The sequence below is a fragment of the Pseudomonas sp. GW821-FHT04C07 genome, from assembly GCF_059420325.1.
Genome location: NZ_JBWKTM010000011.1, coordinates 1 through 55,632, shown reverse-complemented (window position 1 = coordinate 55,632; position 55,632 = coordinate 1). Strand labels below are relative to the sequence as shown.

Genomic DNA, 55,632 nt, shown 5'->3' with positions numbered 1-55,632 from the left:
TCTACAATGCATCAGGCCCCGTTTTGAGGCGGGGCCTGATGCATTCACAGCGTGATAACTACCAACGTGGTGGACCGTAATAACCGCGCGGTGGGCCGTAGTAGCCAGGTGGCGGGCCGTAGTAAACCGGTGCCGGCTGCACATAAACCGGTTGCGACTGGTAATAGACAGGCGGTGGAGCCTGGACATATACCGGCTGAGGTTGCACGTACACCGGTTGCTCAACATAGACCGGGCGATCGTGACTGGTGATTACCGAGCCCACTACCGCAGCGCCGACAACAGCGCCAAACAGGGCCGGACCACCCCAACCCCAACCACCACGGTGATCGTGGGCGGACGCCTGTCCGGTGACAGCGAGTGCACCGATGAGCAAGGCTATTGTGGGGATTTTACGAATCATGGCTATTCCTCGGGTTCCAGCCCCTGCGCTTGTGGTCTGCAATAGACCCACAGTTTGTCGCGGGGATACTTCTAAGACAGCATTTTTTGAAAAAACTGCGAAGCCGTTCAGTAAATATTGTGTAAGGTCTGTACCGGTTTCTTTACCTTGATTTGATACACAATCAGGTACTTGAACCTTACAGGACTATGATCGAACAGAATCGGTGGGCTGGCTAATCCCGTCCATCTGAAAGTTCTATTTGAAGGAGATAAACATGCTGATGAACCCGAACAAAGACACCCAACTGTGTATGTCATTGTCTGGGCGCCCCGGGAATTTCGGCCTGCGTTTTCATAATCATCTGTATGAGCAACTGGGCCTTAACTTCTATTACAAGGCTTTCAGCAGCAACGATCTGCCTGGTGCAGTCGGCGGAATTCGTGCTCTGGGCATCCGTGGCTGCGGGGTTTCGATGCCGTTCAAGGAAGCCTGCATCGCGCTGGTCGATGAACTGGATGATTCGGCCAAGGCCATCCAGTCCATAAACACCATCGTCAACACCAATGGCCATCTAAAGGCCTATAACACCGATTACATCGCCATCGAGCAACTGCTGAACAAGCATGAAGTGCCGCAAAGTTCGACCTTTGCACTGCGCGGCAGCGGTGGCATGGCCAAGGCAGTGGCCAGCGCCTTGCGCGATGGCGGTTACAAAAACGGTTTAATTGTGGCCCGTAACGAAATGGCCGGTCGCGCCCTGGCGAGTTCCCTGGGTTACCAATGGCTGGCTGAGCTGGGTGACCAACGGCCACAGATGCTGATCAACGTCACGCCGATTGGTATGGCCGGTGGGCCGCAAGTCGATCAGTTGGCGTTCGAAGCGGATGCCATCGACGCCGCGCAAACAGTCTTTGATGTGGTGGCAATTCCGTCGCAAACACCGCTGATCCTGCGTGGCCAGGCCAAAGGCAAGCGGGTGATCACCGGGCTGGAGGTGATCGCCATTCAGGCTCTGGAGCAGTTCGTGTTGTACACCGGCGTGCGCCCCACTGAGGAGCAGTTCCAGAAGGCGGTCGCCTTCGCACGGGGCTGATTAGCTGTCTCGGGAATCGCTTCCCCTGTAGCAGTTGCCGAAGGCTACGTCCGGCCGCGCAGCGGTCGTAAATCCGCCTACCTCGGTCTTCCTGCAAAGACGCGAATGCCCCTATTGCGACCGCTGCGCGGCCGGACGTAGCCTGGCGGCAACTGCTACGACGGTTTGCGTGCTCTCCAGGCCGAACAAGGCAAGCCCGCGAAAGCGTCGACAGGGCGCTATTCCAGCCGTGCCAAACGTTCTTCCAGTGCCGCGATCCGTGCTTCCAGTTCTTCGATGCGCTCCACCGACACGCCGCTGCTGGCGCCACGCTCAACCGGGTTTTGGCGCGCAGCCAGAATCGCTTCGATATCGGCCGGGTCGCCCAGCGCATGCATGTAGCGGTCTTCGCGTTGTCCGGACTGACGGGGCAGCAGCAACGCCAGGCCTCGGGCAATCAGCCGTTCCAACTGATGCACGACCTGTTCGTTGTCTTCGAAATCATGCATGCGGGTGCTGCGGGTCAGCAGTTCATTGACGGTCTGCGGGCCGCGCAGGAACAGCAGGCCAGCGAGAATCACCTGGGCGGGAACCAGCTCCAGTGCCTTGTCCAGCCGATGCTCCCAACGATCGGCGCGGCTGCCCATGACCAATCGAGTGAAACCCCGTCCTTCAAGGACGCGAAGGCTCTGGCCGACCTGACCCAGACTGAGGTTCATCACCGGTTCGCGGCTGGTTTTCTGATTGCAGGCGATAACCAGTGCATTGAGTGTCAGCGGATAGGTTTCCGGGCTGGTGGCCTGTTTCTCGATCAAAGAACCGAGAATACGGAGTTCAGTGCTGTTGAGCCGCAGTTCGTCGATGGGGGTATCGTGCTCGGTGTTCATCGCGCTTTCCCTATGCTGTCGAAGGCGACTAGCCTAATCCTTGCAGAATAAAAGACAAGCCGCCAGAGCGCCCAAGCATGTCTATAATCGCGTCACGTTCACCTCCCGCCACAACCTGCGAGATTGTCATGACTATTTCCCTGTACGCCGCTTCCATCCCGGTTTTCAAGCAAATGCTCAACGCCTTGAGCGACGTTCTGAGCAAGGCCGAAGCCCACGCCACGGCAAAGAACATCGAGCCAAATGCCTTCCTGCAAGCGCGCCTGTACCCCGACATGTTCCCGCTGGTGCGTCAGGTGCAAATCGCCGTTGATTTCGCCAAAGGCGTTTCCGCGCGTCTGGCCGAGGTTGAGTTGCCGAAGTACGACGACACCGAAACCACGTTCGCTGAGCTGCAAGCGCTGATCAGCAAAGTCCTGGCATTCATCGACGGCATCAAACCGGCGCAAATCGATGGCAAGGAAGGGATCGAGATCATCACCCGTCAAGGCACGCCGAAAGAGAAGCGCTTCAGTGGCCAGGCTTATCTGCTGACCTACGGCCTGCCGCAGTTCTTCTTCCACGTCACCACCACCTACGCGATCCTGCGTCACAACGGTGTTGAAATCGGCAAACGCGATTACATGGGCGCGTTCTAAACCGCAAAGACAAAAAAGCCCGGAAAGGTTCGTCTGAACCTTTCCGGGCTTTTCTTATGTTGCTGGGGCAGGACTCAGGCTTTTGGCTCAATGCGCTTGTTTTTTTCCTGGACCAGGCACCGATAACGGCCTGCCGCCCGGGTGTTCAAGGTGATAGGTCAGGTTCGCGTAACCGCTGTCGGAAACACTCTGTTAAGATCCGCCATCCTCTTTTTTCATATCCAGTGAGCCCTTGGGCTATCGCTGGCGTCGTCGTTTGCGGAGTAATGCATGTTGTTGCCCATCCTTCTGTTGTCAGCCGCCGGTTTTACCGTGCTGACCACAGAATTCATCATTGTTGGCCTGTTGCCATCCATCGCTCGCGACCTGGATGTCAGCGTCTCCCAGGCCGGTTTACTGGTGACCTTGTTCGCTTTTACCGTGGCCGCGTTCGGGCCGTTCTTGACCGCATACTTCGCGCGCTTTGAGCGCAGGCGGCTGTTTATCAGTGTGCTGATCATGTTTGGCCTGGCCAATACCCTGGCGGCAGTGGCGCCGAACATAGGTGTAATGGCGCTGGCGCGGTTGATTCCGGCGCTGGGTTTGCCAGTGTTCTGGGCCTTGGCCAGCGAGACGGCTGTGGACATCGTCGGGCCGGATTACGCCGGGCGCGCCATCGCGAAAATCGGTTTTGGAATCGTCTGCGCGACCGTCTTCGGGATTCCGGTCGGCACTTTGATTTCCGATGCATTCGGCTGGCGCAGTGCGTTTGCCATTCTGGCGGTGGTGGCGTTTGCCAAGGCATTGCTGCTGTTTATCTATCTGCCAAAGACGCAGTTGCATGAAAAACAGGTGAGCCTGCATTCACAGTTCAAAATTCTGCGCAGTCCGTTGATGCAGGGCCATGTGCTGCTGTCGATCCTGGTCTTCAGTGGCATGTTCACCGCTTACACCTACCTGGCCGACATCCTGGAGCGACTTGCCGGTTTCAACGGCACTGTGGTCGGCTGGTGCCTGATGGGCTTCGGTGCGGTGGGGTTGATCGGTAACTCACTGGGCGGACGCATGGTCGATCGCCATCCACTGATCGCCTCGATGGTGTTCTGTGCCTTCATGATCGGCGGCATGGTGGCGCTGGTGCCAAGCATTCATTCGACGGTTGGGTTGGCGGCTGCCATGGGCATATGGGGTGTCACCCAGGCAGCGTTGTTCCTCGTCAGCCATGTCCGCTTGATGAAGGTCGCACCACAGGCGCCGGCCTTCGCCGCGTCGCTGAATATCGCCGGGGCCAACCTGGGCATTGGGCTGGGTGCGATGGTTGGCGGCCGGGTGATCGATACGTTGGGGCTGGCCAGTCTCGGTTTTGCAGCGGCGGGCTTCATCGTGCTGTCGATCCTGCTGGCGCTGTTGTTGATGACCGCCAAAACCCGCGCGGTTTGCGCCTGAATCCTCAGGTGTCAATCGCGGTAAACAGCTCGCGTCGGGCGCCTTCGGTAATGGCGACAATGCCGGGGTGCTTGACCTTGCGCTCCACCGAAATGGCGTAGAACGACTCGGTTACCGCATCGGTCTGGCCAATCAACTCCACGCCATACTGGCGTTTCACTTCGTCGGCAATCACGCTCGGGCCAATGAATATCCCGCTGCCGGATTGGCCAAAGGCCTGCATCAAGGCGCTGTCATCAAACTCACCAACGATGCGTGGCTGGATCTGCTGTTCGGCGAACCAGCGCAACAACCGACTGCGCACCACGGTTTCTTGCCCGGGAATCAGCAGTGGGGCGCCGTGCAAACCCCGAGGGAAGTCTTTCCCATATCGTTCAGCCAGGGCGCTGGTGGCAAAGAAACTGATCCCGCATTCACCGAGTTTCTGGCTGTAGCCTTTGATGTCGAGATGTGACGGCATCGGGCTGTCGGAAATCACCAGGTCCAGACGCTGGATGGCCAGGTCGGCAAGCAGCCGTTCGAGTTTGTCTTCACGGCAGGTGATGTGGATCGGCTCGCTCAGCTCCATGGTCGGCGCGATGAGGCGGTAGACGATTGACTTGGGTACTACGTCAGCAACCCCGACCCGGAACTGAATCTGTTGTTCATTGGGCTGGGCTCTTAGCATCGCCTCCAGCTCACCGCCGAGCTGGAACATCTGCTCGGCGTAGGGCAGGGTCTGGCGCCCGGCTTCGGTCAGCTCAAGCTGTCGCCCGACCCGGCGAAACAACTCGATCCCGTAGGTCTGTTCGAGCAGGCTGATTTGCCCACTGATGGTCTGTGGCGTCAGGTTCAGCTGCTCACACGCCCGAACGATGCTGCCGGTCTTGGCCACGACCCAGAAGTAATGCAGTTGCCGATAATTGAGCATGGGGGATTAAGTTCGTAAAAACCGAAGTATAGCTGCTAAAAATACGAATTTTCCTGAAGTATTTGCCTCCTTAGAATGCAGCGCTATGGACAGGCCATCATCTTGGGTCTGTATGTTCTATCGAGGAACTCATGAAGAAACTCCAATCCATTGGCGCCGCTAGTCTGCTGGCGCTCTCGGTATTTGCGCTCAGTGGCTGCGACCAGGTCGAGAAAAGTGCCCGGCAACTGATGGGCAAAGCGACCGAGAGCGCCAGACAAGCCATCGACGACACCCACAAAGCTGCGGAGCAGGCACTGAGTGATGCGACTCAGGGCTTGATCAGTAACAAGAAAAAGCCCGCTGATGACGGCGAGCAACGCGAAAAGTCGTCGCAGGAAATCTAACCCTTCGAACACCGATTCAGGACTGACCCATGGAATATCTTTTACAACTCGCCGTCAGCCCCACCGCCTGGGTGGCCTTGGCTACCTTGATCGTTATGGAAATCGTGCTTGGCATCGACAACCTGATCTTCATCTCGATCTTGACCAACAAGCTGCCTGAGCAGCACCGGGCCAAAGCGCGGCGCATCGGCATCAGCATGGCATTGGTTCTGCGTCTGGGCCTGCTCAGCACCATTGCGTTTATCGTGCAGTTGACCGAACCGGTCATCGATGTGTTCGGCCAGGTGTTCTCCTGGAAAGACATGATCCTGATTGCCGGTGGTCTGTTCCTGCTCTGGAAAGCGACGACAGAGATCCACCACAGCATGGACCCGGAGCCGCAAGAGACGGCATCCGCGACCTCCGGTGTATCGATTGGTTTTGCCGCGGCGATCGGTCAGATCCTGATGTTGGACATGGTCTTTTCGATTGATAGCATCATTACCGCCGTTGGCATGACCGAGCACTTGCCGATCATGATCATTGCCGTAGTGGTCTCGGTGCTGGTGATGTTGCTGGCGGCCGAGCCCCTGGCGAAGTTCATCAACGACAACCCGACTGTGGTGATGTTGGCTCTGGGCTTCCTGATCATGATCGGTATGACTTTGATTGCCGAAGGCTTCGGCGCTCATGTACCGAAAGGCTACGTCTACGCGGCCATGGCGTTCTCGGCGACGATTGAAGGTTTGAATATGCTGTCGCGCCGCGCTCGCCAGAAGCGGGTTGCGGTTGAGGCCTGAGTAGCGCAAATAGCAAACGGTCGTCTGTGCTCGAAAGGGCACGGCGACCGTTTTCTTTTACTTTTTTTGGGGGGGGCGGATTTCAGTCAGTGCGCGGTAGCGGTGCGACCGGCAGTTTTTTCGGTCTTCGCAATGGGGGTCGGCTGGATGTGTGGGTGATGGTGTCTGCGAGTAACGCGCAGCACGCCCCAGAGCATCGCGGCGGCAACGGCCAGCCAGCCAAAGATCAGCATGATGATTGTCGTTGTCAGGCTCATAAGTGCCTCCTTTTAGCCCTGCTTGGGGCGCACACTCTTTGCTATGGACAGTCTAGTCGCTGATGTGTTTCAAGCTATTGACCAAAGGTCGAGAGACACCAGCCAGTTCGCTCTATCGGGCGCAATAAACTGCCGTTCAAGGCTATACCGTCGCCCAAGACGGCCCTATGATCGAGGGCCAAGCCGGGAGCGTGTTCGCCTGGCGCCTGACCAAGAGAGTGATGATGTTGCGGGTATTTCCTCGATTTCGATCTGCGCTGCTGATCGGTGCTTGTGTTCTGAGCCTGGCCGGTTGCGCCGGGAGCGTGCAGCCAGAGATCCAGCGTTTGCCGGAGCGCGTCGAGCTTAACGGCGTGCCGTTTTTTCGTAGCGAGCTGTATCAGAGTGGGCCCAGTGCTTTGGCCAGCATGCTGTCCCAGCAAGGTATCGTGATCACGCCGGGCTTGTTGGATAAACCACTTCATTTACCGGGCGGTGAAGCCGGACTGCAGCAGAATATGCAGGCCCTGGCGCGCGAGTACGGCATGGTGGTCTATCCGCTCGACAATAATCTTCCCGCGTTGTTGACCCAGGTTGCGGCAGGTTACCCGGTGCTGGTGCGTTTCACCGAAGGCTCGGCGTTCTGGTCGGAGCCAAGGTACGCCGTGCTCGCGGGCTACAACCGTCATAAGCAGACAGTTTTGCTCCGCGCGGGGATGAACCGCCGTTTGCTGATCGACTTCAAGTCTTTTGAATCTTCTTGGGAGAATGCTGGCAGTTGGGCTGTGCTGATCCAGGGGCCGACCCAGATACCCGCCAAGGTTGACCAGCAACGCTGGCTCAAAGCCGCTAATGAGTTGGCTCAGACCGGCCAGGAGCAGGCCGCGGCGAGAGCAACCCAAGCAGTGGGCGCGCACTGATTCAGGGGATAAAAAACGGCGCTCTTGAGCGCCGTTTGTTGTGAAGGCCCTGACATGACGTTCAGGGCTTTTTCATTAGGTTTCCCAAGGGTTAATCAGCACTCTGCGCTACACCACCATGACGGTTCTTGAGGTTCTTTTCAGCTTTGTAACGTACGGCAACTTCCGGCACGGAACCGCTTTTTCCGGTTTCGACCCAGTTTCGGATACGGGTGGCGTCGGCGAAATGCGTGTATTTGCCAAAGGCATCAAGAATCACCAGGGCGACCTGGCGATCGCCCATAACGGTCACCAATACCAGGCAGTGACCGGCCTGGTTGGTAAAGCCGGTCTTGGTCAACTTGATGTCCCAGCTGGCCTTGTTGATCAAGTGATCGGTGTTATGAAAGCCTAAGGTGTAGTTCGGCTTGCGGAAAGCCACGGTCTTTTCCTTGGTGGTGCTCAGCTCCCTCAACATCGGATATTTGCGGGCGGCTTCCAGCAGCTTGCTCAAGTCGCGGGCAGTGGATACGTTATGGATCGATAGGCCTGTGGGTTCGACGTAATGGGTGCTGGTCATGCCCAGCGCTTTGGCTTTGGCGTTCATCGCAGCGATAAACGCCGCATAACCACCTGGATAGTGATGGGCCAGGCTGGCGGCTGCACGGTTTTCCGAGGACATCAGCGCGATCAGCAGCATTTCTCTGCGGCTGAGTTCACTGTTGAGTTTGACGCGAGAAAACACACCTTTCATTTCCGGGGTGTCGCTGATCGACACGGAAATGTATTCGTCCATCGACTGCTTGGCATCCAGAACGACCATGCCAGTCATCAGCTTGGTGACTGAAGCGATCGGCACGATGACGTCCGGGTTGCTCGAATAGATGACTTTATTAGTCTGCAGGTCGACCAGTATCGCGCTACCGGATGCGATGTGCAGATGGGAAGTGTCTCGGGGCGCCGCGATGGTTTCACGAGCGTTAACGCTCGGCGTGATGAAAGTGCCTGTAAATGCGAAAACCAGGCTCAGGATCGAAATACGAATTTTCACGCGGGTGGACTCGTTAAAAGATGGATATGCCGTTGTGTAACGGGGCTTTCTCGAAAAACGTTACATTTTATGAGTATGGTCGAAGAACTGTCGATTGTTCTTCGGCAGCCAGTCGAAAACCTTAAAAAAATAAAAAAAACGGGGGGTATCCCTGACACGGGATGCTCCATTGCCGAGGTATCTAAACGATTTCCGTGGTGTGCGGGATATCCTGCCAAGCTGGTGCATTTGCGGGCGGCGGATCGTCATCGTTCATGAGTTGCGCAAGCTGGCCAATGGCTTGATTGACGAGCTGGAAAGCGGTCGTTCTGATCGAGCAATCATGATGGATCTGGAAAAACGTTTGCAGAAACTGGCGCACCGTGCGCAGCTTAATGCAGCACGGGCAGAGCGGGCTTAACGATTTAAGGGTGTTTCAAGGCGCTAAAACGAAGAACCCCGCCAAGTGGCGGGGTTCTTTGTTCAAGTCTTTAAGTAATACCTGAACTTAGCTGTGCAGCGTTTCTGCCGCGTACAGTGTGTTTTCCAGCAGGCAGGCGCGAGTCATCGGGCCAACCCCCCCTGGAACTGGCGTGATCCAGCCAGCGCGGGGCAGGGCGGTTTCATAAACTACATCGCCCACCAGCTTGCCGTCTTCCTGGCGGTTGATGCCAACATCGATGACGATCGCGCCTTCCTTGATCCACTCACCTTTGACCAGACCTGGCTTGCCAGCGGCTACAACCACCAGGTCAGCGCGGCCAACGTGGCCAGCCAGGTCCTTGGTGAAGCGGTGGGTGACGGTGACGGTGCAGCCGGCCAGCAGCAATTCCATCGCCATCGGACGCCCGACAATGTTGGAAGCGCCAACCACCACTGCATCCATCCCATAAAGGTCGGCGCCGGTGCTTTCCAGTAAGGTAATGATGCCTTTAGGTGTGCAAGGGCGAAGCAGTGGAATGCGTTGCGCCAGACGGCCGACGTTATAAGGGTGGAAACCATCCACGTCTTTGTCCGGGCGAATGCGCTCCAGCAGCCTGGAGGCATCCAGCTGTTCAGGAAGAGGGAGCTGAAGCAGGATGCCGTCGATCCTGGGGTCATCGTTCAGGCGATCGATCAGATCGGTCAGTGCTTCTTGAGTGGTGTCGGAGGGCAAGTCATAGGCTTGCGAAAGGAAGCCGACCTCTTCGCAGTCTTTACGCTTGTGCGAGACATAAACTTGAGAGGCGGGGTCGCTGCCGACCAGGATCACCGCGAGGCCAGGAGTGCGCAGGCCTTGCTGGCGACGCTCGGCGACACGTTTGGCGATCTGCTGGCGCAGGCTAGCGGCGATCGCTTTGCCGTCGATTAGTTGTGCAGTCATGACGCGTGATTAACCATCGAGAGGGGGAAGAAAAGAGAACGCATTCTCGCATGTCGTGACGTGAGGGCAAAGGCGCTTGGTCTGCAAATTCCCCTAACCCCTTTAATTAAATGAATTTTTTTCAAAAAAGAGTTGACGACCTTTCCGGTCGTCTATAACATTCGTCGCACTTGTCGGGCACAGCCTAGCACTGGTTAAGAAGGTTGAGTCGGGTTGCTGTTTAACTCGGTAAGACTGAAAGCACTTAGTTTGTAATCGTCCAAGAATACAGATTAACAAGGCGCCCGTAGCTCAGCTGGATAGAGCATCCGCCTTCTAAGCGGATGGTCGCAGGTTCGAGTCCTGCCGGGTGCGCCATTAGGCAGCTTTGGCACAAGTAACGCAACAAGGCAATATGGTGGGCGTAGCTCAGTTGGTAGAGCACGGGATTGTGACTCCCGTTGTCGAGGGTTCGATCCCCTTCGTCCACCCCATATTTAGAAAGGCGCCAGATTAATAATCTGGCGCCTTTGCTTTAAAAGCTTGATACGCGGACGTGGTGGAATTGGTAGACACACTGGATTTAGGTTCCAGCGCCGCAAGGTGTAAGAGTTCGAGTCTCTTCGTCCGCACCAATTAAGTAGCTATTTGATAGCAGATAACGGCGCAGCACCTGAAAAGGGCTGCGCCGTTTTCGTTTCAGAAGCGTGAATTTCCAGGATGGCTGCAGGCATTGGGCTGAAAGGGTGGCGAGTCATCGCCATTTTGTCGCTGGATGGTGCTGTGTTTGCCTGCCGTGTACCTTGTCGGTTCGGCTGCCAGGGATGTGCCCGCTGATTCCTTCTATATATAGAAGGGTTGGTGTAGAGGCCTTGGCGTGATTCGCTGTATTTGCTCTCAGGGCGAGGCGCAACCGTTTGTCCCCGCCTATAAATTGCCTGCTGCTTTTTTACCCGTTTTCAGTAGGGTGACTTCTTGAGTTTGACCCACTAGAATGCATGCCCTTGATTCTGGGGTCGGAAACGGCCGGCTAACGTCTGTGCAACGAGGAATATCCATGCAAGTTTCTGTTGAAAATACTTCTGCTCTTGAGCGCCGCATGAGCATCACCGTGCCAGCTGAGCGCATCGAGACCCAAGTCAACAAGCGTCTGCAGCAGACTGCCCAAAAGGCCAAAATTGCAGGCTTCCGTCCTGGCAAGGTGCCAATGAGCGTGATTCGTCAGCGTTACGAAGCTGATGCGCGCCAAGAGGCTGTGGGCGATGTGATCCAGGCTTCCTTCTACGAAGCTGTTGTCGAGCAGAAGCTGAACCCGGCTGGCGCTCCTTCCGTAGAGCCTAAAGTCCTGGAAAAGGGCAAGGACCTGGAATACGTAGCTACTTTCGAAGTGTTCCCTGAATTCACCGTTGCCGGCTTCGACTCCATCGCTGTCGAGCGCCTGAGCGCTGACGTGGCGGACGCCGATCTCGACAAGATGCTGGAAGTGCTGCGCAAGCAGAACATCCGTTTTGAGCAAGCCGATCGCGCTGCCCAGAACGAAGATCAGTTGAACATCGATTTCGTTGGCAAGGTCGACGGTGAAGTGTTCGCTGGTGGTTCTGCCAAGGGTACTCAGCTGGTTCTGGGTTCCGGCCGCATGATCCCTGGCTTCGAAGACGGTCTGGTTGGCGCTAAAGCTGGCGAAGAGCGCGTTCTGAACCTGACCTTCCCTGAGGACTATCAGAACCTGGACCTGGCCAGCAAGGCAGCAGAGTTCACCGTTACCGTGAACACTGTGTCCGAGCCGAAGCTGCCGGAATTGACCGAAGAATTCTTCGCTCAGTTCGGTATCAAGGAAGCGGGTATTGACGGTTTCCGCGCCGAAGTTCGCAAGAACATGGAGCGTGAACTGCGCCAGGCGATCAAATCCAAGGTCAAGAATCAGGTAATGGACGGTCTGCTGGCCACCAACCCGATCGAAGTGCCGAAGTCCCTGCTCGAGAATGAAGTGAACCGTCTGCGCGTTCAGGCCGTTCAGCAGTTCGGTGGCAACATCAAGCCTGATCAACTGCCGGCCGAGCTGTTCGAAGAACAAGCCAAGCGCCGCGTTGTGCTGGGTCTGATCGTTGCTGAAGTGGTCAAGCAATTCGACCTCAAGCCTGACGAAACCCGCGTTCGCGAGCTGATCCAGGAAATGGCTTCCGCTTATCAGGAGCCTGAGCAGGTTGTGGCCTGGTACTACAAGAACGACCAGCAGCTGAACGAAGTCCGTTCGGTTGTGCTGGAAGAACAAGTTGTGGATACTGTTCTGCAGAAAGCTAGCGTGACCGACAAATCGGTCTCTTACGAAGAAGCGGTCAAGCCGGTAGAAGCTCCACAAGCCGACTGATTTTTTCTTAGTTTGAAATACACACATAAGCCAGCCTTCGCGCTGGCTTATGCGTATTCAAGACATAACTATTTGGGAGTGACTGCCGGACATGTCCCGCAATTCTTATTATCAGCAGAGCTCTGACATCCAGGCCGCAGGCGGCCTGGTCCCGATGGTTATCGAGCAGTCTGCCCGTGGCGAACGTGCCTACGACATCTACTCGCGCCTTCTCAAGGAGCGGGTGATTTTCCTGATTGGTCCGGTAGAAGACTACATGGCCAACCTGGTTGCGGCGCAACTGCTGTTCCTTGAAGCGGAAAACCCGGACAAGGACATCCATCTTTACATCAACTCACCAGGCGGTTCGGTGACTGCGGGCATGTCGATCTACGACACCATGCAATTCATCAAGCCTGACGTTTCGACCATCTGCATCGGCCAGGCCTGCAGCATGGGTGCTTTCCTGCTCGCCGGTGGCGCTGCGGGCAAGCGTCACTGCCTGCCTAACTCGCGCATGATGATTCACCAGCCGTTGGGCGGCTTCCAGGGGCAAGCGTCGGATATCGACATCCATGCCAAGGAAATCCTCTCTATTCGTCATCGCTTGAACTCGTTGCTGGCCCATCACACCGGGCAAAGCCTCGAAACCGTCGAGCGTGATACCGAACGTGATAACTTCATGGGCGCGGAACGTGCGGCCGAATATGGCCTGATCGACTCCGTGATCACGAAGCGTCAAATGCCTGCCTAAGCAGCTCAAATGTAGGTGGTTGGGTTAACTGGCCACCTGCGGGCTTGAAAAAGCCTGCAATTGCCTTCATCTTGTGTTGCAAGCCTATCGGATTTGGATCGATCGAATGACTGACACCCGCAACGGCGAGGACAACGGCAAATTGCTCTATTGCTCCTTCTGTGGCAAAAGCCAGCATGAAGTACGCAAATTGATTGCCGGCCCCTCGGTCTTTATCTGCGACGAATGCGTCGACCTGTGCAATGACATCATCCGCGAGGAGGTGCAGGAAGCACAGGCTGAAAGCAGCGCGCATAAATTGCCTTCGCCTAAAGAAATCAGCAGCATCCTTGATCAGTATGTGATTGGTCAGGAGCGTGCGAAAAAGGTTTTGGCTGTAGCGGTGTACAACCACTACAAGCGCCTCAACCAGCGCGACAAAAAGAATGACGATGTCGAGCTCGGCAAAAGCAACATCTTGCTGATCGGCCCTACAGGCTCGGGTAAAACCCTGCTTGCAGAAACACTGGCTCGCTTGCTGAACGTGCCTTTCACCATCGCTGACGCCACCACCCTCACCGAGGCGGGTTATGTCGGTGAAGATGTTGAAAACATCATTCAGAAACTGCTGCAGAAGTGCGATTACGACGTAGAGAAAGCTCAAATGGGCATTGTCTATATCGATGAGATTGACAAGATCTCGCGTAAATCTGATAACCCTTCGATTACCCGGGACGTTTCCGGCGAAGGCGTACAGCAGGCGCTGCTTAAATTGATCGAAGGCACTGTCGCTTCCGTTCCGCCTCAAGGTGGTCGCAAGCATCCGCAGCAAGAGTTCCTTCAGGTCGATACGCGTAACATCCTGTTCATTTGCGGTGGTGCGTTCTCCGGGCTGGAAAAGGTGATTCAAAGCCGTTCTACCCGTGGTGGCATCGGCTTCAACGCTGAAGTGCGTAGCAAGGAAGAGGGTAAGAAGGTTGGTGAATCCCTGCGTGAAGTCGAGCCTGATGATTTGGTCAAGTTCGGTCTGATCCCTGAGTTCGTTGGTCGTCTACCGGTTCTGGCAACCCTGGACGAGCTCGACGAAGCTGCTTTGATGCAGATTCTCACCGAGCCGAAAAATGCTCTGACCAAGCAGTACGCCAAGCTGTTCGAGATGGAAGGCGTCGATCTTGAGTTCCGTACCGACGCTCTCAAGTCGGTGGCCAAGCGTGCGCTTGAGCGCAAGACCGGTGCTCGTGGATTGCGTTCGATCCTCGAAGGTGTGTTGCTGGACACTATGTATGAGATCCCCTCGCAATCCGAGGTGAGTAAAGTAGTGATCGACGAAAGCGTTATAGAAGGCAAGTCCAAGCCACTGTATCTCTATGAAAACAGTGAGCCGACAGCCAAGGCAGCGCCAGACGCTTAAGCGTCGCACTGCTGGATTTAAAGAAGGGGCCTTCGGGCCCCTTTGCTTTTGTTGTCTGTAGGAGCCGAGCTTGCTCGCGATGGACTCAAGGGTGGCGCGTTTATTCAGAAAGCACGCGTTATCGTTAACGTCCATCGCGAGCAATCCGGCTACTCTTACAGGTACAGGCAGGCTTTAAGTACTGTTTTGAGCTTGTTTTTTTTCAAGGCAGCCCCCATCTTGGTTTCAAGCTTACTCCCATCTGTTTACGGCCTTATGGCCGCCGTAGAGGCGAAATCATGAAGACAACCATCGAATTGCCTCTCCTGCCATTGCGTGATGTTGTGGTTTATCCGCACATGGTTATCCCGCTGTTCGTGGGGCGCGAGAAATCTATCGAAGCCCTCGAGGCCGCGATGACGGGCGACAAGCAGATTCTCCTGCTGGCTCAGAGAAACCCTGCTGACGACGATCCCGGTGAAGACGCACTTTATCGCGTAGGTACCATTGCAACGGTTCTGCAGCTGCTCAAGCTGCCTGATGGCACGGTCAAAGTGTTGGTCGAGGGTGAGCAACGCGGTGCGATCGAGCGTTTCAGCGAAGTGGACGGCCACTGCCGCGCCGAAGTTTCGCTGATTGACGAAGTTGATGCTCCTGAGCGCGAGTCGGAAGTATTTGTCCGCAGCTTGCTGGCTCAGTTCGAGCAATATGTGCAGTTGGGCAAAAAAGTCCCTGCCGAGGTGCTGTCGTCCCTCAACAGCATCGACGAGCCGAGTCGCCTGGTCGATACCATGGCGGCGCACATGGCGCTGAAAATCGAGCAGAAGCAGGAAATTCTCGAAATCATCGATTTGTCGGCCCGGGTCGAGCACGTTCTGGCGTTGCTGGATGCCGAGATCGATCTGTTGCAAGTTGAAAAACGCATTCGTGGTCGCGTCAAAAAGCAAATGGAGCGCAGCCAGCGCGAGTACTACCTGAATGAGCAGATGAAGGCCATTCAGAAAGAGCTGGGTGATAGCGACGAAGGCCATAATGAAATCGAAGAGCTGAAAAAGCGCATCGATGCCGCCGGTTTGCCGAAAGATGCAATGACCAAGGCTCAGGCCGAGCTGAACAAGCTTAAGCAAATGTCGCCAATGTCAGCGGAAGCGACAGTGGTGCGTTCTTACCTCGACTGGCTGGTTCAGGTGCCGTGGAAGGCCCAGAGCAAAGTGCGCCTGGACCTGGCGCGGGCTGAAGATATTCTCGATGCCGACCATTACGGGCTTGAAGAAGTCAAAGAACGGATCCTCGAATACCTCGCAGTGCAAAAGCGCGTGAAGAAAATTCGTGGCCCGGTGTTGTGCCTGGTCGGTCCTCCAGGGGTGGGTAAAACCTCGCTGGCTGAATCGATTGCCCATGCGACCAACCGTAAATTTGTTCGCATGGCGCTCGGCGGCGTGCGTGACGAAGCGGAAATTCGTGGTCATCGGCGGACTTACATCGGTTCGATGCCAGGAAGATTGATTCAAAAGATGACAAAGGTTGGCGTGCGCAACCCGCTGTTCCTGCTCGATGAAATCGACAAGATGGGTAGCGACATGCGCGGTGACCCGGCTTCGGCTTTGCTCGAGGTGCTCGATCCCGAGCAGAATCACAATTTCAACGACCATTACCTGGAAGTCGATTACGACCTTTCCGATGTAATGTTCCTCTGCACCGCCAACTCGATGAACATCCCGGCGGCATTGCTCGACCGGATGGAAGTCATTCGTCTGCCCGGTTACACCGAGGACGAGAAGATCAACATCGCCGTCAAATACCTCTCGCCCAAGCAGATTCAGGCCAACGGCTTGAAGAAAGGCGAACTGGAATTCGACGCCGAAGCGATCCGCGACATCATTCGCTACTACACCCGCGAAGCCGGTGTACGTGGGCTTGAGCGTCAGATTGCCAAGGTTTGCCGCAAGGCGGTCAAAGAGCATTCTCTGGAAAAACGCTTCTCGGTGAAAGTGACCGCCGAGCTGTTGGAGCACTTCCTGGGTGTGCGCAAATTCCGCTACGGCCTGGCTGAACAGCAGGATCAGATCGGGCAAGTGACAGGCCTGGCCTGGACTCAGGTGGGTGGTGAGTTGCTGACCATCGAAGCCGCCGTGGTTCCCGGCAAGGGCCAACTGATCAAGACCGGTTCTTTGGGTGACGTGATGGTCGAGTCGATCACTGCGGCGCTGACGGTTGTTCGCAGTCGCGCGAAAAGCCTGGGGATCCCTCTGGACTTCCACGAGAAGCGCGATACCCACATCCACATGCCGGAAGGGGCTACACCTAAAGACGGTCCTAGCGCTGGTGTAGGCATGTGCACCGCTCTGGTGTCCGCACTGACCGGGATTCCGGTGCGTGCAGATGTCGCCATGACAGGTGAAATTACCCTGCGTGGTCAGGTTCTGGCGATTGGCGGCCTCAAGGAAAAGCTGTTGGCGGCACATCGCGGCGGGATCAAAATCGTGATCATTCCTGAAGAGAATGTCCGCGACTTGAAGGAAATTCCTGACAATATCAAGCAAGATCTTCAGATTAAACCAGTTAAATGGATTGACGAGGTCCTGCAAATTGCGCTGCAATACGCGCCGGAGCCCTTGCCGGATGTGGCTCCCGAGATAGTTGCAAAGGATGAAAAGCGCGAGTCTGACTCTAAGGAAAGAATTAGCACGCATTAGTACGCATTAGCCTGGGGGGCTTCCTTGACAGCTTTTTAGAGCCCTTGTTATAAAGCGGCTCTTAAGTGTCTGTAGGCCATTCAGCACTCGTTTTTGCTTTCACCAAAAAACTTAGAATCATACTCAAATAGATATAAGGGGACTTAGAGTGAACAAGTCGGAACTGATTGATGCTATCGCTGCATCCGCTGATATCCCGAAAGCTGCTGCTGGCCGTGCGCTGGACGCAGTAATCGAATCCGTCACTGGCGCTCTCAAGGCTGGCGACTCTGTTGTACTGGTTGGTTTCGGCACGTTCTCCGTTACCGATCGTCCAGCTCGCATTGGTCGTAACCCACAGACCGGTAAGACGCTGGAAATCGCAGCAGCCAAAAAACCAGGTTTCAAAGCCGGTAAAGCACTGAAAGAAGCTGTTAACTAAGTTTCTTTAAAGTCTTTACCCATCCGGGTCGGGGTCAGTCCTGACTTGGCAGCGGAGCGGTAGTTCAGTCGGTTAGAATACCGGCCTGTCACGCCGGGGGTCGCGGGTTCGAGTCCCGTCCGCTCCGCCAGTTACGAGAAGGCGCATCCTCGGATGCGCCTTTCTTCTATCCGGATTCTACCCACGCTCCACGGTTGCTTAATTTGAAGTACAACCGTTTATGGGGGACGCATGCTGCAGAATATCAGGGACAATTCACAAGGCTGGATTGCCAAGACCATTATTGGAGTCATCGTTGCACTGATGGCTTTGACCGGTTTCGACGCCATTTTCAAGGCCACCACACATACCAATGATGCGGCCAAGGTGAACGGCGAAGACATCAGCCAGAATGAGCTGAGCCAGGCGGTCGATATGCAACGCCGTCAGCTCATGCAACGGCTGGGCAAGGATTTCGATGCTTCCTTGCTCGACGAAAAGATGCTGCGTGAAGCCGCTCTGAAAGGGCTGATCGATCGCAAATTGTTGCTGCAAGGCGCAAACAGTTCGAAATTCGCTTTCTCCGAAGCTGCTTTGGATCAAGTGATCCTGCAAACGCCTGAGTTTTTGGTCGACGGCAAGTTCAGCTCCGAGCGTTTCGATCAGGTGATCCGTCAGTTGGGTTACAACCGTCTGCAATTCCGTCAGATGCTGACGCAGGAAATGCTGATCGGCCAGCTGCGTGCCGGTCTGGCAGGTAGCGGTTTCGTGACCGATGCACAGGTTATGGCTTTCGCCCGTCTGGAAAAACAGACTCGCGATTTCGCCTCCTTGAATATCAAGGCTGACCCGGCGGCAGTCAAACTGACCGATGATGAGATCAAGGCTTACTACGACGAGCACGCCAAGGAGTTCATGTCTCCTGATCAGGTGGTGATCGATTACCTCGAGTTGAAGAAATCCTCTTTCTTTGATCAGATCAGCGTCAAGGACGAGGACCTGCAGGCTCAGTATCAGAAAGAAACCGCGAACCTCTCCGAGCAACGTCGGGCGGCGCACATTCTGATTGAAGTGAATGACAAGGTGAACGAGGCGCAAGCCAAGGCCAGAATCGACGAAGTTCAACAACGTCTGGCCAAGGGTGAAAGCTTCGAAGCGTTGGCCAAAGAGTTCTCGCAGGATCCGGGCTCGGCAGCTAACGGCGGTGACCTCGGTTACGCAGGTCCAGGTGTCTACGACCCAAGCTTTGAAAAGGCCTTGTACGCCTTGAACAAGGATCAGGTTTCGGCACCGGTTCGCACTGACTTCGGTTGGCACTTGATCAAGCTGTTGGGCGTCGAGGCACCTCAAGTGCCGAGCTTTGCCAGCCTGAAAGACAAGCTGACCAAAGAGCTGAAAACCCAACAGGTCGAGCAGCGCTTTGTCGAGGCGACCAAGCAATTGGAGGACTCCTCATTCGAAGCTTCCGATCTGTCTCAGCCGGCTCAAGACCTGAAACTGACCGTTCACACCTCGGCGCCATTCGGTCGTGAAGGTGGCGATGGTGTTACTGCCAACCGTGCGGTTGTGCAAGCAGCGTTCAGTCCTGAAGTGCTGGATGAGGGGGCTAACAGCACCGCCATCGAGCTGGATCCGGAAACTGTTGTGGTGCTGCGCGCCAAAGAGCATCGCAAGCCTGAACAACTGCCTCTGGAAAGCGTTGCCGGCAGCATCCGCGTGCAATTGGCCAAGGAGCATGCAAGTGCTGCCGCCAAGGCCAAGGCTGAAACACTGATTGCCGGTCTGCGCGATGGCAAGACACCGTTGACCCAAGCGGTGGATGGTCAGAACTGGAAAGTGACTGGGGCCGTAACCCGTGGTCAGGAAGGCATCGATCCAACCGTGCTGCAAGCACTGTTCCGTATGCCGAAACCTGTAGCCAAGGACAAGCCGACTTTCAGCAGTGTGACCTTGGCTGATGGTAGCCTGGTGATCGTGCGTCTGAACGGCGTGAACGAAGCGGCAGCGCCTACCGAGGAAGAGAAAGCCCAGTATCGTCGCTTCCTTGCTTCGCGCATTGGTCAGCAAGACTTTGCGGCCTATCGCAAGCAACTTGAAAGCCAGGCGGACATCAAGCGCTTCTGATGCCTCACTGAGTCGACAAGTTGTAAACAAAGACCCCGGCCGCAAGGCCGGGGTCTTTTGTTTATGGGTTATCGATGCCGGTAAGGGAGGCTGTGATACTGTTTACGATAGAAAAGCTGCCAATCGCAATCAGCAGCAAGGGGCGACGGCGCCAGCCCCGGTTGACGCTGGTCAGGGGGATCGCCGTCAGTAACGAGCCGAAGACGTAAAGCGTGACCAACTGGCCGACCCATGCTTGCGAAACGCTCAGGTCCTCGCTCATTCGTGGCAGCAGGCCCGCCGGCAAGGCTTCTGTCATGACGGTAATGAAGCCTGCGGTGGCCAGGTTGCGGGTGTTCATGGATCATTTGTGTGCGTGATTTTTTCCCGCAAATAGCGATCAGTAAGTTTGTAACGCTTTTAAGACACTAAACGGTACGCCCATGAGCGTCGATCTGTTGCACAATACGCCTCGAACCGTTTTGCTCAGGATTTTCAATGTTTAAATCATTCCACTTGCGTGTTGCTGTACTGGCGCTTGTGATGGCGGGCGCAGCAGGTTGCTCGTCGCAAAAAGCCGCCATTTATGAGCATGAAAATTTCGCTGACTCCGGAACCTTCTCGCGCGACTACCCGATGAGCGATACCGCGACGTGCGAAGCCGCACGTCGCGCCTTGCTCAGTCAGGGCTATATCATCACCAGCAGCGATCCGAAGCTGGTCAGTGGTCACAAGAGCTTTCAGCAGACCGGTGAAACGCATATGGAGATCAGCTTCAGCGTTGTCTGTGCTGAAGACGGCAGTGCCGGTCACCACGCAACGATGTTCGCCAATGCCTTGCAGGATCGCTATGCGCTGAAAAAGACCAATAACTCCGCCAGTCTTGGGGTCGGTGTATTGGGTTCGGTGTCGATGCCAATTGGCTCCTCCGACGATTCGATGGTCAAGGTCGCCAGCGAAACAGTGTCTTCGGCCAAGTTTTATGAGCGTTTCTTTGCGCTGGTTGAACTGTTCTTGCCGCCTGAGGCCAAGAAGGCTGCGAATATCACCGAGAAGCCGAAGGCCGATCTGGGGGTGCCCGAGCCCAAAGTCGTGCCTGCTGCTGTAGCGCCAACGCCAACGCCTGCGCCTGCTGCTGTAGTGCCAACACCAACACCTGCGCCCGCTGTTGTACCGGCCGCAGAACCTGCGCCAGTTGTTGTGCCAGCAGAAAGCGCGCCAGCGGTCTCAGAGCCTGTGGCGCCGTCAGCGAAAACCGCACCGATTGTCCCTGAGCAAACCGCGGCGCCAGTCCCGTCGGCTGAAACCGTAACGCCACCGGCGAATCCAGCTTCGCTGCCGGCACCGACAGAGCCGATTCAGGCTCTGCCGGTTTCGGCTCAGTAAGCCCGGCCCGGACCGCTGCAGGATTGGCCTTGCCGATATCAATCCTGTAGCGGCTGATCGCTTGCGACAAGTGACTTCAGGCTGACTGCCCGTCATCGCCTGGCGCCTTCAGCGCGGCCAACACAATCATGCCAATACAATCGTTGCACCGCGGATGGCGGTAAATTCGCGGGGATCTGCTACGTTTGATTTTTAAGAGTCTGAGTGTCATGAAGGATTATTTTTTCCGTCATGAAGGCACTTTATGCTGAGAGCGAAGGTCATTTAAGCAATCGGTTTTACACTGCAACCAAAAAGGATGTCGCAATGGACGATTACCAGGAAGAGCTTCTCGAATATCAGGCGTTTGAACTCGATCCATTGGAACCTGCTGAAGACGCTACCGAGCTGTGATGGTGGTGGCGTGCTTCAGGCTGATTGGCGATGGCTTCGGCGAAATTCGCCGGGAGTCTGGCCATTCCAGCGTTTGAAGGCCCGTTGAAAGGCTTCGGCTGAGGCAAATCCCAGCAAGTAAGCAATCTCCCCGAACACCAGCTCGGTGTCGCGGATGTAGGTCATCGCCAGATCACGCCGGGTGTCGTTGAGAATGGCGCGAAATTGCGTGCCTTCTTCGGCGAGCTTGCGGCGCAAAGTCCAGGTCGGCAGCTTCAGGCGTGCCGCCACTTCTTCCAGGTCGGGTTCCCGGCCACCATTGAGCAAGGGTCCCAGCAACTGAATAATGCGCTCACGCAGGCTGCGGGTTCGAGTCAGTTGCTCCAGTTCCCTTTCACACAGCTTGATCAGTAGACGCCAGGTGCTGGGGCAATGCTCAGGGTTGCGCAGCGCCAGACTGGCCTGGCTCAGACGCAGCTGATTGTGCTCAGCACCAAAGTGGATAGGACAGTCACCCAGCACTGCATAACATTCACGGTACTCCGGCTCGGCGAACTCGATGTCGATGCGCTCGGCGTGCAGCGGTTCGGGGCTCAGGCTGGATAACTGCTGTAGCCATCCGGCAATGATCGAATCCACCACGAAGCGATTGTAGGCGTTATAGGGGCTGATGGAATAGAACCGCAGCCAGGCGCCTTGAGCATCTTCATGGAAGCTCGAATGGCCGCGATAGTTTGAGCCATACAAGGCTTCGAAACGGGTCAGGCAGCGCGCGGCTTCCCGAACTGTCGGTGCCTGGGCCGCCGTGACTCCGGCCAGGCCAGCCTGGCTGAGACGACTGAGCTGGCCCATGCGCAAGCCCAATGCCGGGTCTGCGGTCAGTTGAATGGCTGCGTGGCCCAGGCGCATGTAACGTGGAATCGACAGCCTTGCGCCGGCTTCGGCCAGGCGCGCCGGGTCGAGGCCATATTGATCGAGCAAATCCTGTGGGTCCAGGCCATGGCTGCGCACGGCGTCGGCAAGGCTATGGACAAAGCCAACAGATAGATCGCCGAGGCGCATCGGTAGCGGTTTCATCGGTTACAACCAGATGTTCAGCATACGGGCACCTCGGGCATCGCCGTCGGTGAGGGTTTGGCCGTTGCAGCTGATAAAGCTCTGGCCGTCGCTGCCCTGATCCCAGAACTGGCCACGTAAAAACACGCTCACGCCGGCTATAGCGTGGTTGCCGGGAAGCTGGCTGGTCAGTGTCAGGTGATGCCAGGCGTCACCTTCGCTGAGCTCTCCGGGCTTGAGGCGGGTTTCGCTGGGAGTCGGCATGTTTTTGTACCCGCGCCAGGGTTTGTCCCATGTACCGCGACCGGTAACGAAGGCCGGGACGGCGATCAACTGCGCGCCCTGGTCATTGAGTTTGCGGTAATTGTCGGGGTACCAGCTGTCTCTGCCGATCAATACGCCAAGGCGTCCTGCCGGGGTATCGATGACGTTAATTGTCCTGTCGGCACCGGGCTGGATAAAACCGAGCTCATCGAACGCCGGATTACGTTGACGTTGGGGTTGGCCGATCGGCAAGCCGTCGCTGCCGAACACCAGCGTGCTGTTGTACAGCGCGCCGCGACCGGCTTTTAGCTGGCTGTCGCTGACACTTGGCTCAGGCAGCACGATGGAACCTGCCACCAGCGTTACACCAAATTCCCTGGCCAGCCCGCCGAACAGTGCCTGGTAATCCCTGGCCATGGAGTCGGCTTTCATCCGCAGGTACGCGTCGTCCAGACGACTGTCGCCTGTGGCGCTGATGAGTGCCCGTGCAAACGCCATTGGATTACTGATAGCCAGCCAGTTCATTGCCTCTTCAAGGCTGGTGGCTTGGTACACCTCATCTTTTTCGCTGCTGATCATCAGCCAGGTACCGATATGCTCCGGCAGCACGACGATGGTTTTGTCATTTAGCAAGCCTAGATCCAGGGCTTGCTGCAAATAGGCCGCAAGCTTGCGATGCAATTGCTGGGGGCTTTGATAATCGGTGGGGAACAGTTCGGGCTGGATGCCCAGAAGGTTGCCGCGATCGGCGCGAATACCGTGATCCACGGCGAGCTTGATCCGCAAGTCCGACAAGTAATGGCCGACGGGGCGTTCGGCGGTCCACATCGCATAGAGGGTGATGGCGGCGATCAAAGCCAAGGAAAAGGTGAGGCTGAGAAGTTTGCGCATGGGAAAACAGTAAGCGGCCGCATACAGGGTTTACCGACTAGGGTAGGGCCCATGCATGCGATTGCCAAGGGGCGCTGCACATTTGGATCAATAAGTTGTCAGTTACGGTCATTGAGCGGCGAGAGGTGTGCTCTTAGTCTGTCGAACATAACTGATGGGAGCCAGAGAGTTCCTGCACTTTTCCGTGATTGCTCGTTATGGAGTTACCGATGGCCGCCGCTCGTTACCCGCACCTGTTGGCCCCGCTGGATCTGGGTTTCACCACGTTGCGCAATCGCACCCTGATGGGGTCGATGCACACTGGTCTGGAAGAAAAGCCCGGCGGTTTTGAGCGTATGGCGGCGTACTTCGCCGAGCGTGCCCGTGGTGGCGTTGGTTTGATGGTCACCGGCGGCATTGGCCCGAACGAGGAAGGTGGTGTGTACTCGGGCGCGGCCAGACTGACCACCGAGCAAGAGGCGCAAAAGCACCAGATCGTGACCCGCGCGGTACACGAGGCGGGCGGCAAGATCTGCATGCAGATCCTCCACGCCGGGCGTTATGCCTACAGCCCGAAACAGGTCGCGCCAAGCGCCATCCAGGCGCCGATCAACCCGTTCAAGCCCAAAGAACTGGACGAGGAAGGTATCGAAAAGCAAATCAGCGACTTCGTCACCTGTTCGACCCTGGCGCAAAAAGCCGAGTACGACGGCGTCGAAATCATGGGCTCTGAAGGCTACTTCATTAACCAGTTTCTGGCGGCGCATACCAATCACCGTACTGACCGCTGGGGTGGCAGCTTCGAGAACCGCATGCGTCTGCCGGTGGAAATCGTGCGCCGCGTGCGCGAGGCCGTAGGGCCGAATTTCATTATTATCTATCGCCTGTCGATGCTCGATCTGGTGGAAGGCGGCAGCACCTGGGAGGAAATCGTCCAGCTGGCCAAGGCTATCGAGCAGGCCGGTGCGACCATTATCAATACCGGGATCGGCTGGCATGAGGCGCGGATTCCGACCATCGCCACCAAAGTCCCGCGTGCTGCGTTCAGCAAGGTCACCGCCAAGCTGCGCGGTGAGGTAGCGATCCCGTTGATCACCACCAACCGCATCAACACCCCGGAAGTCGCCGAGCAGATTCTCGCTGAAGGCGACGCGGATATGGTCTCGATGGCGCGGCCGTTCCTTGCCGACCCGGACTTTGTCAACAAAGCCGCTGCCGGGCGCGGCGACGAGATCAACACCTGCATCGGTTGCAATCAGGCCTGCCTGGATCACACCTTCGGCGGCAAGTTGACCAGCTGTCTGGTGAACCCGCGGGCCTGCCACGAAACCGAACTCAATTACCTGCCGGTGCAGCAGATCAAGAAAATCGCCGTGGTTGGCGCCGGGCCTGCGGGCTTGTCGGCGGCTACCGTCGCGGCGGAACGTGGGCATCAGGTGACGCTATTCGATTCCGCCAGCGAGATCGGTGGCCAGTTCAACATCGCCAAGCGCGTGCCGGGCAAGGAGGAGTTCTTTGAAACCCTGCGCTATTTCAAACGCAAGTTGCAAACCAGCCATGTCGAGCTGTGCCTGAACACCCGGGTCGACGTCGAGCAACTGGTGGCTGGCGGTTATGACGAGATCATTCTCGCCACCGGTATCGCCCCTCGTTTGCCGGCAATTCCCGGCATCGAAAATGCCAAGGTCTTGAGCTACCTGGACGTGATTCTTGAGCGCAAGCCTGTCGGCAAAAACGTGGCGGTGATCGGTGCGGGCGGTATCGGCTTCGACGTGTCGGAATTTCTCGTCCATAAGGGGGTGTCCACCAGCCAGAACCGCGAGGCGTTCTGGAAGGAGTGGGGCATCGATACCCACCTCGCTGCACGTGGTGGTGTCGCCGGTATCAAGGCTGAGCCCCATGCACCGGCGCGTCAGGTGTTCCTGCTGCAACGCAAGAAGTCCAAAGTCGGCGACGGCCTGGGCAAGACCACTGGCTGGATTCATCGCACGGGCCTGAAGAACAAGCAGGTGCAGATGCTCAACAGCGTCGAATATCTGAAGATCGACGATGCCGGGTTGCACATCCGCATCGGGGAGGCAGGCGAGCCGCAAGTATTGCCGGTGGACAACATCGTGATTTGCGCAGGACAAGACCCGTTGCGCGAGCTGCAGGACGGCCTGCTGTCGGCCGGACAGAACGTGCACCTGATTGGTGGTGCGGACGTGGCCGCTGAACTGGACGCCAAGCGGGCGATCAATCAGGGTTCGCGATTGGCGGCGCAATTGTAACGGCCCCCTGTAGCAGCTGGCGTAGCCTGCGTTCGGCCGGCACGGCCGTAATACCTGACGCCGCGCTCCCGAAGCAAGATAGGGGACTCAGGTTTTACGACCGCTACGCGGCCGAACGCAGGCTTGGCCAGCTGCTACGACGACGGCCGCGCTCGCTGCTAGACTGGCGTCTTTTCCACGCAGCGTGTTGCCGATGCTTTTCCTGCCATGAGCCTGGGTCCCTTCGACTGGCTACCCAGCGCGCCCCTTGAACATCTTCATCTGGATTGGCTGACACAGGCCAACATTCAGGTTGCCATCCTGCGTCTGGACCTCATCGACCCGCTGATCTGCGGCAACAAGTGGTTCAAGCTGATCAAACATCTGGCTGCAGCCGATCAAGTCGGGGCCACGGGCATCATCAGCCTGGGCGGTGCTCACTCCAATCATTTGCACGCGCTGGCAGCGGCGGGAAAGCGCTTCGGCTTTCCCACTGTCGGTTTGCTGCGTGGTCACCCACAAGAAACCCCGACCGTACTGGATTTGCAGGCCTTCGGCATGCAACTGCATTGGCTGGGTTATGGCGGCTATCGCGCGCGGCATGAGCCTGGCTTCTGGCTGCCGTGGCAAGTGCAATACCCGCATTTGCAACCAGTACCCGAAGGCGGGGGCGGTTTACGCGGCGCGCAAGGGTGCGCGGGATTGCTGGAGATGGCGCGCAATCAACTGAGTGCACTGGGCTGGAACGACTATGACGCCTGGTGGCTGGCCGCCGGGACAGGGACCACACTGGCCGGTCTGGTGCTGGCCGAGGCGGGGGCGCATCCGGTCTATGGCGCGTTGGCAGTGCCTGATGATCATGGGGTCGCTCAACAGATCGAGACGATAGTCCAGCAAGCAGGATTATGCGATCCGGTGTATGAGCTGTTCGATGGCAGTCGCGGCGGCTTCGCCAAGGTCGATCCGGTGTTGCTTGAGTTCATCGAGTTGACCGAGAAGCACAGTGGTATACCGCTTGAACCGCTGTACACCGGCAAAGCGCTGTTGGCGCTCAAACAACAGATCGAAGCGGGGGGCCTGGCCCAGGGAGCACGATTGATCTTTGTGCACACCGGCGGTTTGCAGGGCCGTCGGGGATTCACGGCTATGGGTAAGGATTAGCCGCGTTTTGGCATCATCCGCAGCAGCGTGTTATCGCGCACCACATAGTGGTGATACAAGCTGGCTACGGCGTGCAGGCCAATCAGCCAGTAACCGATAGTACCGCCCAGCTCGTGCCAACCCTGGAGCTGCTTGGCAAATGCCTTGTTTTCGTGAACCAGCAACGGTAAGTCCACCCCGTAGAACATGACCTGGTTGCCCTTGGCACTGGTAATCAGCCAGCCAAGGATGGGCATGGCGATCATGAATACATACAGCGCCAGATGCATCAGTCTGGATACAAGCATCTGCCAGCCAGGTGGCGTCGGCAGGATTTTCGGCGCGACACCGAGGCTTCGTGCGAACAGGCGCAGCCAGACCAGCAGGAACACGGTCAGGCCGAGCATGTAGTGTGCTTCCGTGATCAAGGTCCGACCACCGCTGCCCTTGGGGAATATGCCGCGAAATTCGATACAGGCGTAGACCACTGCCAGCAACACCAGCATCAACCAATGCAATGCAATCGACACCGTGCTGTAACGCGACTCGGTATTTGTCCAGGGCATGCGGTGTCCCTCACTTATCAGGTCACAAGCCTCCGTTCTTGCTCGACGGAGTTCTATAACTGTAATCCTGTTTCTGTGGGATTGCCTGAGGCAGATCAGGCTTTTCTTCGGCGTATAAATACTCTGGGACGGTTATCCGACACAAAAAAAGCGGCAGCCCCGATCAAGGGCTGCCGCTTTTTTGTGTCGCGTACCGGGGATCAGTTGGTTTGTGGCATCTCACCATTGGCCAGACGCTTGTTGATATCGGCGATCACCTCCGGGAGGTCGGTGATGGTGTCGATCATGTAATGCGGGCGGGAACCTTCGAACATCGCATGAATACGCTTGCGTTCGCTGGCCAGTTCCTCACTGCCCAAGGCGCGGTAGCCCTCGTAGGTCAGGCCCAGTGCATTACCCGAGCAGATCAGCGCCACGGTCCACATGCCGGCACGACGACCTTCCAGAATGCCAGGGACGGTGTCGTCGATCTTGACGCAGGCAGCGACGTCATCGATGCCCAGCGCGATCACGTTGGCGAGTGCCTGAGCAGGCCACGGGCGACCGTTCGGGACTTCATCGGTGGCGACCACATAATCAGCAACATAGCCGTTGGTGGCCGCCAGTTCGACGACTTTGTCCATCACCTGCTTCGGATAACCGGAGCAGGAGCCGATCCTGATGCCTTGCTGACGCAGGTTGGCGATGGTGTCCAGGGCGCCGGGGATCAGCGCCGAGTGCTCGGCGATTTTCTCGATCTGCAATGGCATGAAGCGCTTATAGATGGCGGTGACATCGTCATCGGTCGGTGCGCGACCGAACACCTTGCGATAACGCGCGGCAACTTGCGGCTGGTCGCACAGGGTGCGGATGTGGTCCCACTTGCCCATCCCCATCGGGCCACGGGCCTCTTCGATGGAGACCTGAACGTCGAACTCGGCGAAGGCTTCGACGAAGATCTGGGTCGGCGCGAACGAGCCGAAGTCGACGACAGTGCCGGCCCAGTCGAGGATGGCGGCTTGAAGCTTGGTTGGGTTGCTGTAGTTCATGTCTCTAATCCTGTGTGTGGGCATGATGAATTACATACCCGTAGCAGCTGGCGAGCTGCGCGAGCCTGCGTTCGGCTGCGAAGCGGCCGCAAACCATGCGGTTCGGTCCACCTGAAACACCGCGGTGGTTGATTTGCGACTGCTTCGCAGCCGAACGCAGCCTCGCAGGCTCGGCAGCTGCTACGGGAGGTCGTGATCAGATTTCCAGCACTTCCATTTCCCGCAGTACGTCCGCCACCGCTGACACGGCCGCGTGCATCTCGGCTTCATTGACGTGGCCGATGCAGCCGACACGGAAGGTTTCGACCTGGGTCAGCTTGCCGGGATAGAGAATGAAGCCCTTGGCCTTGACCCGTTCGTAGAACTCCTTGAACTGGTAGCGCGGATCTTTCGGCGCGTGAAAGGTGATGATGATCGGCGCCTGAATCGCCGCCGGCAGGAAGCTGCGCAAGCCCAGCCTGGCCATTTCATCGAGCAAGACTTTGCAGTTATTGGCATAACGCTGATGACGCGCCGGCAAACCGCCTTCTTCGTTGTATTGCAGCAGGGCTTCGTGCAGCGCCGCGACCACGTGGGTCGGCGGGGTAAAGCGCCACTGACCGGTTTTGGCCATATAGCTGTGCTGATCAAACAGGTCCATCGCCAGCGAATGCGAGTTGCCGGCGGCATTGGCCAGCGCCTCTTTGCGAACAAAGACGAAGCCCATCCCCGGCACGCCTTCCAGGCATTTGCCGGACGCAGCGATCAGCGCCTCGAATGGCACTTGTCGGGCATCGATCGGCAGTGCGCCGAAGGAGCTCATGGCGTCGATGATCAGCCGTTTGCCGTGCCGGGCAATCACCCGGGCAATTTCCGGCAGTGGGTTGAGGATGCCGGTGCTGGTTTCACAGTGGATCAGTGCGACGTGGGTAATGCTGGGGTCGGCCCGCAGCAGACGATCGACATCGGCGGCGGTGGTCGGTTCGTCTTCGGCGGTTTCAAAGGTACTGAACGAGCGGCCGAGCACTTCACAGATTTTCGCCAGGCGTTTGCCATAAGCGCCGTTGATCAACACCAGCACCTTGCCGTCACGGGGCACCAGGGTGCCGATGGCCGCTTCCACGGAAAACGTGCCGCTGCCCTGCAAGGGTACGCAGTGATGGCTGTCGGCACCGTCGATGATCGCCAGCAGCTGTTCGCAAAGGCTGGCGGTCAGTTGATTGAAGCGGTCATCCCATGAACCCCAGTCGACCATCATGGCCTGACGGGTGCGGGCTGAAGTGGTCAATGGGCCTGGGGTGAGCAGGATTGGCTCGGCAGTACTCATGCTGATGTCCTCGCAAAAACGCTTAGGGATGAAGGTACGGGGCATAAATTGCGGTTTGGCTTGTCATCAATCAAATTGTTTGTTGTTATGCCAGCCATCAGTGAGGCCGATAGATATGAACCTGTTCCAGCTAAGAGCGTTTGATGCCGTCGCCCGTGAAGGCAGCTTCACCCGGGCCGCTGCGCGTTTGTTCATCAGCCAGCCGGCGGTCACCGGGCATATCAAGGCGTTGGAGGAGCATTACCAGATCACCTTGTTACGGCGCACCGCACGGCGGGTGGAGCTGACGGAGGAGGGGATCAAACTGGCGGCGATCACTCGAGCCATGTTCGGCCTGGCCGAAGAGGCCCAGGCGATGCTTGAAGCCAATCGGCAGTTGCTCACCGGACGTCTGGAAGTGGCGGCGGACGGTCCGCACATGGTCATGCCGATGCTCGCCAGTCTGCGGGCGGCATACCCGGGGATCACCGTGAATTTACGCTTGGGCAATGCGCAGGAAACCCTCGCGGCGTTGCTGTCCGAACATGCGGATGTGGCGGTGCTGACCGAAGTTGAGCCGCGCAAAGGGCTGCACTTGCAACGATTGAGCGAATCCAGGATCTGTGCGTTAGTGCCGGCCAATCATCCTTGGCTGGCTTCGCCTGCGGGGATTGGCATCGAACAGTTGGATCAGGTGATCATGGTGCTGCGTGAGCCGAGTTCGATTACCCGTCGCACCTTTGACGACGCCTGTGGCCTGGCCAGCGTCAATCCGCGGGTGCTGCTGGAGCTGGACAGTCGCGAGGCGGTGACCGAGGCCGTGGCCGCCGAATTGGGTGTGGGCATCGTCTCGTCGGTGGAGGTCAGTCATGATCCGCGGGTGGCTGCGGTGCCGATCATTGGCGAAGGGTTGGTCAATCGACACATGATCGGCTGCATGGAGCGGCGGCGGGATTTGCGCTTGATTCAGGCGTTTTTTGGTTTGGCACCCAGTGTCGGGTGAGTCCTGGAGACCGAGTCGCTTCCTTCGCGGGCAAGCCTCGCTCCTACAGATATGACGCGATACCCATAGGAGCTAGGCTACCGACCGCGGCATCTGGATGTGCGCCTGGCCAGGTTTGCTGCGGCAGCGGGCAAGGCCGACAAAGGCTGATCAGTCTTTCAGCGCCAGGTGTCTGGCTGTTCACCAGCCAATCGAAAACAGATCCGGTTCGGTGGCTGCGGCCCGAGTCAAACCCGATGTGATGGAGAAGTCGATCAGTCACTCGACTTTTTGGTCGATTGGGAACTTTAGGCCGTATAAACTTGCACAAAGCGTCGGCCAATAGATGTCTCGGCGCCACAGATCAAGAGAGTGAGTAATGGGCGCACAGTGGAAGGTTAAACACAAAGAAGCGGCATCCAATGCCAAGGGCAAGATCTTCGGCAAACTGGTCAAAGAGATTACTATTGCCGCGCGTAATGGTGCGGATGTGGCCACTAACGCGCATCTGCGGTTGGTGGTAGAACAGGCGAAAAAAGCCTCGATGCCACGCGAAACCCTGGAGCGTGCGATCAAGAAAGGCTCGGGTCAGCTTGGCGAAACCGTTCAATACCATCGCGTTACGTATGAAGGCTTCGCGCCTCATCAGGTTCCGCTTATCGTTGAGTGTGTCACCGACAACATCAACCGTACCGTCGCGGAAATTCGTGTGGCGTTCCGCAAAGGCCAATTGGGTGCTTCGGGCTCGGTTGCCTGGGATTTCAACCATGTCGGCATGATCGAAGCGTCCCCCGATAGCCCGGATTCTGATCCAGAGATGGCGGCTATCGAGGCTGGCGCCCAGGACTTCGAGCCGGGTGAAGAAGAGGGCACGACGTTGTTCCTTACCGAGCCTGCCGATCTGGACGCGGTACAGAAAGCCTTGCCTGAACAGGGTTTTACCGTGTTGTCGGCCAAATTGGGCTACCAGCCTAAAAACCCGGTCAGTGGCTTGAGCGACGCGCAAATGGAAGAAGTCGAAGCCTTCCTTGCAGGGCTCGATAACCACGACGACGTGCAGGACATGTTTGTCGGTTTGGCGGGTTAAGAGCTTCTATCTGCAAGGGCTTCGTGGCTGCGAAAAGATCGCAGCCTGCGCCAGCTTCTACGGGATTGGCATCCATCCACACCACTGGCGGGTGTACGCAAATTCTGTAGGAGCTGCCGATAAGTTCGGGCCGCGTTCGGACGATCTTTTCAAGACGCCGCCGATTCTCGCAATGATTCAACCGCAACCCGTAGATCCTCACCAATCTCTACGAAACCCGGCCGAGCCAGCACATCCGCCTGGCAGCATCGGCTTTTCAACGCCAGCAATGGCTGTCGAGCAACCTCGCTCAACCCCGAGTCAATCCGCTCCAGCAATTCCCCCAACAAAATCCCGAACGCCCGCACCTCTATGCGTTGCAGGGCGCGTGTCTCGAAGCTGTCTGAGGTGGAGTGAAACGAAGCCGCGCCGAAGTCACCCAACAGGCAGTCGCCTTGAGCGTTCCACAGAATATTATGGCCGTAGAGATCGCCGTGGGTGATGCCCTGTTGGTGCAAGTGTGCGGCGGCCGAAGCAATACCGCTGGCGATCCGCAATGCGGACGCTGCGCTGAACCGTGTGTTGGCTTCGTAGACATCGCGAGTGCAGGAAGCGAGGCTCGGCAACGCGGCCAGATTGCCATAGCTGGGGTCGATCAAATGCATCACCAGCCCGGCTTGTGCCTGCGGGTGGTCGACGATCCTGCCTTCAACCTTGATCAGGTTGGCATGTTGGCCCGCGGTGATGCAGGCATTCATTTCATGCTGCGGTGAGCCGTCACTGGTCATGCTGCCCTTGTAGAGCTTCACCGCAACCTCGCGCGCGGCTTGCGATGGCTGTTCCCACAGTGCCTGATGAATCACCCCGGAAGCGCCTTCGCCCAGTTTCTGCTGTAGATGCAGCTGTGACCAGGGAATGTGCGGGGTGGCGTCCAGAGCGCAAGCGTCCGCCTCTGATTCCAGCGGGTTGCCCGCGTAAGCCAGCCAGGCCAGTCGTGGCAGCGATAACAGCCACTGCGGCAGCTCGGTCAGGCGGTTGGCAGCAATCCGGATCAGCTCCAGCTGATGGCATTGGCTCAGGCTCGCCGGCAGTTGTTGCAAGCAGTTTCCTGCGAGCATCAGTTTTTGCAAATGAGGTCTTTCGCCCAGCTCGGCGGGCAGTTCGCTGATGCGGTTGTCGGTCAGGATCAACCAGCGCAGCATCGGCGGCAGCGCGGCACCGGGGACGCGCTCGATGCGGTTGGCCTTGAACGCGATCATGCTCAGGCGGGCGCATTGGCCAAGACACGTCGGGAGTTCGGTGAATGCATTATCCGAGCAGAACAGAATTCGCAACTGCGTCAGCCGATGCAGGTCGTCCGGCAGTTGGCTCAAGGCATTGCCACTCAGGTTCAGCACCTCGAGGGAGTCCGCCAGTTCGAAGATCTCCTGAGGGAATTCGCTCAGCCCGCAGGACAGATCCAGACGTTTGATGCCCGCCAGTTGGCCGGCCCGAAGTTGTGCAAGGGTATCCATGAACAGATTCAATACTCGAAAAGAGAAGGGCGCGCGGCCATTGGAAATGGGCGCCATGATAACGATAAAGGGCCGCAGGTTGGATGGTTTATGACGCAGGGCCGACCTCAATCAACTGCCCTAATCGACTGCGGGTTCGCGCCAGGTCGATGGCGTCGCCGCCAAGGTGCTCGCGCAGAGGACGTTCGCCCAGCAATAGCAGGCGTTTGTCCTGGTCATACAACACGTCGATCAGATTGATAAAACGCTGCTGGGCGGCAGTTGAACAGTCGGCGAGGTTGGGCAGTCTATCGATGATCCAGGTGTCGAAGCGTCGGCACAGCTCCAGATAGTCCATCACGGCGGTGGGTTGTTCACAGAGGTCGCTGAAGTCGAAGCTGATGCTCCGTTCTTCGCACCGTCGTACCTGGAATTGTCGGGCGCCTACAGGCAGGGCAAACGTTGGGGCGTTTTGCTCGGGCAATTGCAATGCCTGGCGCTGAGCCGGGCTACTGGGCCAGACGTATTGCCCGTGAGTGAAGAGCTGCTGCGAATGAGTCCGTGCCTGGCTGCGGTAGTCATGGGGGCCGCCGACCTCCATGACATGCATGCGCGCATTGATCAGATCGATCACCGGCTTGAAGCGGGCGTGGTAAAGGGGGTTGGGCAGCAAGCCGGCCGGCGGGTAGTTGGAGGTGACCAGCAGCAGGATTCCACGCTGGAACAGCGCTTTGAATAGCCGGGTGATCAGCATCGCGTCGCCAATGTCGTGGACGTGGAACTCGTCGAAACACAGTACGCGGCAGTGCAGGAGTAGTTCATCCAGCGTGCTTGCCAGCGCATCGGACTGCTGGCGATGGCGGAACATGCCTTGGTGCAATTGGACGAAAAAATCGTGAAAGTGCAAGCGCTGCTTTTCAGCCATCGGCAGAGCCTGGAAAAATCCATCCAGCAGCCAGCTTTTGCCACGGCCGACGGCGCCATAGAGGTATAGGCTACGCGGAGCATGCGCATTTGCGCCGGTTTTCAGCAAGCCATCGGCTTGCCGGGCCATACAGTCGATCACCTGCTGTTGGCTGTGACTGAGGGTATAGCCTTGATCATGGGCTTTTTGGCGGAAGTATTCATGGATCACCCGTGCGCGTGCAGTGGCTTGCGACGGTCTTGCAAAGGCCTTGCCGAGAAGTTTACCCAGCGCTGGCCAGCGTGATGTGAGTCGTGAGCGGTTTGAAGGGTTCGTGGCCAATTGATGTCCCCCCATGGTCCAGAAGCCCGCCCATCATAGAGCCGACGGGGTAATTTAACCAAAGGCGTGTTTCACCGGCCAGCGATCTTGAGCAGGCAACCCCTTGAAATCAGGCGCACACAGGTCTGCCTCTAAATCGGTTGATTAGAGGCTATTGCTGATTCAAGTATTTTGACGAGAGGTCTGATTCGCAGTGAGAGCAGGGCGCTCTCTGAGGTGTTGCGGGCGAATCAGTAAAAGAAGATGGCACGACCTGGACTCGAACAGAAAAATAAGCATTTGTTTTACAATGAAATTATTCTGTTTTTTAGTATTCATATCCCTACGATTATCCTAATCCAGCCCATATGTTGCCGCTGACCGAAAACTGACCCAGTAAAGACTTGGTTCCAAACGCCCGCGCTGGGTTTGTCTGGAGCAAGGCCAATTGATTTGCTTTCCAGTACGCTGGGTTCAGAGCAAGTGAGGGATTTTCTTCAGTGCATGCAGTATGGGGTCTATCAGTAGAGTGGTTTGCGGCCTCCACAGCTCTCATCGAACAGGGCATCCGCGAATTGAAGTACCCATCACCTGAGGTGGCAGGCAGGTAACGACCCTATATAGATAGTCCGTCCCGCCTTCACCGATACTGGTAACGGTTGGCAGCCAGCCACTGCGACATCAACCGTGCCAGCGTTTCGGGTTGCTCCAGCGGGACCATATGCCCCGATCCTTCAATCACCTCCAGCCGTGCTCCCGGGATCTGCACACACAACTCCTGTGCCTCTTCTGCCTGCCTCAGCCTGTCTTGTACAGCTGCAATGATGAGCGTCGGGCACTGAATCTGGCCCGATGGCACATCCGCTCTATCCAGCAACGATTGAGTAGCAAAGGCCGCATGCCCCATGCGGGCGCCCATCTCTCGAATTCTTCCAATCAGGGCCGTGTCATTAGCTCGTTGCGGATGCACCGACTTGGCGATCGTCGCGAAACTCAAACCACGAAATTGTCCTTGTGCCGAGGCGTCGATGGAGGCTTGCTTGATTCGCCGCTGCTCGGGTGAATCCGCACGTAACGAGGTGGCGATCAGGACCAAGGCCGCCACTCGATCAGGGAACTGCTGCACGAGCGATCTTGCTACATAGCCACCGAGGGAAAAACCTACGAGGATAAACCTTGGCGGTGCAGACGATGCAATGTGCTGCGCGATCTGCGGGATAGTCTGTCCCTCAAGCAAGTTGGCCAGGTAAATATCTTGAGTGGATGGCATGTGTTCAATCACTTCATCCCAAAGCGATTCGTCTAGCATGAAGCCAGGAATGAGTACCAATGGCAGAGCACTTTCAGAGGACATATTTATCATCCACTGTGGCGTGAGTCAGTCCATCGCAGAGTGGGTCGCGCAACGCTCCTGCAACATGTGCGTACAGCGCATCTACAGCGCGTGAGCCTGTCGAGTCTCGGCTTCGGGTCAACACGACTTCCGCCGCCGGCAATTCTGGCAGACCGTGCCGAGTATCCAGCACCTTAAGGTGCGTCGGCAGACTGCAGCGGGTTACCACGGCTACCGCCAGGCCACTTTCCATCGCCGCCAATTGGCCGCTGACATTGGGGCTGTTGTAGACCACTCGGTACTTACGCCCCAAGCCCGAGATAGCGGCAAGTATTGCCGTGCGCAATCGTTCGCTGAGCCCGTGCACGGCGATTGGCAGCGGGCTGCGCTTCCAGGCTTCATGTTGCTCGGCGCCGCCCCATACCAACGCTTCCCTGAACAGCAGTTCGCCCCGTGAAGGGCCGTCGCGGGTGACCAGGGCGAGGTCGATCTGGCCGCGGTCGACCTTTGTCCAGAGGCTTGCGGAGTCTTCGCAGACTAGTGTGACCTCGACCTCGCCGAAGCGGGTCATGAAGCCGCGCAGGGCCGGCATCAGGTAGGTCAGGGCATAGTCATCCGGCGCACCCAGGGTGACGCGCCCGGAGACCGCGCCCCCGTGCATCGCATCAACCATCGTCGAGTGGGCTTCGAGCAGCTTGCGGGCGTGGCCGAGCAGGTCATACCCGGCAGGGGTCAACGTCAGTTGTCTCGGCTCGCGCTTGAACAGCGGCCGACCGAGGCTGTCCTCCAGCTTCTTCAGCTGCATGCTCACCGCGGACTGGGAGCGGGCGACCTGACGCGCCGCCGCGGTCATGGAACCGGTATCCACGACGGCCAGGAACGTGCGCAACCAGTCGATCTGTAAATCCTTGGAATGAATCATCGTGTCCAGACATTCGATAATCGAATGCCTTGTATAACAGATATTCGCTTTTCTTGGCGATGGATGGGCATTCACACTTGTCGCCACAACGACAGCAATAGCGACGCAGTGAGAAGCCGCCAATGACCCACCCCTACACGAGAAGCGAGATCCTGCGAGGGGCGAGGGACGCACTCCCGGTCATGTTCGCGGTCGCCCCCTATGCCATGGTCCTCGGTGCGCAAGCCTCCCAGGTAGGGCTGTCACTGGTTGAAGTGGGTGCCATGACCGGCCTCAACTTCGCCGGCGGTTCGGAGTTCGCCGCCATCAAGCTGTGGGCTGCGGTGCCACCGATGTTGACGATCGTGCTCATCACACTGCTGATCAACAGCCGCCATATCGTGATGGGCGCAGCGCTGGCGCCTTATCTCCAGCACTTACCCAAACGCAAGGTGATCCCGGCCTTGTTCTTCATGGCGGACGAGGGCTGGGCGATCAGCTATGCCGACACCTTGCGACGGTCTTCGGCACAGCAGCCAACAGCCTTCAGTTGGCCTTACTACTGGGGCGTTTGCTTGCCTTTCTACCCGGTCTGGGTCGGTTTTGCCTTGATCGGCGCAGCGATCGGACCGGCACTGGGTAACATCGAAGCCTATGGCTTTGCCATGGCGTTTCCGGCGGTCTTCATCGTGCTGCTCAGGGGCATGTGGAAAGGCCCGCGGTTGGCTTGTTCCTGGTTGATCAGCCTGCTGGTCGCGATCCTGGTCTACCTCACGGTGCCCGGCGCCTGGTTCGTATTTGCCGGCGTCATCGCCGGGATGCTGTTCACTTACTTGCGGGCGATGGACTCATGATCAGCATGGCGGCTTTGCTGACGATAGTGGGCATGGCATCAGCCACCTATGCGACACGCCTGGCCGGTTATCTGCTGCTGCGCAAACGCAAGCTCGGGCCGCGTGCCCGCGCGGTAATGGAGGCAGCACCGGGTTGCGTGCTGATTTCGGTGATCGCTCCACACTTCGTCTCGCCTCATCCTGAAGAGTTGATCGCATTGGGCATCACGCTGGTTGCCGCGTGGCGCTTGCCGATGCTGTTCACCGTCGCGATTGCCGTGGGGTCGCTGGCGGGGCTCCGGTTGCTCCTATAGGTGATGAGTAATTTGCATCATCAGGTAACAAGTCTTCGGTAGTATGCCCTCAATTTTCTACGAGCCTGGAACCATGGACCCGAACACGATGCTGGCTTTTACCCTGGTCGCTGCGATTGCCATCGCCAGCCCGGGGCCTGCAACATTGATGGCGATCAACAACAGCCTCGCCCATGGCCAACGCAGCGCTATGTGGTCCTCGCTGGGCAATGCCAGTGGCCTGTTTTGCCTGTCGGCGGCAGCGATGCTGGGGTTGGGGGCGCTGCTTGCCAGCTCCGAAGGGTTGTTCAACATGGTAAAGATCGTCGGCGCCGGGTATCTGTTCTACCTGGGGGTGAGGCAGTTGCTCAACAAGACGCCGCTGCTGGCTGATGGCGTTCAGGAGGGGCAGCGCCTGCGGCCCACGCGCCTCAAACTGTACAGGTCGGCGTTTTTTACCGCGCTCTCCAACCCCAAGGCGACTCTGTTTTTTACGGCGTTATTCCCGCAGTTCATCGATCAAAACGCAGCGCTGTTCCCACAATTTCTGATCCTGACCGCGATTTTCATGACGCTCTCGGTGTCGTCGTTGAGCCTGTATGCCGCGCTGGCCTCGCGCGCCAAAGGCGTGCTGGTACGACCCGAACTGTCCCGCTGGGTTAGCCGGGTGGTTGGGGTAACGTTCATCGGATTTGGTGCTGCGATTCTCGCTATACGTAGGCAGACGGCCTAAGAAATGAGTGTTGAAGAATGACCGTTTTTGGCCGCTTTCTGCCGGTCTCCTAGGCACTGTCTAGTGGTCAATACAAATGCAATCTGTGGTCAACGTAGATGCAACCAGTTGGTCAGATGGATGCAATTACGCATCTAAGGTCTTACAGTGCCTTTGAGACAACACGAGCATTTGAGTTTTCTCTCTGCCAACCGCCGCCTAATGCTTTGAACGTGGCCACTGCAGCGCGAGCCGATTCAGTTTGTGCCTGAGCTCTGCCATCAGATGCCGCTAAAAGGTGTTCATCGGCATCCAGTACTTCGATCAGGCTGACCACGCCTTTTTCATAGGCGACAAACGACGTCGCTCGGGCTTTCGCATACGCCGCCTCACCCTGGGCGAGTTGTGTCGATTGTTGCTCGCGGTTGATCAGCGCCGAAAAAGCGCTTTCAACATCTTCGCAGGCCCGCAGAACGGACTGGCGGTAAGCGGCTAAGGCTTCGGCTTCTTGGCCTTTCGCCAAATCAATTTGAGCGTTGATGCGGCCAAAATCGAACAGCCTCCAACGTAATCCCAGTGCCGCCGAAGCCTGACTGGCGCCATTGCTGAACAGGTTTGCACTGGATACCGAGGTAGCACTGCCGAGCAGCGCCCCCACAGACAGTTTGGGGTAGTACTCGGACATGGCTTCGCCGATGCGTGCGTTGGATGCCGCAAGTCGGCGCTCAGCGACGATCAAGTCTGGACGCCGACGCAGCAGGTCGGCCGGAGCACCCATGTCCGAGAGGCCTGACACATCAGGGATGGGCGCCGGCTTAGTCAACTGCGCGCTATAAGTGCCGGGCGCCTTGCCCAACATGACATCCAGCGCATTCATTGCCGCGTCAATGCCTGCTTGCAGTACCGGAACGGTGGCCTGCGCTTGATTCAGCGCGCCTTGGGTCTGGTTCAACTGCAGTTCAGCCGCCAGGCCTTTTGCGTAGAGATGTTCGATGGTGGTGAGCAGTTGTTGTCGTGTGTCTACTTGCTGCCGGGCAATTTCCAGGCGTGCTTGAAGGCCACGGATGCTAATGTAAAGATCGGCTGTCTGCGCGACCACTGCCAGGCGTGTGGCAATCGCCCCGGCTTGTGAGGCCTGATAATCGGCGAAGGCGGCTTCTTTACCTCGGCGCAGCCCGCCAAACACATCCAGCTCCCAGCTGGCATTCAAATTCGCCTCATAGGCACTGCCGTAGCGATTATAGGAAGGGTTTGAGTTCAGCACTTGACCCAACGGAGTCTCCAATGACTGACGGGCTCGGGCCGCTTGACCGTTGACGGTAGCCGACGGCAGGAGGGCTGCGTTAGCTGCGCCCAAACCGGCGCGAGCCTGCTCGATCCTTGCGCTTGCCTGGGCTAAATCGAGGTTCTGTTCAAGTGCTCGATTTATCAGCTGATTGAGTATCGGGTCATTAAATGCGTTCCACCAAGCGGCGAGATCGGCATTTGCGGCGCCCACTTGTCGTGCCTTGGACGTTTGCGCCGAGAAATGCTCGGGCAATTCCACACTGGGTTCTGAGTAGTCGGGGCCCACTGCGCAACCTGCAACCATACCCAAACACAGTAAGACGGCGAAACGAGGAGGAGGGTGCATGCGATACCTGCGAAAGGGTCGTTTTGTGACGATATTACAATTTGGTCACAAGTTGTCAACCACCGTTGGGATGAGTAAGCTGCTCGCATGAATCAGCCATCAGTTTCTTCGCCCAGCGCCCGTGGCCCAGTCGATCACGACATTCGAGACCAGATTGTCGCGGCGGCCAACGAGCATTTCAGTCAGTACGGTTATGGCAAAACAACGGTTTCTGACCTAGCCAAGGCCATCGGCTTTTCCAAGGCTTACATCTACAAATTCTTTGAGTCCAAGCAGGCGATTGGTGAAGCAATCTGTACAAATTGCCTGACTGAAATCGTTGCGGCAGTGGAGCAGGCCATCAATGTAGACGGCATCTCGCCGACTGAACGTTTTCGGCGCCTGGTCAAAACCTTAATCGCTACAGGTGTGAGCCTGTTCTTTAACGACCGTAAACTCTATGACATCGCAGCGTTCGCCGCGTCGGAGCGCTGGCCCTGCTCACAAGTCTATGACGCTCAGATCAAGAGCTTCGTGTCGCAAATCGTGCGTGAGGGGCGAGAGCTCGGCGAGTTTGAACGCAAGACACCGCTGGACGAGACGGTAGAGGCGATTCATCTCGCTCTGCGGCCTTTCATCAATCCTTTGCTATTGCAGTACAACCTCGATTTTGTTGAAGAAGCCCCTTCTCTTATCTCCAATCTTGTTCTGCGCAGCCTGATGCCTTAAACCTCTGCTGACGGATGCGCTGCGCATCCGTATCGGCGTGTGCGCCTGAAAAAACTAGATATCAAGCCTCTCTGCTTTGCTCTGATCAAGTGGGGGAATGTTCATTCGTCTCGGTAGTGACTATTGACAGAATTGGTCACTTGAATAAGCATGGTGCATCCGCTACCGGGAGGTCTTTATGATCCAGCGCCACCGCATGTCACTCATTTTCATTGTCTTGTTGCCGTTTGCCCTGGCAGCCTGCAACGAGGCCACGCCTGCCGATCCTCGCCTTCAAGTGCCCTTGGTGCGCATCGGCGTGGTTCAACCCTCTGCGCCTGCGGCACGGGTATTCACCGGTATCGTCGCGGCTCGAGTTCAGAGCGATCTCGGTTTTCGGGTGCCTGGGAAAGTCTTGGAGCGCTTGGTGGACTCTGGGCAGAGTGTCAAACGTGGGCAGCCACTCATGCGCATCGATGCCAACGACCTGACGCTGGCCGCGAGGGCGCAGCAGGAAGCGGTGCTGGCCGCTATGGCCCGAGCGCGGCAGGCCTCCGATGATGAGCTTCGCTACCGTGATTTGGTGTCCGTCGGTGCGGTATCTGCCTCAGCTTACGCAGGGATCAAAGCGGCTGCCGACTCGGCGAAAGCTCAGCTAAACGCTGCCCAGGCTCAGGCTGATGTGGCGAAAAACGCGACCGGTTATTCGACGTTGCTGGCGGATGCTGATGGGGTTGTAGTGGATACCTTGGCGGAGCCGGGGCAGGTGGTTGGCGCAGGACAGATGGTGGTACGCGTTGCCCATTCAGGGCAACGCGAGGCCGTGATCCAGTTACCCGAGACGCTACGTCCTGAGCTGGGCTCGGCGGCGACGGTTGAGCTCTACGGGCAGAACCAGCGTGCAGGCAGCGCCCGTTTACGTCAGCTGTCCGACTCTGCGGACCGACAGACCCGAACGTTTGAAGCGCGTTATGTGCTGGAGGGAGCGCTCTCCAACGCCACCCTGGGTTCGACGATCTCAGTGGTTATCGCCGACACGGATGTTGCTGATGCCAAGGAATTACAGGTGCCCATGGGGGCCCTCTACGACGCGGGTAAAGGCCCGGGTGTCTGGGTGGTTGGGGGAGAACCGGAGCATGTGGTATGGCGCCCGATCAAGGTTCGCAGCTTGAATAATGAGGCCAGCGTGCGCGTGACGGGTGATCTCCAGGTGGGTGATCGTGTCGTCGCATTGGGTGCACACCTATTGAATGAGGGAGAGAAGGTCAGGACTGAAGTTGCCGGTGCCACGCAAAAAACGGTGGTTGAGGTGAGTCGATGAGCGGCTTCAATCTTTCGGCGCTGGCAGTACGCGAGCGTTCAATCACCCTGTTTTTGATCCTGCTGATTTCTGTGGGTGGGTTGTACGCCTTCTTCAAACTGGGGCGTGCGGAAGACCCCGCATTCACTATTAAACAAATGACGGTGGTCACCGCCTGGCCTGGGGCGACGGCCCAGGAGATCCAAGACCAGGTGGTAGAAAAGCTGGAAAAACGCATGCAGGAACTGCGTTGGTACGACCGGACCGAGACCTTTACCCGGCCCGGCTTGGCATTCACCACGGTTTATCTGCTCGATAGCACGCCGCCCCCAGCCGTCCAGGAGGAGTTTTACCAGGCGCGCAAGAAAATCCTGGATGAGCAGAAGGGGTTGCCGTCTGGGGTGATCGGCCCGATGGTCAATGATGAGTATTCCGATGTCACCTTCGCGCTCTATGCGCTCAAGGCCAAGGGCGAGCCGCAACGTCTGTTGGTGCGCGAAGCCGAGAGCTTGCGCCAGCGTCTGCTGCATGTGGCGGGTGTGAAGAAGGTCAACATCATCGGTGAACAGGCCGAGCGCATTTTTGTCGAGCTGTCCTACGAGCGTCTGGCGACACTGGGCATTTCCGCACGAGAAATCTTCAGTGCGTTGAACACGCAGAACATGATAACGCCGGCCGGCTCAGTTGAAGCGAAGGGCCCACAGGTGTTCATCCGCCTGGATGGCGCGTTTGATGACCTGCAGAAGATTCGTAATACCCCACTGACGGTGCAGGGCAGAACCCTCAAGTTGTCCGATGTGGCTGAGGTCAAGCGCGGTTATGAGGACCCTGCGACGTTCCTGGTACGCAACAATGGCGAGCCCGCATTGTTGCTCGGCGTGGTCATGCGCGATGGCTGGAACGGTCTGGATCTGGGGAAGTCGCTGGAGGCCGAGGCGACAGCGATCAACGAGCAGATGCCTTTGGGCATGAGCCTGACCAGGGTCACGGATCAGGCGGTGAATATTGGCGCATCCGTCAACGAGTTCATGGTGAAGTTTTTTGCTGCCCTGGGCGTGGTGCTGTTGGTGTGTTTTCTCAGCATGGGCTGGCGTGTCGGCGTTGTGGTTGCCGCGGCGGTGCCGCTGACCCTGGCGGCCGTGTTCATTGTCATGGCGGCCACGGGCAAAGACTTCGATCGAATTACCCTGGGCTCGTTGATTCTGGCGCTGGGACTGCTGGTGGACGATGCAATCATTGCCATTGAAATGATGGTGGTGAAGATGGAGGAGGGCTACGACCGAATCAAGGCCTCCGCTTATGCCTGGAGCCACACGGCCGCGCCGATGTTGTCGGGGACGTTGGTGACGGCGATCGGCTTTATGCCCAACGGTTTTGCCAAGTCGACGGCTGGTGAGTACACCGCGAACATGTTCTGGATCGTTGGCATTGCGCTGATCACTTCCTGGGTGGTGGCCGTGGTGTTTACCCCTTACCTGGGCGTCAAACTGCTGCCGCAGATCAAGGTGCCTGAAGGCGGGCATGCGGCGATTTACGGTACACCGAACTACCAGCGTTTCAGGCGCCTGCTGGGCAGTGTGATCCGCCGCAAAGGCCTGGTGGCTACATCCGTCGTTGGCTTGTTTGTTGTTGCGATTCTGGGCATGGGCGTGGTCAAGAAGCAGTTCTTTCCAACGTCCGACCGACCTGAGGTGCTGGTTGAGGTGCAGATGCCTTACGGCACCTCTATAGAACAGACTGATGCGGCCGCGGCCAAGGTCGAGGCGTGGTTGGCTCTGCAGTCGGAAGCCAAGATCGTCACCGCTTACATTGGCCAGGGTGCGCCGCGCTTCTATTTGGCGATGGCCCCTGAGCTACCCGATCCATCCTTCGCAAAAATCGTCGTCCTGACCGCGAGTCAGCAAGAGCGCGAGGCGCTCAAGCTCCGCCTCAGGCAAGCCGCAGCCGATGGCTTGGCGCCTGAAGCCCGGGTGCGGGTGACGCAGTTGGTATTTGGTCCTTATTCACCGTATCCAGTGGCCTTTCGGGTGATGGGCGCCGACCCCGCGGTGTTGCGGGATATCGCCGCGCAGGTGCGTGAGGTCATGACCGCCAGCCCCATGATGAGGACCGTCAACACCGACTTGGGCGAGCGCGCGCCGGCACTTCATCTCACGCTGGATCAGGATCGCCTGCAAGCATTCGGCTTGACCTCGACCGATGTCGCGCAACAGCTGCAATTCCTGCTCACGGGGGTGCCTGTCACCGAGGTGCGTGAGGACATTCGTTCGGTTCAGGTGGTCGCTCGCTCGGCGGGAGAGACGCGTCTGGATCCGTCGAAAATTGCCGCCTTCACGCTGACCGGTGCCCAAGGGCAGCGCGTGTCGCTGTCCCAGGTAGGGGCGGTGGATGTGCGCATGGAGGAGCCCATTCTGCGACGTCGTGATCGTACGCCGACGATAACTGTGCGCGGTGACGTGGCTGAAGGTCTTCAGCCTCCCGATGTCTCCAACGCCTTGATAACGCAGTTGCAGCCCATCATCGAAAAACTGCCGGCGGGCTACCGGATTGAGTTTGCCGGCTCGATCGAGGAGTCGGGTAAAGCGAACAAGGCATTGCTACCGTTGTTCCCGATCATGATCGCGCTGATGTTGCTGACCATCATTATTCAGGTGCGCTCGATGTCGGCAATGATGATGGTGTTCGCCACCGCGCCTTTGGGCCTGATTGGTGTGGTGCCAATTCTGCTGCTGTTCCAGCAACCGTTCGGGATCAACGCCTTGGTGGGACTGATTGCCTTGTCAGGAATTCTGATGCGCAACACGCTGATCCTCATCGGACAGATTCACTCCAATGAGCAAGCCGGCCTGTCGCCTCACAACGCCGTGGTCGAAGCCACTGTGCAGCGCGCGAGGCCCGTGATTCTCACGGCGTTGGCGGCAATGCTGGCGTTCATTCCGCTGACCCATTCGGTGTTCTGGGGAACGCTGGCCTACACCCTGATTGGCGGTACGTTTGCCGGCACCGTGCTGACCCTGGTGTTCCTGCCAGCGATGTACGCCCTCTGGTTCAAGATCAAGCCTGAGCCCGTGCATGAGCTTGCAGCGAACACTCATGTTGCTTGATACCTGCGTGCCTGGATCGTCTCAAAAAACCTTGTTCAACTTGGTGACGCAGATATATGGCGTAGTCAGCAAGGTCTGCCGATCAATTAGTCGCGCATCGTTAAACCCTGGTCCATCCTCCGAGCGACACCAGCGTACAAACGCCTGCCACCGATCACTGTGCGCTTTGACCGTGCCGTAATGCCCGCTGCCAAATAGATCTTTCTGCGCTTGCGGTCCGATCCGTTCCTGCAATTCAGGCAAGCGCGATAAGGATAAAGCGGGGTGGTGGACGACCCGCGAGGCTTTGATCGAGCCTACGTGGTCGTAAGCAGGGTTTACGGTGATAAGCCGGAGGCGCTTTGCCTCGCGCATGATGCTCTGCAGGTAGTTTTGTACCCTTAAAGCGACGTCTATCGTCCCGCGCTTCTTAATCGCTTCCAGGGGCTGCATAAGGTCGTGGGTACCGAGGTCGACAATTGCACGGGCGCCGATCAGCGGGAAGAGGTGGGTTTTGAGGCGACTCATCACTGTCTTGGAATAGTCTGGTGTCCATTTGGCTGACATTTCCGTGTGCCAGCCGAGGGCAACGCTTTTAAAGGTGCGGCCTTTGATCAGGGCTTGGGTCTTGGCTTGGTTCTTGGCTCCTATGGGGGCAATGCCATCCGCCAGCATCCGCTTGACCTCCAGGCGCTTGCGGCGCGCATCGGCGAGGCCAACGATGAGGTAGTTGCCGAAAACGAAAAAACCCGCCAAAAGAAGGCGGGTTTTTCGGGAGTTTCAGAGATTTTGGAAGCCTTCTCTGGAACCTTGTCTGGCTCCACGACCTGGACTCGAACCAGGGACCCAGTGATTAACAGTCACTTGCTCTACCAACTGAGCTATCGCGGAATGTGGCCTATGTTACTGATTGAAAAGGAGAAGTCAAGTGCCGCTTGGCATCTTCGATGCTTTTCAAGTCGGATCAGGGGATGGCTGGCCAGGCAAAATGCGATTGGCGGTTACCAGAAGGCAGGCAGAGGTCTACCATGACGCCCCGGAAGTGGTTTCACGCGCTGCCGGCCCCCAGCCGAAAAGGTACGTGTCATGACCCATCAACAAGTGTTTTGCGTTTCACAGCCTGTGGCGGTGAGCGCATGAGCATTGCCCAGATCAGCCTGCCCAAAGGTGTTGGCCCGCACGTCGAGAAGCTTTTCGAGGCGATCATTCAGGCCGGTTCCACCGAGGACCTGAATCGTGCTGGCGGCAAGGCCGAAGGCTTTGTGTTGGGGCTGGAAAGCACCAAGGCGATCAAAAGCCAGGTCGCCGAGTCGCTGTATGTGGCCTTTGACGACGCCGCCAGTCAGCGTTCGACCGAACTGGCGGGCTGATCGACCTTATCCGCCGAAGGTAAAGGTGCCGAGCATGAACTTGGCGTACAGCGAGGTGGCAGCCAGTTGCACCAGCCACAGGGCCAGGCCACCGAGAAACACGCCCAAGGCAACCTGCCACACCAGTCCGCTGCTGCGTTTGGTCTGGTTGCGCGGCACGAAGTGATCCAGGTCTTCATCGCGGTCAGCGCGTAAATCATCGTTTTTCATAAGATATCTCGAATAGGCAGGGCGCTAGACCATCAGTCTAGAGTGCATGTGCGCCACGCTGTTGATTTTCTGGGCAGCAACGAAAAGGGGAAGCCAAACGGCTTCCCCTTTTCTGTCGCGCGTGTGGCTTAGATCACCTGAACGATGGCCTTGGTCACCACATCGATATTGCTCTGGTTCAGCGCGGCGACGCAGATGCGGCCGGTGTCCAGTGCATAGATGCCGAACTCGGTGCGCAGGCGGGTAACCTGCTCAACGGTCAGGCCGGAGTAGGAGAACATGCCACACTGACGACCGACGAAGCTGAAGTCGCGGTCAGGCGCGTTTTTCGCCAGCAGATCGACCATCTGCGTGCGCATGCCGCGAATGCGCAGACGCATCTCGGCCAGTTCCTGTTCCCACTGGGCGCGCAGCTCAGGGCTGTTCAGTACGGCGGCAACAATGGCTGCACCGTGGGTCGGTGGGTTGGAGTAGTTGGTGCGAATCACGCGTTTGACTTGCGACAGTACGCGCGCGCTTTCTTCTTTCGATTCGCTGACGATCGACAGTGCGCCAACACGCTCGCCGTACAGCGAGAACGACTTGGAGAACGAGCTGGAAACGAAGAAGTTCAGGCCCGACTCGGCGAACAGGCGCACAGCAGCGGCGTCTTCGTCGATGCCGTCGCCAAAGCCCTGGTAGGCCATGTCGAGGAACGGTACGAGGTTTTTCGCCTTGACCACGTCCAGAACGTTTTTCCAGTCAGCCGGGCTCAAGTCGACGCCAGTCGGGTTGTGGCAGCAAGCGTGCAGCACAACGATCGAGCCGGCTGGCAGGGCGTTCAGGTCTTCCAGCAGGCCAGTGCGGTTTACGTCGTGAGTCGCGGCGTCGTAGTAGCGATAGTTCTGAACCGGGAAACCGGCGGTTTCGAACAGCGCGCGGTGGTTTTCCCAGCTTGGGTCGCTGATGGCAACGACGGCGTTCGGCAGCAGTTGCTTGAGGAAGTCAGCACCGATTTTCAGCGCGCCGGTACCGCCGACGGACTGGGTGGTGACAACCCGGCCAGCCGCGAGCAGTGGCGAGTCTTTACCGAACAGCAGCTTTTGCACGGCCTGGTCGTAGGCGGCAATGCCGTCGATCGGCAGGTAGCCACGGGAAGCATGTTGAGCGGCGCGAATCGTCTCGGCTTCGACAACGGCTCGCAGGAGTGGAATTCGCCCCTCCTCGTTGCAGTAAACACCAACCCCCAGGTTGACCTTGTCAGTGCGGGTGTCAGCGTTGAATGCTTCGTTGAGGCCCAGGATTGGATCGCGTGGTGCCATTTCGACAGCGGAGAACAGGCTCATTATTACGGCGGCTCTGAATGGAGTGTGGAGGGACGTGCAGCGCTCCAGCCGAATGCACTAGAGCGGTGCACAAACGGGGAGCTAGTATAGAGGCCATCACCGATCGCTGCGACAGGCGATTGGGCTTTTAAGGCAAGTTTTTCGGTTTATTTCTCGACCGTTAGTCAAATTGCAACATCAAGGGGGTTGTGGGGATGTAGGGCGTTTGCCTTGAAACCTGTGGCATTTGGCTCCACATCGAGCACAATCCAGTTTTTTCCCGGCGACATTGGTCGTTTGCGGTCTTTCTCGTTGCTGTCCGGCATTGCCGGGCAGGCCTTCACCAGAGGTACGTTATGTCTGATTTCCAGCTAGTCACCCGCTTTGAGCCCGCTGGCGATCAGCCGGAAGCCATTCGCCTGATGGTCGAAGGTATCGAGGCCGGGCTGGCGCACCAGACGCTGCTCGGTGTGACCGGCTCGGGCAAGACGTTCAGCATTGCCAACGTGATCGCTCAGATCAACCGCCCGACCCTGGTGCTGGCGCCGAACAAGACCCTGGCGGCGCAGCTGTATGGGGAATTCAAGGCGTTTTTCCCGAACAACGCGGTGGAGTACTTCGTTTCCTACTACGACTACTACCAGCCTGAAGCCTACGTGCCGTCTTCCGACACCTTTATCGAGAAAGACGCTTCGATCAACGATCACATCGAACAGATGCGGTTGTCCGCGACCAAGGCCTTGCTGGAGCGCAAGGACGCGATCATTGTCACCACGGTTTCGTGCATCTACGGCTTGGGCAGTCCGGAAACCTATTTGAAGATGGTGCTGCACGTGGATCGCGGCGACAAGCTCGATCAGCGTGCCTTGTTGCGCCGGCTCGCCGACTTGCAATACACCCGCAATGACATGGACTTTGCCCGTGCGACCTTTCGCGTACGCGGCGATGTGATTGATATCCACCCGGCGGAATCTGATTTTGAAGCGATCCGCATCGAGCTCTTCGATGATGAAGTGGAGAAGATTTCCGCCTTCGATCCGCTGACTGGCGAAGTGATCCGCAAACTGCCGCGTTTCACCTTCTATCCGAAAAGCCACTACGTGACGCCACGGGAAACCCTGCTGGATGCCATCGAAGGGATCAAGGTCGAGCTTCAGGAGCGCCTGGAATATCTGCGCTCCAATAACAAGCTGGTGGAAGCGCAGCGTCTGGAGCAGCGCACCCGTTTTGACCTGGAGATGATTCTCGAGCTGGGTTACTGCAACGGCATCGAAAACTACTCACGCTATCTGTCGGGCCGTGAATCGGGTGAGGCGCCGCCAACCTTGTTTGACTACCTGCCAGCCGATGCCTTGCTGGTGATCGACGAATCCCACGTCAGCGTGCCGCAGGTCGGCGCGATGTACAAAGGCGACCGTTCGCGCAAGGAAACCCTGGTGGAATACGGTTTCCGTCTTCCATCGGCGCTGGACAACCGGCCAATGCGTTTTGACGAATGGGAAAGTATCAGCCCGCAGACGATTTTCGTATCGGCAACACCGGGTAACTATGAGGCCGAGCACGCCGGTCGCGTGATCGAGCAGGTGGTGCGGCCGACCGGTCTGGTGGATCCGCAGATCGAGATTCGTCCGGCGCTGACTCAAGTCGATGATTTGCTCTCGGAAATCAACAAGCGTGTGGCACTGGAAGAGCGGGTGCTGGTGACCACGCTGACCAAACGTATGTCCGAAGACCTCACCGATTATCTGGCCGACCATGGCGTGCGAGTGCGTTATCTGCACTCGGACATCGATACGGTGGAGCGGGTCGAAATCATTCGTGATTTGCGTCTGGGGACGTTTGATGTGCTGGTGGGGATCAACCTGCTGCGTGAAGGTCTGGACATGCCCGAGGTGTCACTGGTGGCGATTCTCGATGCGGACAAGGAGGGCTTCCTGCGTTCCGAGCGCTCACTGATTCAGACCATTGGTCGTGCAGCGCGTAACCTCAATGGGCGGGCGATTCTCTACGCTGACCGGATCACCGGTTCGATGGAGCGGGCGATTGGCGAGACCGAGCGCCGTCGCGAGAAGCAAATTGCCTTCAACCTGGCCAACGGCATTACCCCCAAAGGCGTGTTCAAGGACGTTGCCGACATCATGGAAGGCGCTACCGTGCCGGGTTCGCGCAGCAAAAAGCGCAAAGGCATGGCCAAAGCTGCCGAGGAAAGCGCCAGGTACGAAAACGAACTGCGCTCGCCGAGCGAAATTTCCAAGCGTATTCGCCAGCTCGAAGAGAAGATGTACCAGTTGGCGCGAGACCTTGAGTTTGAAGCCGCTGCGCAAATGCGCGACGAGATCGCCAAACTGCGCGAACGGTTGATGGTGGTTTGATGATCGAGGTCGATCGTTCCCACGCTCTGCGTGGGAATGCATCCAGTGACGCTGCGCGTCACATCCAGAGCGGACGCGGAGCGTCCGGGGTGGCATTCCCGGCGTGGGAACGATCACTAACTCGGTGTCAGTGCGCTTCCCCAGTCTTGATCCCCGCCGGCAATGCCTTGGTCAGCAGAATCGCCAGCATGCTGATCCCCAATGCAATCCCGACAAAATGAAAGGCATCGTTGTAGGCCATGATCGACGCCTGTTGATGGGCGATCTCGCTGAGTTTGCCTAGCGCTGCGGTCTCATTGCCGAATTTATCGGTCAGTATCGCAATACGCTCGGCGACCTGTGGGTTGCTCGGGACGATGGACTCTCGCAAATAGTCGAAGTAGGTCTTGGTTCGGGCGTCGAGCAGTGTGGCGAGGAGGGCGATCCCGATCGCACCACCGAGGTTGCGCAGGATGTTGAACAGGCTCGAAGCAGACCCTGCGTCCTGCGGCAGGATATAGGCAGTGGCGATCAACGAAATGGTTACCATGATCAGCGGCTGGCCCATGGCACGGATGAGCTGGATCTGATTGAACTGCGGTCCGGCAAAGTCCGGGTTGAGTGCGCCCGACAAGAAACTCGCCAGCCCGAATAGTCCGAATCCCAAAGTGCACAGCAATTTGGGCGGGATGAACTTCATCAGCTTGGGCACCAGCGGGATCAGAAACAGCTGCGGCACGCCCATCCACATAATCACTTCGCCGATCTGCAAGGCGTTGTAGCTCTGGATCTGAGCCAGATACAGCGGCAACAGATAAATCGATCCGTACAGCCCGACACCCATCCCCAGGCTGGAGATGCTCGACAGACCGAAGTTGCGGTTACGCAGGATGCCAAGATTGATCAGCGGGTCAGGCTTGGAGATCTGCACGATCACAAAGGTGATCAGGCTCAACAGCGCGATGCTGCCCAGGGTGACGATCAGATTCGATTCCAGCCAGTTTTTGCGATGGCCTTCTTCAAGAAAAACCTGCAAACAGCCCAGGCCGATGCCAAGTGTAAGAATGCCGGTGTAGTCGGTGCTTTTCAGCAGTTCCCAGTGGGCTTCCTTTTTCTCCAGGCCATAGAGCAACCCGGCGATCATGATCAGACCGGGCGGGACGTTGATGTAGAAGATGTATTGCCATCCCCAGTTTTCGGTGAGCCAGCCGCCGATGGTCGGGCCGATGGACGGAGCGAAGGTCGCGGTCATGGCGAACATGGCCATACCTTTGGCGCGGTGGTGTTCGGGGAGCTTGATCAGCGTCAGCGTGAACGCCAGCGGAATCAGCGCGCCGCCGGTGAAGCCTTGTAAGGCACGAAAGACGATCATGCTCTCCAGGCTCCAGGCGATGGAGCACAGCAATGAGGCCGCCAGAAAGCCCAGCGAGACCCATACCGCCAGTCGTCGTGCGGACAGCAGCTGCACCAGCCAGGCGGTGAGGGGGATCATGATGATCTCCGCCACCAGGTACGAGGTGGAAATCCACGAGCCTTCTTCAAGAGTGGCCGACAGCGCGCCCTGAATATCCTTGAGCGAGGAGTTGGTGATCTGGATGTCGAGCACCGCCATAAAGGCACCGAGCATCGCGCTCATCACCGCAATCCAGTCGCGCCGGGTCGGTTCACCGACCGGACGGATCAGTTGATCACCGGCCATTTTCTGCGTCAGCGTCGGCTTTGATGTTGACTTTGACGGTGACCGACATGCCCGGGCGAATTTTGCCGCGCAGCGGATTATCAGCGGCGAAGGTCAGTTTGACCGGGATGCGCTGAACCACCTTGGTGAAGTTGCCAGTGGCGTTGTCCGGCGGCAGCAGACTGAACTGCGCGCCAGAGGCGGCGAACAGGCTGTCGACTCGGGCCTCGATCGGTGTGTCGCCATAAGCGTCGAAAGTCAGCTCGGCTTTTTGCCCGGGCTTCATGTGGCCGATCTGGGTTTCCTTGAAGTTGGCCTGAATCCAGATGTCCTGATCCGGCACGATCGACAGCAAGTAGGCACCGGCCTGCACATATTGGCCGTTGCGGGCGGCGCGCTGGCCGATCAGGCCGCTGATCGGTGCATGGATTTCACTGCGGGCCAGGTTCAGCTCGGCCTGAGCCAGGTCGGTTTTGGCGTTGGCGATCTGCGCGTCGAGGCGTTTGATCTCGGCGCTGAGGGCATTGACCTGCTGGCGCTGGGCTTGCAAGTCAGCCTGGGCCTTGGCCACTTGCGAACGGGCGATATGGTTGTCGGCGGAGAGGGTGGTGACCCGTTCTTCCGAGACATAACCTGGTTTACGCAGGGTCTGCGCGCGGGACAGGTCGATCTGTGAACGTCCGAGGCTGGCCTGGCTGGACGCAACCTGTGCCTGGCTGGCGGCGATCAGGCTCGCCTGTTGGGTCAGCTTGCTCTGGGCTTGCAGGCGTTCCGCCTCGCGGGTGGCCAGCGTGGCGTTGGCGCGGTCGACGGCGAGATGGAAGTCAGCGCCTTCGAGTCTGATCAGAAGTTCGCCTTTTTCCACGTGCTGGTTGTCGCGCACCAGCACTTCGTCGATGCGTGCGCCCAGTTGGCTGGACACGCGAGTGATTTCGCCCTGGACATAGGCGTTATCGGTGCTTTCATAAAATCGTCCCTTGAAGAACCACTGGGCGAAGAGGCTCAGTGCGATCAGCAGGACGATCGACAGAAAAGTAAGCAGGCGACGCTTGAGTGGGGCAGGCATGGGCAGACTGTAGTCGATAGGTGTAAGGAAATTTAACAGGGGGGGCGAATCTGGCATATAGCCAGCGGGGGGTAAATGCCGGTTGCTGATAATCGGCCATTCAGCTGCTTTAGAGCGGTTTGTAGCCTCAACCTTGGCTTAAATGCCCTGCTCACTGGAGCCGGGTCGGTGTCGCCTGTTACCATTCGCCCCTTGTTTCATCTCCGCTTTTTATATTCTTTCCGAGACATGCCATGACCACCGTCCGCACTCGCATCGCGCCATCGCCAACCGGGGATCCCCACGTCGGCACCGCCTACATCGCTTTGTTCAACTACTGCTTTGCCAAGCAGCATGGCGGTGAGTTCATCCTGCGGATCGAAGACACCGATCAATTGCGTTCGACCCGAGAGTCCGAACAGCAGATCTTCGATGCCTTGCGCTGGCTGGGCATCGACTGGAGCGAAGGTCCGGATGTCGGCGGCCCGCACGGCCCGTATCGCCAGAGCGAGCGCGGTGATATCTACCAGAAGTACTGCCAGCAACTGGTCGACCTGGGCCATGCCTTCCCGTGCTTCTGCACCAGCGACGAACTGGACCAGATGCGCGCCGAGCAAATGGCCCGCGGAGAAACCCCACGCTACGACGGCCGTGCGCTGTTGCTCTCCAAAGAAGAAGTCGCCTCCCGCCTGGCCGCTGGCGAGCCCCACGTGATCCGCATGAAGGTGCCGACAGAAGGCGTCTGCGTGGTACCGGACATGCTCCGTGGCGACGTCGAGATCCCATGGGATCGCATGGACATGCAAGTGCTGATGAAGACCGACGGCTTGCCGACCTACTTCCTTGCCAACGTGGTCGACGATCACCTGATGGGCATCACCCACGTCCTGCGCGGCGAAGAGTGGCTGCCCTCGGCGCCGAAACTGATCCTGCTTTACGAATACTTCGGCTGGGAACAACCGCAGTTGTGCTACATGCCGCTGCTGCGTAATCCGGACAAGAGCAAGTTGTCCAAGCGCAAGAACCCGACCTCGGTGACCTTCTACGAGCGCATGGGCTTCATGCCGGAAGCGATGCTCAACTACCTGGGTCGTATGGGCTGGTCGATGCCGGACGAGCGCGAGAAGTTCTCACTGCAGGAAATGGTCGACAACTTCGACCTGTCGCGGGTTTCCCTGGGCGGGCCGATCTTTGACATCGAGAAGCTGTCCTGGCTCAACGGCCAGTGGCTGCGTGATCTGCCGGTGGCAGAGTTCGCCAGTCGCGTGCAGACCTGGGCGCTGAATCCTGAATACATGATGAAGATCGCACCGCACGTGCAGGGTCGGGTTGAGACCTTCAGCCAGATCGCGCCGTTGGCCGGGTTCTTCTTCGCCGGTGGCGTGACGCCGGATGCCAGGCTGTTCGAGTCCAAGAAGCTCTCGGGCGACCAGGTGCGTCAGCTGATGCAGCTGATCCTGTGGAAGCTGGAAAGCCTGCGTCAGTGGGAGAAGGACAGCATCACCGCGACCATTCAGGCCGTGGTCGAGTCCCTGGAGCTGAAGCTGCGTGACGCCATGCCGCTGATGTTCGCTGCCATCACTGGCCAGGCCAGCTCGGTGTCGGTGCTCGATGCGATGGAAATCCTCGGTCCGGACCTGACGCGTTTCCGCCTGCGCCAGGCCATCGACTTGCTCGGTGGTGTGTCGAAGAAGGAAAACAAGGAGTGGGAAAAACTCCTGGGCGCTATCGCCTGAGACGGCTGAGTCGGCACGTTCCCTCTGTAGCAGCTGCCGCAGGCTGCGTTGGGCTGCGAAGCGGCCCTTAAATGGCCTCGACTCAATTTACTGATAAAGGGCAGGACGCCCGATTCAGGAGCACTTCATGGTCCAACGCAGCCTTCGGCAGCTGCTACAGAGTGGATGCCCTCCCCGGATTCTCTAGGGGAGGGCGGTAAGTGATTGTTATGCCGACAAAAAATATTGAAAATTGTTGAAAAAGAATTTGACAGCTTCCCAATACGCCCTTAAGATTCGCCCCGTCCTCACCGACGAGGGGCTATAGCTCAGCTGGGAGAGCGCTTGCATGGCATGCAAGAGGTCAACGGTTCGATCCCGTTTAGCTCCACCAATTTTACAGTTCAAGGTCTGGCCACACCGGCCTTGAATCGATCAGACTCAGCCTGATCAGATGTATAGAAGGGTTTGCGTCCCCTTCGTCTAGTGGCCTAGGACACCGCCCTTTCACGGCGGTAACAGGGGTTCGAGTCCCCTAGGGGAC

At 57.8% G+C, this 55,632-nt stretch carries 48 protein-coding genes, 7 tRNA genes and 4 pseudogenes; 35 read left to right on the top strand and 24 right to left on the bottom strand.

The window, feature by feature from the left end; all coding sequences use genetic code 11:
• Positions 1–58: 58 nt before the first annotated feature.
• Positions 59–403, bottom strand: coding sequence for a hypothetical protein (locus AC07UI_RS19980; protein WP_494994124.1), 345 nt, complete (start codon positions 401–403; stop codon positions 59–61).
• 256 nt (positions 404–659) lie between these two features.
• On the opposite strand from AC07UI_RS19980, the gene AC07UI_RS19975 reads away from it, so the two are divergent.
• Positions 660–1,478: a shikimate 5-dehydrogenase gene (locus AC07UI_RS19975; RefSeq protein WP_494994123.1), complete on the top strand. Its 819-nt coding sequence runs from the start codon at positions 660–662 to the stop codon at positions 1,476–1,478.
• 218 nt (positions 1,479–1,696) lie between these two features.
• On the opposite strand, the gene AC07UI_RS19970 is transcribed toward AC07UI_RS19975, so the two are convergent.
• Positions 1,697–2,344 (bottom strand): YceH family protein, encoded by a 648-nt coding sequence (locus AC07UI_RS19970; protein WP_494994122.1) that lies wholly within the window; start codon positions 2,342–2,344, stop codon positions 1,697–1,699.
• Positions 2,345–2,472: 128 nt separating this feature from the next.
• On the opposite strand from AC07UI_RS19970, the gene AC07UI_RS19965 reads away from it, so the two are divergent.
• On the top strand, positions 2,473–2,982 hold the full coding sequence (locus AC07UI_RS19965; RefSeq protein ID WP_494994121.1) for a DUF1993 domain-containing protein: 510 nt from the start codon (positions 2,473–2,475) through the stop codon (positions 2,980–2,982).
• A 270-nt stretch (positions 2,983–3,252) separates the two neighbouring features.
• Positions 3,253–4,407, top strand: coding sequence for an MFS transporter (locus tag AC07UI_RS19960; protein ID WP_494994120.1), 1,155 nt, complete (start codon positions 3,253–3,255; stop codon positions 4,405–4,407).
• 4 nt (positions 4,408–4,411) lie between these two features.
• On the opposite strand, the gene nhaR is transcribed toward AC07UI_RS19960, so the two are convergent.
• Entirely contained in the window at positions 4,412–5,317 is a 906-nt protein-coding gene (gene nhaR / locus AC07UI_RS19955; RefSeq protein ID WP_494994119.1) for a transcriptional activator NhaR, read from the bottom strand.
• Between the two features lie 131 nt (positions 5,318–5,448).
• Here nhaR and AC07UI_RS19950 point away from each other — a divergent pair, with 131 nt between their 5' ends.
• Positions 5,449–5,703, top strand: a complete 255-nt coding sequence (locus AC07UI_RS19950) for a hypothetical protein (protein WP_494994118.1) — start codon at positions 5,449–5,451, stop codon at positions 5,701–5,703.
• A gap of 29 nt (positions 5,704–5,732) precedes the next feature.
• On the top strand, positions 5,733–6,482 hold the full coding sequence (locus AC07UI_RS19945; RefSeq protein ID WP_494994117.1) for a TerC family protein: 750 nt from the start codon (positions 5,733–5,735) through the stop codon (positions 6,480–6,482).
• A gap of 86 nt (positions 6,483–6,568) precedes the next feature.
• Here AC07UI_RS19945 and AC07UI_RS19940 read toward each other — a convergent pair whose 3' ends face one another.
• A complete protein-coding gene (locus AC07UI_RS19940) occupies positions 6,569–6,739 on the bottom strand; it encodes a hypothetical protein (RefSeq protein WP_494994116.1) in 171 nt (56 codons plus the stop codon).
• A 167-nt stretch (positions 6,740–6,906) separates the two neighbouring features.
• Here AC07UI_RS19940 and AC07UI_RS19935 point away from each other — a divergent pair, with 167 nt between their 5' ends.
• The gene (locus AC07UI_RS19935; RefSeq protein WP_494994115.1) at positions 6,907–7,638 is read left to right on the top strand and encodes a PA2778 family cysteine peptidase; all 732 of its coding nucleotides are present in this window, start codon (positions 6,907–6,909) and stop codon (positions 7,636–7,638) included.
• 91 nt (positions 7,639–7,729) lie between these two features.
• Here AC07UI_RS19935 and pbpG read toward each other — a convergent pair whose 3' ends face one another.
• Positions 7,730–8,668 carry a D-alanyl-D-alanine endopeptidase gene (pbpG, locus tag AC07UI_RS19930; RefSeq protein ID WP_494994114.1) on the bottom strand — a complete coding sequence of 313 codons (939 nt, stop codon included), beginning with the start codon at positions 8,666–8,668 and terminating at the stop codon, positions 7,730–7,732.
• A 169-nt stretch (positions 8,669–8,837) separates the two neighbouring features.
• Between pbpG and AC07UI_RS19925 the strand changes: the two genes are divergently transcribed.
• Entirely contained in the window at positions 8,838–9,068 is a 231-nt protein-coding gene (locus tag AC07UI_RS19925) for a hypothetical protein (RefSeq protein WP_494994295.1), read from the top strand.
• A gap of 87 nt (positions 9,069–9,155) precedes the next feature.
• Here AC07UI_RS19925 and folD read toward each other — a convergent pair whose 3' ends face one another.
• Positions 9,156–10,010, bottom strand: coding sequence for a bifunctional methylenetetrahydrofolate dehydrogenase/methenyltetrahydrofolate cyclohydrolase FolD (folD, locus tag AC07UI_RS19920; protein WP_494994113.1), 855 nt, complete (start codon positions 10,008–10,010; stop codon positions 9,156–9,158).
• A 280-nt stretch (positions 10,011–10,290) separates the two neighbouring features.
• On the opposite strand from folD, the gene AC07UI_RS19915 reads away from it, so the two are divergent.
• From AC07UI_RS19915 to AC07UI_RS19870, 10 genes are all read left to right on the top strand, one after another.
• Positions 10,291–10,367: transfer RNA gene (locus AC07UI_RS19915), tRNA-Arg, on the top strand.
• Positions 10,368–10,407: 40 nt separating this feature from the next.
• Positions 10,408–10,483, top strand: a tRNA-His gene (locus tag AC07UI_RS19910).
• Between the two features lie 56 nt (positions 10,484–10,539).
• Positions 10,540–10,624, top strand: a tRNA-Leu gene (locus AC07UI_RS19905).
• Between the two features lie 422 nt (positions 10,625–11,046).
• Positions 11,047–12,357, top strand: coding sequence for a trigger factor (gene tig / locus AC07UI_RS19900; RefSeq protein WP_494994112.1), 1,311 nt, complete (start codon positions 11,047–11,049; stop codon positions 12,355–12,357).
• A gap of 91 nt (positions 12,358–12,448) precedes the next feature.
• Positions 12,449–13,090 (top strand): ATP-dependent Clp endopeptidase proteolytic subunit ClpP, encoded by a 642-nt coding sequence (gene clpP / locus AC07UI_RS19895; RefSeq protein WP_489072213.1) that lies wholly within the window; start codon positions 12,449–12,451, stop codon positions 13,088–13,090.
• 106 nt (positions 13,091–13,196) lie between these two features.
• Entirely contained in the window at positions 13,197–14,480 is a 1,284-nt protein-coding gene (clpX, locus tag AC07UI_RS19890) for an ATP-dependent Clp protease ATP-binding subunit ClpX (RefSeq protein WP_494994111.1), read from the top strand.
• Between the two features lie 278 nt (positions 14,481–14,758).
• Positions 14,759–17,155: an endopeptidase La gene (lon, locus tag AC07UI_RS19885; RefSeq protein WP_494994110.1), complete on the top strand. Its 2,397-nt coding sequence runs from the start codon at positions 14,759–14,761 to the stop codon at positions 17,153–17,155.
• Between the two features lie 148 nt (positions 17,156–17,303).
• Positions 17,304–17,576, top strand: a complete 273-nt coding sequence (locus tag AC07UI_RS19880; RefSeq protein ID WP_002552737.1) for an HU family DNA-binding protein — start codon at positions 17,304–17,306, stop codon at positions 17,574–17,576.
• 53 nt (positions 17,577–17,629) lie between these two features.
• Positions 17,630–17,706 (top strand) — tRNA-Asp (locus AC07UI_RS19875).
• 101 nt (positions 17,707–17,807) lie between these two features.
• A complete protein-coding gene (locus AC07UI_RS19870; RefSeq protein WP_494994109.1) occupies positions 17,808–19,679 on the top strand; it encodes a SurA N-terminal domain-containing protein in 1,872 nt (623 codons plus the stop codon).
• Positions 19,680–19,767: 88 nt separating this feature from the next.
• Here AC07UI_RS19870 and AC07UI_RS19865 read toward each other — a convergent pair.
• Positions 19,768–20,004: pseudogene (locus AC07UI_RS19865) on the bottom strand (MFS transporter); the annotation flags it as partial.
• A gap of 152 nt (positions 20,005–20,156) precedes the next feature.
• Between AC07UI_RS19865 and AC07UI_RS19860 the strand changes: the two are divergent.
• Together AC07UI_RS19860 and AC07UI_RS19855 are read left to right on the top strand one after the other, a co-directional pair.
• Positions 20,157–21,044 carry a DUF2242 domain-containing protein gene (locus AC07UI_RS19860; RefSeq protein ID WP_494994108.1) on the top strand — a complete coding sequence of 296 codons (888 nt, stop codon included), beginning with the start codon at positions 20,157–20,159 and terminating at the stop codon, positions 21,042–21,044.
• 231 nt (positions 21,045–21,275) lie between these two features.
• A complete protein-coding gene (locus AC07UI_RS19855; protein WP_494994107.1) occupies positions 21,276–21,437 on the top strand; it encodes a hypothetical protein in 162 nt (53 codons plus the stop codon).
• Positions 21,438–21,452: 15 nt separating this feature from the next.
• Here AC07UI_RS19855 and AC07UI_RS19850 read toward each other — a convergent pair whose 3' ends face one another.
• On the bottom strand, positions 21,453–22,493 hold the full coding sequence (locus tag AC07UI_RS19850; RefSeq protein ID WP_494994106.1) for an AraC family transcriptional regulator: 1,041 nt from the start codon (positions 22,491–22,493) through the stop codon (positions 21,453–21,455).
• Positions 22,494–22,496: 3 nt separating this feature from the next.
• Positions 22,497–23,627 carry a carbon-nitrogen hydrolase family protein gene (locus tag AC07UI_RS19845; RefSeq protein ID WP_494994105.1) on the bottom strand — a complete coding sequence of 377 codons (1,131 nt, stop codon included), beginning with the start codon at positions 23,625–23,627 and terminating at the stop codon, positions 22,497–22,499.
• Positions 23,628–23,836: 209 nt separating this feature from the next.
• Here AC07UI_RS19845 and AC07UI_RS19840 point away from each other — a divergent pair, with 209 nt between their 5' ends.
• Both AC07UI_RS19840 and AC07UI_RS19835 read left to right on the top strand, forming a co-directional pair.
• On the top strand, positions 23,837–25,876 hold the full coding sequence (locus tag AC07UI_RS19840; RefSeq protein ID WP_494994104.1) for an oxidoreductase: 2,040 nt from the start codon (positions 23,837–23,839) through the stop codon (positions 25,874–25,876).
• A gap of 207 nt (positions 25,877–26,083) precedes the next feature.
• Positions 26,084–27,016 (top strand): 1-aminocyclopropane-1-carboxylate deaminase/D-cysteine desulfhydrase, encoded by a 933-nt coding sequence (locus tag AC07UI_RS19835; RefSeq protein ID WP_494994103.1) that lies wholly within the window; start codon positions 26,084–26,086, stop codon positions 27,014–27,016.
• On the opposite strand, the gene AC07UI_RS19830 is transcribed toward AC07UI_RS19835, so the two are convergent.
• The 3 genes from AC07UI_RS19830 to AC07UI_RS19820 form a co-directional block, all read right to left on the bottom strand.
• Positions 27,013–27,561: a cytochrome b gene (locus AC07UI_RS19830; protein WP_494994102.1), complete on the bottom strand. Its 549-nt coding sequence runs from the start codon at positions 27,559–27,561 to the stop codon at positions 27,013–27,015. The genes AC07UI_RS19835 and AC07UI_RS19830 overlap by 4 nt on opposite strands.
• Before the next feature lie 200 nt (positions 27,562–27,761).
• Positions 27,762–28,589 (bottom strand): phosphonoacetaldehyde hydrolase, encoded by an 828-nt coding sequence (phnX, locus tag AC07UI_RS19825; protein WP_494994101.1) that lies wholly within the window; start codon positions 28,587–28,589, stop codon positions 27,762–27,764.
• Positions 28,590–28,785: 196 nt separating this feature from the next.
• The gene (locus AC07UI_RS19820; protein ID WP_494994100.1) at positions 28,786–29,895 is read right to left on the bottom strand and encodes a 2-aminoethylphosphonate--pyruvate transaminase; all 1,110 of its coding nucleotides are present in this window, start codon (positions 29,893–29,895) and stop codon (positions 28,786–28,788) included.
• A 115-nt stretch (positions 29,896–30,010) separates the two neighbouring features.
• Between AC07UI_RS19820 and AC07UI_RS19815 the strand changes: the two genes are divergently transcribed.
• Positions 30,011–30,877 carry a LysR substrate-binding domain-containing protein gene (locus AC07UI_RS19815; protein ID WP_494994099.1) on the top strand — a complete coding sequence of 289 codons (867 nt, stop codon included), beginning with the start codon at positions 30,011–30,013 and terminating at the stop codon, positions 30,875–30,877.
• Between the two features lie 358 nt (positions 30,878–31,235).
• Positions 31,236–31,943, top strand: a complete 708-nt coding sequence (locus tag AC07UI_RS19810; protein WP_494994098.1) for a YebC/PmpR family DNA-binding transcriptional regulator — start codon at positions 31,236–31,238, stop codon at positions 31,941–31,943.
• A 149-nt stretch (positions 31,944–32,092) separates the two neighbouring features.
• Here AC07UI_RS19810 and AC07UI_RS19805 read toward each other — a convergent pair whose 3' ends face one another.
• Both AC07UI_RS19805 and zapE read right to left on the bottom strand, forming a co-directional pair.
• Positions 32,093–33,436, bottom strand: coding sequence for a leucine-rich repeat-containing protein kinase family protein (locus AC07UI_RS19805; protein WP_494994097.1), 1,344 nt, complete (start codon positions 33,434–33,436; stop codon positions 32,093–32,095).
• 88 nt (positions 33,437–33,524) lie between these two features.
• Positions 33,525–34,661: a cell division protein ZapE gene (zapE, locus tag AC07UI_RS19800; protein WP_494994096.1), complete on the bottom strand. Its 1,137-nt coding sequence runs from the start codon at positions 34,659–34,661 to the stop codon at positions 33,525–33,527.
• Between the two features lie 390 nt (positions 34,662–35,051).
• On the opposite strand from zapE, the pseudogene AC07UI_RS19795 reads away from it, so the two are divergent.
• Positions 35,052–35,168, top strand: a pseudogene (locus AC07UI_RS19795) (antitoxin Xre/MbcA/ParS toxin-binding domain-containing protein); the annotation flags it as partial.
• Positions 35,169–35,280: 112 nt separating this feature from the next.
• On the opposite strand, the gene AC07UI_RS19790 reads toward AC07UI_RS19795, so the two are convergent.
• Together AC07UI_RS19790 and AC07UI_RS19785 are read right to left on the bottom strand one after the other, a co-directional pair.
• Positions 35,281–35,994, bottom strand: coding sequence for an alpha/beta fold hydrolase (locus tag AC07UI_RS19790; RefSeq protein ID WP_494994095.1), 714 nt, complete (start codon positions 35,992–35,994; stop codon positions 35,281–35,283).
• Positions 35,984–36,895 carry a LysR family transcriptional regulator gene (locus AC07UI_RS19785; protein WP_494994094.1) on the bottom strand — a complete coding sequence of 304 codons (912 nt, stop codon included), beginning with the start codon at positions 36,893–36,895 and terminating at the stop codon, positions 35,984–35,986. Before AC07UI_RS19785 ends, AC07UI_RS19790 begins: the two co-directional genes overlap by 11 nt.
• A gap of 122 nt (positions 36,896–37,017) precedes the next feature.
• On the opposite strand from AC07UI_RS19785, the gene AC07UI_RS19780 reads away from it, so the two are divergent.
• The 3 genes from AC07UI_RS19780 (at position 37,018) to AC07UI_RS19770 (ending at position 38,733) form a co-directional block, all read left to right on the top strand.
• Complete coding sequence (locus tag AC07UI_RS19780; RefSeq protein WP_310061664.1) at positions 37,018–37,728, top strand: AzlC family ABC transporter permease; 711 nt, start codon at positions 37,018–37,020, stop codon at positions 37,726–37,728.
• Positions 37,725–38,021 (top strand): AzlD family protein, encoded by a 297-nt coding sequence (locus AC07UI_RS19775; protein WP_310061667.1) that lies wholly within the window; start codon positions 37,725–37,727, stop codon positions 38,019–38,021. Before AC07UI_RS19780 ends, AC07UI_RS19775 begins: the two co-directional genes overlap by 4 nt.
• Positions 38,022–38,094: 73 nt before the next feature.
• Entirely contained in the window at positions 38,095–38,733 is a 639-nt protein-coding gene (locus tag AC07UI_RS19770) for a LysE family translocator (RefSeq protein ID WP_494994093.1), read from the top strand.
• 142 nt (positions 38,734–38,875) lie between these two features.
• Here the strand turns inward: AC07UI_RS19770 and AC07UI_RS19765 are convergent, their stop codons facing one another.
• Entirely contained in the window at positions 38,876–40,345 is a 1,470-nt protein-coding gene (locus AC07UI_RS19765; RefSeq protein ID WP_494994092.1) for an efflux transporter outer membrane subunit, read from the bottom strand.
• An 87-nt stretch (positions 40,346–40,432) separates the two neighbouring features.
• Between AC07UI_RS19765 and AC07UI_RS19760 the strand changes: the two genes are divergently transcribed.
• The 3 genes from AC07UI_RS19760 to AC07UI_RS19750 all read left to right on the top strand — a co-directional run bounded on the left by AC07UI_RS19760 (position 40,433) and on the right by AC07UI_RS19750 (position 45,436).
• On the top strand, positions 40,433–41,053 hold the full coding sequence (locus AC07UI_RS19760) for a TetR/AcrR family transcriptional regulator (protein ID WP_494994091.1): 621 nt from the start codon (positions 40,433–40,435) through the stop codon (positions 41,051–41,053).
• Between the two features lie 178 nt (positions 41,054–41,231).
• A complete protein-coding gene (locus tag AC07UI_RS19755) occupies positions 41,232–42,353 on the top strand; it encodes an efflux RND transporter periplasmic adaptor subunit (RefSeq protein WP_494994090.1) in 1,122 nt (373 codons plus the stop codon).
• Positions 42,350–45,436, top strand: a complete 3,087-nt coding sequence (locus AC07UI_RS19750; protein ID WP_494994089.1) for an efflux RND transporter permease subunit — start codon at positions 42,350–42,352, stop codon at positions 45,434–45,436. Before AC07UI_RS19755 ends, AC07UI_RS19750 begins: the two co-directional genes overlap by 4 nt.
• 28 nt (positions 45,437–45,464) lie before the next feature.
• Here the strand turns inward: AC07UI_RS19750 and AC07UI_RS19745 are convergent.
• From AC07UI_RS19745 to AC07UI_RS19735, 3 genes and pseudogenes are all read right to left on the bottom strand, one after another.
• A pseudogene (locus AC07UI_RS19745) lies at positions 45,465–45,655 on the bottom strand (integrase domain-containing protein); the annotation flags it as partial.
• Positions 45,656–46,165: pseudogene (locus tag AC07UI_RS19740) on the bottom strand (tyrosine-type recombinase/integrase); the annotation flags it as partial.
• A gap of 65 nt (positions 46,166–46,230) precedes the next feature.
• A tRNA-Asn gene (locus tag AC07UI_RS19735) sits at positions 46,231–46,306 on the bottom strand.
• Between the two features lie 245 nt (positions 46,307–46,551).
• Between AC07UI_RS19735 and AC07UI_RS19730 the strand changes: the two genes are divergently transcribed.
• Positions 46,552–46,785, top strand: a complete 234-nt coding sequence (locus tag AC07UI_RS19730; RefSeq protein WP_494994088.1) for a hypothetical protein — start codon at positions 46,552–46,554, stop codon at positions 46,783–46,785.
• Between the two features lie 6 nt (positions 46,786–46,791).
• Here the strand turns inward: AC07UI_RS19730 and AC07UI_RS19725 are convergent, their stop codons facing one another.
• Together AC07UI_RS19725 and AC07UI_RS19720 are read right to left on the bottom strand one after the other, a co-directional pair.
• Positions 46,792–46,995, bottom strand: coding sequence for a hypothetical protein (locus AC07UI_RS19725; RefSeq protein WP_123425711.1), 204 nt, complete (start codon positions 46,993–46,995; stop codon positions 46,792–46,794).
• A gap of 128 nt (positions 46,996–47,123) precedes the next feature.
• On the bottom strand, positions 47,124–48,320 hold the full coding sequence (locus AC07UI_RS19720; RefSeq protein ID WP_494994087.1) for an amino acid aminotransferase: 1,197 nt from the start codon (positions 48,318–48,320) through the stop codon (positions 47,124–47,126).
• 335 nt (positions 48,321–48,655) lie between these two features.
• On the opposite strand from AC07UI_RS19720, the gene uvrB reads away from it, so the two are divergent.
• Positions 48,656–50,671 carry an excinuclease ABC subunit UvrB gene (uvrB, locus tag AC07UI_RS19715; protein ID WP_494994086.1) on the top strand — a complete coding sequence of 672 codons (2,016 nt, stop codon included), beginning with the start codon at positions 48,656–48,658 and terminating at the stop codon, positions 50,669–50,671.
• Positions 50,672–50,798: 127 nt separating this feature from the next.
• Here uvrB and AC07UI_RS19710 read toward each other — a convergent pair whose 3' ends face one another.
• A complete protein-coding gene (locus AC07UI_RS19710) occupies positions 50,799–52,349 on the bottom strand; it encodes an MDR family MFS transporter (RefSeq protein WP_494994085.1) in 1,551 nt (516 codons plus the stop codon).
• Positions 52,339–53,394: an HlyD family secretion protein gene (locus AC07UI_RS19705; RefSeq protein WP_494994084.1), complete on the bottom strand. Its 1,056-nt coding sequence runs from the start codon at positions 53,392–53,394 to the stop codon at positions 52,339–52,341. Before AC07UI_RS19705 ends, AC07UI_RS19710 begins: the two co-directional genes overlap by 11 nt.
• A 233-nt stretch (positions 53,395–53,627) precedes the next feature.
• Between AC07UI_RS19705 and gltX the strand changes: the two genes are divergently transcribed.
• From gltX to AC07UI_RS19690, 3 genes are all read left to right on the top strand, one after another.
• On the top strand, positions 53,628–55,109 hold the full coding sequence (gene gltX / locus AC07UI_RS19700; RefSeq protein ID WP_494994083.1) for a glutamate--tRNA ligase: 1,482 nt from the start codon (positions 53,628–53,630) through the stop codon (positions 55,107–55,109).
• 297 nt (positions 55,110–55,406) lie between these two features.
• Positions 55,407–55,482, top strand: a tRNA-Ala gene (locus tag AC07UI_RS19695).
• Between the two features lie 78 nt (positions 55,483–55,560).
• A tRNA-Glu gene (locus AC07UI_RS19690) sits at positions 55,561–55,632 on the top strand.

Bases quoted from the DNA above. Each gene is read 5' to 3' on its own strand.
- AC07UI_RS19980 (WP_494994124.1), bottom strand. From the start codon at position 403: ATGATTCGTAAAATCCCCACAATAGCCTTGCTCATCGGTGCACTCGCT.
- AC07UI_RS19975 (WP_494994123.1), top strand. From the start codon at position 660: ATGCTGATGAACCCGAACAAAGACACCCAACTGTGTATGTCATTGTCT.
- AC07UI_RS19970 (WP_494994122.1), bottom strand. From the start codon at position 2,344: ATGAACACCGAGCACGATACCCCCATCGACGAACTGCGGCTCAACAGC.
- AC07UI_RS19965 (WP_494994121.1), top strand. From the start codon at position 2,473: ATGACTATTTCCCTGTACGCCGCTTCCATCCCGGTTTTCAAGCAAATG.
- AC07UI_RS19960 (WP_494994120.1), top strand. From the start codon at position 3,253: ATGTTGTTGCCCATCCTTCTGTTGTCAGCCGCCGGTTTTACCGTGCTG.
- nhaR (WP_494994119.1), bottom strand. From the start codon at position 5,317: ATGCTCAATTATCGGCAACTGCATTACTTCTGGGTCGTGGCCAAGACC.
- AC07UI_RS19950 (WP_494994118.1), top strand. From the start codon at position 5,449: ATGAAGAAACTCCAATCCATTGGCGCCGCTAGTCTGCTGGCGCTCTCG.
- AC07UI_RS19945 (WP_494994117.1), top strand. From the start codon at position 5,733: ATGGAATATCTTTTACAACTCGCCGTCAGCCCCACCGCCTGGGTGGCC.
- AC07UI_RS19940 (WP_494994116.1), bottom strand. From the start codon at position 6,739: ATGAGCCTGACAACGACAATCATCATGCTGATCTTTGGCTGGCTGGCC.
- AC07UI_RS19935 (WP_494994115.1), top strand. From the start codon at position 6,907: ATGATCGAGGGCCAAGCCGGGAGCGTGTTCGCCTGGCGCCTGACCAAG.
- folD (WP_494994113.1), bottom strand. From the start codon at position 10,010: ATGACTGCACAACTAATCGACGGCAAAGCGATCGCCGCTAGCCTGCGC.
- tig (WP_494994112.1), top strand. From the start codon at position 11,047: ATGCAAGTTTCTGTTGAAAATACTTCTGCTCTTGAGCGCCGCATGAGC.
- clpP (WP_489072213.1), top strand. From the start codon at position 12,449: ATGTCCCGCAATTCTTATTATCAGCAGAGCTCTGACATCCAGGCCGCA.
- clpX (WP_494994111.1), top strand. From the start codon at position 13,197: ATGACTGACACCCGCAACGGCGAGGACAACGGCAAATTGCTCTATTGC.
- lon (WP_494994110.1), top strand. From the start codon at position 14,759: ATGAAGACAACCATCGAATTGCCTCTCCTGCCATTGCGTGATGTTGTG.
- AC07UI_RS19870 (WP_494994109.1), top strand. From the start codon at position 17,808: ATGCTGCAGAATATCAGGGACAATTCACAAGGCTGGATTGCCAAGACC.
- AC07UI_RS19860 (WP_494994108.1), top strand. From the start codon at position 20,157: ATGTTTAAATCATTCCACTTGCGTGTTGCTGTACTGGCGCTTGTGATG.
- AC07UI_RS19855 (WP_494994107.1), top strand. From the start codon at position 21,276: ATGAAGGCACTTTATGCTGAGAGCGAAGGTCATTTAAGCAATCGGTTT.
- AC07UI_RS19850 (WP_494994106.1), bottom strand. From the start codon at position 22,493: ATGAAACCGCTACCGATGCGCCTCGGCGATCTATCTGTTGGCTTTGTC.
- AC07UI_RS19845 (WP_494994105.1), bottom strand. From the start codon at position 23,627: ATGCGCAAACTTCTCAGCCTCACCTTTTCCTTGGCTTTGATCGCCGCC.
- AC07UI_RS19840 (WP_494994104.1), top strand. From the start codon at position 23,837: ATGGCCGCCGCTCGTTACCCGCACCTGTTGGCCCCGCTGGATCTGGGT.
- AC07UI_RS19835 (WP_494994103.1), top strand. From the start codon at position 26,084: ATGAGCCTGGGTCCCTTCGACTGGCTACCCAGCGCGCCCCTTGAACAT.
- AC07UI_RS19830 (WP_494994102.1), bottom strand. From the start codon at position 27,561: ATGCCCTGGACAAATACCGAGTCGCGTTACAGCACGGTGTCGATTGCA.
- phnX (WP_494994101.1), bottom strand. From the start codon at position 28,589: ATGAACTACAGCAACCCAACCAAGCTTCAAGCCGCCATCCTCGACTGG.
- AC07UI_RS19820 (WP_494994100.1), bottom strand. From the start codon at position 29,895: ATGAGTACTGCCGAGCCAATCCTGCTCACCCCAGGCCCATTGACCACT.
- AC07UI_RS19815 (WP_494994099.1), top strand. From the start codon at position 30,011: ATGAACCTGTTCCAGCTAAGAGCGTTTGATGCCGTCGCCCGTGAAGGC.
- AC07UI_RS19810 (WP_494994098.1), top strand. From the start codon at position 31,236: ATGGGCGCACAGTGGAAGGTTAAACACAAAGAAGCGGCATCCAATGCC.
- AC07UI_RS19805 (WP_494994097.1), bottom strand. From the start codon at position 33,436: ATGGATACCCTTGCACAACTTCGGGCCGGCCAACTGGCGGGCATCAAA.
- AC07UI_RS19790 (WP_494994095.1), bottom strand. From the start codon at position 35,994: ATGTCCTCTGAAAGTGCTCTGCCATTGGTACTCATTCCTGGCTTCATG.
- AC07UI_RS19785 (WP_494994094.1), bottom strand. From the start codon at position 36,895: ATGATTCATTCCAAGGATTTACAGATCGACTGGTTGCGCACGTTCCTG.
- AC07UI_RS19780 (WP_310061664.1), top strand. From the start codon at position 37,018: ATGACCCACCCCTACACGAGAAGCGAGATCCTGCGAGGGGCGAGGGAC.
- AC07UI_RS19775 (WP_310061667.1), top strand. From the start codon at position 37,725: ATGATCAGCATGGCGGCTTTGCTGACGATAGTGGGCATGGCATCAGCC.
- AC07UI_RS19770 (WP_494994093.1), top strand. From the start codon at position 38,095: ATGGACCCGAACACGATGCTGGCTTTTACCCTGGTCGCTGCGATTGCC.
- AC07UI_RS19765 (WP_494994092.1), bottom strand. From the start codon at position 40,345: ATGCACCCTCCTCCTCGTTTCGCCGTCTTACTGTGTTTGGGTATGGTT.
- AC07UI_RS19760 (WP_494994091.1), top strand. From the start codon at position 40,433: ATGAATCAGCCATCAGTTTCTTCGCCCAGCGCCCGTGGCCCAGTCGAT.
- AC07UI_RS19755 (WP_494994090.1), top strand. From the start codon at position 41,232: ATGATCCAGCGCCACCGCATGTCACTCATTTTCATTGTCTTGTTGCCG.
- AC07UI_RS19750 (WP_494994089.1), top strand. From the start codon at position 42,350: ATGAGCGGCTTCAATCTTTCGGCGCTGGCAGTACGCGAGCGTTCAATC.
- AC07UI_RS19730 (WP_494994088.1), top strand. From the start codon at position 46,552: ATGAGCATTGCCCAGATCAGCCTGCCCAAAGGTGTTGGCCCGCACGTC.
- AC07UI_RS19725 (WP_123425711.1), bottom strand. From the start codon at position 46,995: ATGAAAAACGATGATTTACGCGCTGACCGCGATGAAGACCTGGATCAC.
- AC07UI_RS19720 (WP_494994087.1), bottom strand. From the start codon at position 48,320: ATGAGCCTGTTCTCCGCTGTCGAAATGGCACCACGCGATCCAATCCTG.
- uvrB (WP_494994086.1), top strand. From the start codon at position 48,656: ATGTCTGATTTCCAGCTAGTCACCCGCTTTGAGCCCGCTGGCGATCAG.
- AC07UI_RS19710 (WP_494994085.1), bottom strand. From the start codon at position 52,349: ATGGCCGGTGATCAACTGATCCGTCCGGTCGGTGAACCGACCCGGCGC.
- AC07UI_RS19705 (WP_494994084.1), bottom strand. From the start codon at position 53,394: ATGCCTGCCCCACTCAAGCGTCGCCTGCTTACTTTTCTGTCGATCGTC.
- gltX (WP_494994083.1), top strand. From the start codon at position 53,628: ATGACCACCGTCCGCACTCGCATCGCGCCATCGCCAACCGGGGATCCC.